The 52,408-nt window shown below is 75.4% G+C and carries 48 protein-coding genes; 27 read left to right on the top strand and 21 right to left on the bottom strand.

The features are described from left to right. Positions 1-358: 358 nt before the first annotated feature. From ECOMGDLI_RS08750 to ECOMGDLI_RS08765, 4 genes are all read left to right on the top strand, one after another. Positions 359-1,138 carry an SDR family oxidoreductase gene (locus tag ECOMGDLI_RS08750; protein ID WP_088316140.1) on the top strand — a complete coding sequence of 260 codons (780 nt, stop codon included), beginning with the start codon at positions 359-361 and terminating at the stop codon, positions 1,136-1,138. A 133-nt stretch (positions 1,139-1,271) separates the two neighbouring features. Next, a complete protein-coding gene (locus ECOMGDLI_RS08755; RefSeq protein ID WP_233153370.1) occupies positions 1,272-2,099 on the top strand; it encodes a glycerophosphodiester phosphodiesterase family protein in 828 nt (275 codons plus the stop codon). Positions 2,100-2,381: 282 nt separating this feature from the next. Further along, entirely contained in the window at positions 2,382-2,888 is a 507-nt protein-coding gene (locus tag ECOMGDLI_RS08760) for an ATP-binding protein (protein ID WP_233153371.1), read from the top strand. 52 nt (positions 2,889-2,940) lie between these two features. Beyond that, entirely contained in the window at positions 2,941-3,906 is a 966-nt protein-coding gene (locus ECOMGDLI_RS08765; RefSeq protein WP_088316146.1) for a DUF5926 family protein, read from the top strand. Positions 3,907-3,911: 5 nt separating this feature from the next. Here ECOMGDLI_RS08765 and ECOMGDLI_RS08770 read toward each other — a convergent pair whose 3' ends face one another. Next, positions 3,912-4,676, bottom strand: a complete 765-nt coding sequence (locus tag ECOMGDLI_RS08770; protein ID WP_088316148.1) for a cutinase family protein — start codon at positions 4,674-4,676, stop codon at positions 3,912-3,914. A 132-nt stretch (positions 4,677-4,808) separates the two neighbouring features. Further along, positions 4,809-6,716: a serine hydrolase domain-containing protein gene (locus tag ECOMGDLI_RS08775; protein WP_158220945.1), complete on the bottom strand. Its 1,908-nt coding sequence runs from the start codon at positions 6,714-6,716 to the stop codon at positions 4,809-4,811. 154 nt (positions 6,717-6,870) lie between these two features. Here ECOMGDLI_RS08775 and ECOMGDLI_RS08780 point away from each other — a divergent pair, with 154 nt between their 5' ends. Continuing rightward, positions 6,871-7,683, top strand: coding sequence for a glycosyltransferase (locus ECOMGDLI_RS08780; RefSeq protein ID WP_233153372.1), 813 nt, complete (start codon positions 6,871-6,873; stop codon positions 7,681-7,683). A gap of 1,521 nt (positions 7,684-9,204) precedes the next feature. On the opposite strand, the gene ECOMGDLI_RS08795 is transcribed toward ECOMGDLI_RS08780, so the two are convergent. Then, positions 9,205-11,658 carry a hypothetical protein gene (locus ECOMGDLI_RS08795; RefSeq protein ID WP_143447589.1) on the bottom strand — a complete coding sequence of 818 codons (2,454 nt, stop codon included), beginning with the start codon at positions 11,656-11,658 and terminating at the stop codon, positions 9,205-9,207. An 87-nt stretch (positions 11,659-11,745) separates the two neighbouring features. On the opposite strand from ECOMGDLI_RS08795, the gene ECOMGDLI_RS08800 reads away from it, so the two are divergent. Next, complete coding sequence (locus ECOMGDLI_RS08800) at positions 11,746-13,041, top strand: glycosyltransferase 87 family protein (protein ID WP_143447590.1); 1,296 nt, start codon at positions 11,746-11,748, stop codon at positions 13,039-13,041. 36 nt (positions 13,042-13,077) lie between these two features. Here the strand turns inward: ECOMGDLI_RS08800 and ECOMGDLI_RS08805 are convergent, their stop codons facing one another. Next, positions 13,078-13,695, bottom strand: coding sequence for a TMEM165/GDT1 family protein (locus ECOMGDLI_RS08805; protein WP_088316162.1), 618 nt, complete (start codon positions 13,693-13,695; stop codon positions 13,078-13,080). Between the two features lie 98 nt (positions 13,696-13,793). Next, entirely contained in the window at positions 13,794-15,191 is a 1,398-nt protein-coding gene (locus ECOMGDLI_RS08810; protein ID WP_158220946.1) for a helix-turn-helix transcriptional regulator, read from the bottom strand. 166 nt (positions 15,192-15,357) lie between these two features. Here ECOMGDLI_RS08810 and ECOMGDLI_RS36270 point away from each other — a divergent pair, with 166 nt between their 5' ends. Then, positions 15,358-15,489 carry a hypothetical protein gene (locus ECOMGDLI_RS36270; RefSeq protein ID WP_255392567.1) on the top strand — a complete coding sequence of 44 codons (132 nt, stop codon included), beginning with the start codon at positions 15,358-15,360 and terminating at the stop codon, positions 15,487-15,489. A gap of 818 nt (positions 15,490-16,307) precedes the next feature. Here the strand turns inward: ECOMGDLI_RS36270 and ECOMGDLI_RS08815 are convergent. After that, positions 16,308-17,384, bottom strand: a complete 1,077-nt coding sequence (locus ECOMGDLI_RS08815) for a diacylglycerol kinase family protein (protein ID WP_088316165.1) — start codon at positions 17,382-17,384, stop codon at positions 16,308-16,310. 156 nt (positions 17,385-17,540) lie between these two features. Here ECOMGDLI_RS08815 and serS point away from each other — a divergent pair, with 156 nt between their 5' ends. From serS to gtfA, 3 genes are all read left to right on the top strand, one after another. Further along, positions 17,541-18,824, top strand: coding sequence for a serine--tRNA ligase (gene serS / locus ECOMGDLI_RS08820; protein WP_088316167.1), 1,284 nt, complete (start codon positions 17,541-17,543; stop codon positions 18,822-18,824). Continuing rightward, entirely contained in the window at positions 18,821-19,621 is an 801-nt protein-coding gene (locus tag ECOMGDLI_RS08825; RefSeq protein ID WP_088316169.1) for an HAD family hydrolase, read from the top strand. The genes serS and ECOMGDLI_RS08825 overlap by 4 nt, the downstream gene beginning before the upstream one ends. An 83-nt stretch (positions 19,622-19,704) precedes the next feature. Beyond that, entirely contained in the window at positions 19,705-21,222 is a 1,518-nt protein-coding gene (gene gtfA, locus ECOMGDLI_RS08830) for a sucrose phosphorylase (RefSeq protein WP_088316171.1), read from the top strand. Here the strand turns inward: gtfA and ECOMGDLI_RS08835 are convergent. The 5 genes from ECOMGDLI_RS08835 to ECOMGDLI_RS08855 form a co-directional block, all read right to left on the bottom strand. Continuing rightward, positions 21,123-22,610, bottom strand: coding sequence for a wax ester/triacylglycerol synthase family O-acyltransferase (locus tag ECOMGDLI_RS08835; protein WP_088316174.1), 1,488 nt, complete (start codon positions 22,608-22,610; stop codon positions 21,123-21,125). The genes gtfA and ECOMGDLI_RS08835 overlap by 100 nt on opposite strands. Before the next feature lie 77 nt (positions 22,611-22,687). After that, entirely contained in the window at positions 22,688-22,963 is a 276-nt protein-coding gene (locus tag ECOMGDLI_RS08840) for an isoamylase early set domain-containing protein (RefSeq protein WP_088316176.1), read from the bottom strand. A 152-nt stretch (positions 22,964-23,115) separates the two neighbouring features. Then, positions 23,116-23,424 carry a hypothetical protein gene (locus tag ECOMGDLI_RS08845; RefSeq protein ID WP_158220947.1) on the bottom strand — a complete coding sequence of 103 codons (309 nt, stop codon included), beginning with the start codon at positions 23,422-23,424 and terminating at the stop codon, positions 23,116-23,118. Between the two features lie 212 nt (positions 23,425-23,636). Next, entirely contained in the window at positions 23,637-24,812 is a 1,176-nt protein-coding gene (locus ECOMGDLI_RS08850; RefSeq protein WP_088316180.1) for an RtcB family protein, read from the bottom strand. A 155-nt stretch (positions 24,813-24,967) separates the two neighbouring features. Continuing rightward, positions 24,968-25,336, bottom strand: a complete 369-nt coding sequence (locus ECOMGDLI_RS08855) for a VOC family protein (RefSeq protein WP_088316231.1) — start codon at positions 25,334-25,336, stop codon at positions 24,968-24,970. 106 nt (positions 25,337-25,442) lie between these two features. Between ECOMGDLI_RS08855 and ECOMGDLI_RS08860 the strand changes: the two genes are divergently transcribed. From ECOMGDLI_RS08860 to ECOMGDLI_RS08910, 11 genes are all read left to right on the top strand, one after another. Next, the gene (locus tag ECOMGDLI_RS08860) at positions 25,443-26,141 is read left to right on the top strand and encodes a M50 family metallopeptidase (RefSeq protein WP_198954701.1); all 699 of its coding nucleotides are present in this window, start codon (positions 25,443-25,445) and stop codon (positions 26,139-26,141) included. A gap of 184 nt (positions 26,142-26,325) precedes the next feature. Further along, a complete protein-coding gene (locus ECOMGDLI_RS08865; RefSeq protein WP_088316184.1) occupies positions 26,326-27,486 on the top strand; it encodes an NERD domain-containing protein in 1,161 nt (386 codons plus the stop codon). Between the two features lie 321 nt (positions 27,487-27,807). Next, entirely contained in the window at positions 27,808-28,797 is a 990-nt protein-coding gene (locus ECOMGDLI_RS08870; protein ID WP_143447591.1) for a hypothetical protein, read from the top strand. Positions 28,798-28,986: 189 nt separating this feature from the next. Next, the gene (locus tag ECOMGDLI_RS08875) at positions 28,987-29,463 is read left to right on the top strand and encodes a universal stress protein (RefSeq protein ID WP_088316188.1); all 477 of its coding nucleotides are present in this window, start codon (positions 28,987-28,989) and stop codon (positions 29,461-29,463) included. Between the two features lie 59 nt (positions 29,464-29,522). After that, on the top strand, positions 29,523-30,206 hold the full coding sequence (locus ECOMGDLI_RS08880) for an alpha-ketoglutarate-dependent dioxygenase AlkB (protein ID WP_198954702.1): 684 nt from the start codon (positions 29,523-29,525) through the stop codon (positions 30,204-30,206). After that, positions 30,203-31,531 carry a GAF domain-containing protein gene (locus ECOMGDLI_RS08885; protein WP_088316190.1) on the top strand — a complete coding sequence of 443 codons (1,329 nt, stop codon included), beginning with the start codon at positions 30,203-30,205 and terminating at the stop codon, positions 31,529-31,531. Before ECOMGDLI_RS08880 ends, ECOMGDLI_RS08885 begins: the two co-directional genes overlap by 4 nt. 138 nt (positions 31,532-31,669) lie before the next feature. Then, the gene (gene adh, locus ECOMGDLI_RS08890) at positions 31,670-33,193 is read left to right on the top strand and encodes an aldehyde dehydrogenase (RefSeq protein ID WP_088316192.1); all 1,524 of its coding nucleotides are present in this window, start codon (positions 31,670-31,672) and stop codon (positions 33,191-33,193) included. Between the two features lie 129 nt (positions 33,194-33,322). Next, entirely contained in the window at positions 33,323-33,712 is a 390-nt protein-coding gene (locus ECOMGDLI_RS08895; protein ID WP_088316194.1) for a DUF779 domain-containing protein, read from the top strand. 308 nt (positions 33,713-34,020) lie between these two features. Then, positions 34,021-34,833 carry an HAD-IIB family hydrolase gene (locus ECOMGDLI_RS08900; RefSeq protein WP_088316196.1) on the top strand — a complete coding sequence of 271 codons (813 nt, stop codon included), beginning with the start codon at positions 34,021-34,023 and terminating at the stop codon, positions 34,831-34,833. Then, the gene (locus tag ECOMGDLI_RS08905) at positions 34,830-36,191 is read left to right on the top strand and encodes an APC family permease (RefSeq protein ID WP_233153374.1); all 1,362 of its coding nucleotides are present in this window, start codon (positions 34,830-34,832) and stop codon (positions 36,189-36,191) included. The genes ECOMGDLI_RS08900 and ECOMGDLI_RS08905 overlap by 4 nt, the downstream gene beginning before the upstream one ends. A 10-nt stretch (positions 36,192-36,201) precedes the next feature. Beyond that, complete coding sequence (locus ECOMGDLI_RS08910) at positions 36,202-37,059, top strand: dimethylarginine dimethylaminohydrolase family protein (protein ID WP_088316198.1); 858 nt, start codon at positions 36,202-36,204, stop codon at positions 37,057-37,059. 3 nt (positions 37,060-37,062) lie between these two features. Here the strand turns inward: ECOMGDLI_RS08910 and ECOMGDLI_RS08915 are convergent, their stop codons facing one another. Further along, positions 37,063-37,644 (bottom strand): bacterial proteasome activator family protein, encoded by a 582-nt coding sequence (locus ECOMGDLI_RS08915; protein ID WP_088316200.1) that lies wholly within the window; start codon positions 37,642-37,644, stop codon positions 37,063-37,065. A 472-nt stretch (positions 37,645-38,116) separates the two neighbouring features. Between ECOMGDLI_RS08915 and ECOMGDLI_RS08920 the strand changes: the two genes are divergently transcribed. Continuing rightward, the gene (locus ECOMGDLI_RS08920; RefSeq protein WP_088316202.1) at positions 38,117-39,346 is read left to right on the top strand and encodes a cysteine desulfurase-like protein; all 1,230 of its coding nucleotides are present in this window, start codon (positions 38,117-38,119) and stop codon (positions 39,344-39,346) included. 3 nt (positions 39,347-39,349) lie between these two features. On the opposite strand, the gene ECOMGDLI_RS08925 is transcribed toward ECOMGDLI_RS08920, so the two are convergent. Further along, complete coding sequence (locus tag ECOMGDLI_RS08925; RefSeq protein WP_088316204.1) at positions 39,350-39,652, bottom strand: DUF1905 domain-containing protein; 303 nt, start codon at positions 39,650-39,652, stop codon at positions 39,350-39,352. A 51-nt stretch (positions 39,653-39,703) separates the two neighbouring features. On the opposite strand from ECOMGDLI_RS08925, the gene ECOMGDLI_RS08930 reads away from it, so the two are divergent. Then, positions 39,704-40,078: a pyridoxamine 5'-phosphate oxidase family protein gene (locus ECOMGDLI_RS08930; RefSeq protein ID WP_088316206.1), complete on the top strand. Its 375-nt coding sequence runs from the start codon at positions 39,704-39,706 to the stop codon at positions 40,076-40,078. A gap of 118 nt (positions 40,079-40,196) precedes the next feature. Next, positions 40,197-40,586: a helix-turn-helix domain-containing protein gene (locus ECOMGDLI_RS36430; RefSeq protein WP_304441389.1), complete on the top strand. Its 390-nt coding sequence runs from the start codon at positions 40,197-40,199 to the stop codon at positions 40,584-40,586. A 9-nt stretch (positions 40,587-40,595) separates the two neighbouring features. On the opposite strand, the gene ECOMGDLI_RS08940 is transcribed toward ECOMGDLI_RS36430, so the two are convergent. The 3 genes from ECOMGDLI_RS08940 to ECOMGDLI_RS08950 all read right to left on the bottom strand — a co-directional run bounded on the left by ECOMGDLI_RS08940 (position 40,596) and on the right by ECOMGDLI_RS08950 (position 43,101). Next, entirely contained in the window at positions 40,596-41,201 is a 606-nt protein-coding gene (locus ECOMGDLI_RS08940; RefSeq protein ID WP_088316210.1) for an ATP-dependent Clp protease proteolytic subunit, read from the bottom strand. Further along, complete coding sequence (locus tag ECOMGDLI_RS08945) at positions 41,198-41,818, bottom strand: ClpP family protease (protein WP_088316212.1); 621 nt, start codon at positions 41,816-41,818, stop codon at positions 41,198-41,200. Before ECOMGDLI_RS08945 ends, ECOMGDLI_RS08940 begins: the two co-directional genes overlap by 4 nt. Positions 41,819-41,967: 149 nt before the next feature. Next, entirely contained in the window at positions 41,968-43,101 is a 1,134-nt protein-coding gene (locus ECOMGDLI_RS08950; RefSeq protein ID WP_088316214.1) for a serine hydrolase, read from the bottom strand. Positions 43,102-43,280: 179 nt separating this feature from the next. Here ECOMGDLI_RS08950 and ECOMGDLI_RS08955 point away from each other — a divergent pair, with 179 nt between their 5' ends. Then, positions 43,281-44,222 carry a CPBP family intramembrane glutamic endopeptidase gene (locus ECOMGDLI_RS08955; protein ID WP_143447592.1) on the top strand — a complete coding sequence of 314 codons (942 nt, stop codon included), beginning with the start codon at positions 43,281-43,283 and terminating at the stop codon, positions 44,220-44,222. Here ECOMGDLI_RS08955 and ECOMGDLI_RS08960 read toward each other — a convergent pair. Continuing rightward, positions 44,192-45,169 carry an NAD(P)H-quinone oxidoreductase gene (locus tag ECOMGDLI_RS08960; RefSeq protein ID WP_088316218.1) on the bottom strand — a complete coding sequence of 326 codons (978 nt, stop codon included), beginning with the start codon at positions 45,167-45,169 and terminating at the stop codon, positions 44,192-44,194. The genes ECOMGDLI_RS08955 and ECOMGDLI_RS08960 overlap by 31 nt on opposite strands. A gap of 395 nt (positions 45,170-45,564) precedes the next feature. Between ECOMGDLI_RS08960 and ECOMGDLI_RS08965 the strand changes: the two genes are divergently transcribed. Continuing rightward, complete coding sequence (locus ECOMGDLI_RS08965; RefSeq protein WP_158220948.1) at positions 45,565-46,413, top strand: TetR/AcrR family transcriptional regulator; 849 nt, start codon at positions 45,565-45,567, stop codon at positions 46,411-46,413. Here ECOMGDLI_RS08965 and ECOMGDLI_RS08970 read toward each other — a convergent pair. From ECOMGDLI_RS08970 to ECOMGDLI_RS34520, 4 genes are read right to left on the bottom strand one after another with little or no spacing between them, the layout of a single operon-like run. Beyond that, positions 46,397-46,858: a thioesterase family protein gene (locus tag ECOMGDLI_RS08970; RefSeq protein ID WP_088316237.1), complete on the bottom strand. Its 462-nt coding sequence runs from the start codon at positions 46,856-46,858 to the stop codon at positions 46,397-46,399. The genes ECOMGDLI_RS08965 and ECOMGDLI_RS08970 overlap by 17 nt on opposite strands. Before the next feature lie 11 nt (positions 46,859-46,869). Next, complete coding sequence (locus ECOMGDLI_RS08975; protein ID WP_088316222.1) at positions 46,870-47,175, bottom strand: DNA gyrase subunit A; 306 nt, start codon at positions 47,173-47,175, stop codon at positions 46,870-46,872. Positions 47,176-47,225: 50 nt separating this feature from the next. Next, positions 47,226-48,398, bottom strand: a complete 1,173-nt coding sequence (locus ECOMGDLI_RS08980) for an SLC13 family permease (RefSeq protein WP_088316224.1) — start codon at positions 48,396-48,398, stop codon at positions 47,226-47,228. Continuing rightward, the gene (locus ECOMGDLI_RS34520) at positions 48,395-49,057 is read right to left on the bottom strand and encodes a molybdenum cofactor guanylyltransferase (RefSeq protein WP_158220949.1); all 663 of its coding nucleotides are present in this window, start codon (positions 49,055-49,057) and stop codon (positions 48,395-48,397) included. The genes ECOMGDLI_RS08980 and ECOMGDLI_RS34520 overlap by 4 nt, the downstream gene beginning before the upstream one ends. A 189-nt stretch (positions 49,058-49,246) precedes the next feature. Here ECOMGDLI_RS34520 and ECOMGDLI_RS08990 point away from each other — a divergent pair. Beyond that, positions 49,247-52,408 (top strand): nitrate- and nitrite sensing domain-containing protein (locus ECOMGDLI_RS08990; RefSeq protein ID WP_158220950.1); only part of this gene is annotated, 3,162 nt, incomplete at its 3' end.

Raw genomic sequence — 52,408 nt, forward strand, 5'->3', positions numbered from 1 at the left:
GGAGCCAGCCGCGCAGGTTCGCCGCCGAGCACAGGCCCGGGTAGGCGGCGAGGGCCTGGGCCCAGGCCTGCTGGGCGACGTCGTCCCCGTCGACGGGGCCGGCGAGGGCGTGGGCCAGCCGCGCGACGTCCCGCCAGTGGGCGTCGACGAGGTGCTGGAACGGGGGCAGCTTCACGGTCCTTCAACGCTAGACGCCCCCGGCGTGTGAGCCCTACGGGTGAACCTCGCCGCCGCCGGGCGGGCGCGGGGACCTCGGCCCCTGGCCCGGGGTCGCCGCCGGGCGTGGGATTCGACGTGTGGGGCGATCGTCGCCCCGATGACCCGCACCGGGCCGCCGGCCGCCCATGGAGGCATCGCCATGGCACGCACGTACGTCGTGACGGGCGCCGCGTCGGGCATCGGCCGCGCGACCGTCCACCTGCTCACCGCGCTCGACCACGTCGTCGTCACCCTCGACCGTCACGACGCGGACGTCGTCGCCGACCTCTCGACGCCCGCCGGCCGCACCGAGGCCGTCGAGGGCGTGCGGGCCGCGACCGGCGGCATCGTCGACGCCGTCATCGCGTGCGCGGGCCTCGCGCTCCCCGAGCCGGCCACCGTCGCGGTCAACTACTTCGGCACCGTGGCGACCCTCGAGGGCCTGCGGCCGATGCTCGCCGCCGGTGCCCACCCGCGGGCCGTCGTCGTGTCGTCCATGGCGTCGTTCCAGCCGAACGACGCGGCGCTCGTGGACGCCTGCCTCGCGGGCGACGAGGCGCACGCGCTCGACATCGCGGCGAAGCTCGCGGGCGCCGAGGACACCGCCAACCTCATCTACGCCTCGACGAAGGCCGCGCTGAACCGGTGGATGCGCCGGGTCGCGACGACCCCGGGCTGGGCGGGCGCCCACGTGCCGATCAACGCGGTCGGCCCGGGCGTCGTCCTCACGCCGATGACCGAGGGCTGGACGTCGTCCGCGGAGGGCCGGGCCTTCCTCGAGCAGATGGTCCCCATGCCGCTCACGGGCTTCATGGCACCCGAGCAGGTGGCCGCCGTCCTGGTGTTCCTCGCGTCCGAGGAGAACTCGGCGATGACCGGCCAGGTCGTCTTCGTCGACGGCGGCTCGGACGTCGTCCTGCGGGGGGAGACCGCCTGGTGAGACCGCGGCGGGCGCGGCCCGCCGCCGCAGACGTGGGGCCGGGCAGGGCCCGCCCCCGCGCGCCGGTGCGACGCGCCGTCCGTCCGAGGCGAACGGACGGCGCGCGCACAGGTCGGTGTGGAACCCTCACCACGTGCCCCCGTCGACTCCCCGTGTCGTCGCGCACCGCGGGGCCAGTGCCGTCGAGCCCGAGCACACGCTCGCGGCGTACGTGCACGCCCTCGAGACGGGGGCGGACGGGCTCGAGTGCGACGTCCGGCTCACGGCCGACGGCCACCTCGTCTGCGTCCACGACCGCACGGTGGACCGGACCTCCAACGGCAGCGGCCTCGTCTCGACCCTCGAGCTCACCGACCTCGAGGGTCTGGACTGGGGGTCGTGGAAGGAGCTCGCGCTCGGCGCCGGCGCGCAGCCGGACGTCCCGGACCGGGTCGGTCCCGGTGACCGGGCCCACCTGCTGAGCCTCAAGCGGCTGCTCTCGCTCGTCGCGGACAGCGGTCGGCACGTCGAGGTCGCGATCGAGACCAAGCACCCGACCCGCTACGGCGGCCTCGTCGAGCGCACGCTCGTCGAGACGCTCGAGCACTTCGGCTGGGCGAAGTCGACGCCCGGCAACCCGTCGCCGGTGCGCGTCATGAGCTTCTCGCTCCTCGCCACCCGCCGGATGCGGCTGCTCGCGCCGACCCTGCCGCTCGTGCTCCTCATGGAGCGGATGCCGCTGCCCTACCGGGACGGCAGCCTGCCGCGCGGGGTGCTGGCGGCCGGGATCGGCGTCCGGATCCTGCGCGCGCACCCCGGGTACGTCGCCCGCGCGCACGCCCAGGGCCACGAGGTCCACGTGTGGACGGTCGACACCCCGGACGACATCGACCGCTGCCTGGAGACCGGCGTGGACGTCATCATCACGAACCGCCCGGCCGACGTCCTCGCCCGGCTCGGCCGCTCGCCGTCCGCCGGCTGAGACCCCTCCGTCCGGCGACTGAGACTCGCGGGCGCCGGCGCCCGGGGGGTGTTCGGGCGGTCCGTCCGCAGTGTCCGGATGCGCGCGGCGGCCGGAGGCCGGATCCTGGGGGGTGGAGTTCCCGACCGGGGAGGGTGTGACGTCGTTGACGGTCGTCGACCGACGGGTGAGCCCCGCTGTGACCGCGACGTTTCACCGCGGCCCTCCGGGGGTACTCAGCACCTCGAAGGCGGACGGCGACGGCGGCGGACCGCGGTCGACGAGGCTCGTGAGGATCGGGTCATGAGGGAAGGAGGGGCGGACGGCATGAACAGCCACGACGCGGCACGGGGCGAGGCGCAGTCCGACGCCCCCCGCCGGACCACCCCCTCCAGCGTCCTGCGCCTGCCCTACTCGGCCGCAGCGGTCGGGACGGCGCGCCGCCGGGTCCGCCGCGAGCTCGCCGACGCGGGCGTCGGCAGCACCGTCCTCGACGACGTCGAGGTGGTCGTCTCCGAGCTCCTCGGCAACGCCGTGCGGCACGCCCGGCCGATCGCCGGCGGCGTCCTGCTCCTCGGCTGGCGGATCGAGGACGGCGAGGTGACCGTCCGGGTGACCGACGGCGGCTCCGGCCGCGCCGTCGAGCCACGCGAGGCCGGCCCGATGGCCGACTCCGGCCGTGGGCTGCACATCATCGAGACGCTCGCCTCGTCCTGGGGCGTCGTCGAGCACGCCGGTGGCCTGCGGACGGTCTGGGCGGCGCTGCCGCTGCCGTCGTCGCCGCGACCGGATCTTCGTATCGTCCGCTGACGGCGTCGGTCGCGGACGGGACCGACCCCATGACGCATTAGGCTCGGCGCCCGTGAGCAAGAAGTCGCGGCGCCTCGCGCCGTCCTCCACCCCGACCGTCGCCGCAGGCGAGCCGATCCCCGTCGTCGGCGGCCGTGAGCCGTGCCCGTGCGGCTCGGGCAAGCGCTACAAGGGCTGCCACGGCCGCGAGGAGCGCGAGGAGGCCACCCGCCTCGTCAGCCGCCCGTTCGAGGGTCTGCCGGCCGAGTGCGACTGGGTCGCCTTGCGCGAGATCGTCCCGTCGGCCACGGTCGCGCTGCGGACGACGGCCGAGCACGGCGCCGCGGAGGTCAACGTCGCGACGGTGCTCCCGATGGCCTGGCCGGCGATGCGCCGCGCCGACGGCGGCGTCTGGGTGGGGCTGCAGACGACGAGCGGCTCCGGCGACGCGAGCCGGGACGTCGCGGCGGCGCTGCTCTCGGCGCTCGCGGCGGAGCCCGGGACGCCGGTCCCCGGCGGCGAGCTGCCCGGTCCGGGCCCCCGCCTGCAGGACGTCCTGGACCTCTCGCAACCGTTCGAGCCCGTGGTGCACGCCGGGTTCGACTACTGGCTCGAGGGCGTCGAGGACCTCACGGCCGACGTCCGCGAGTCGATGGAGCGGGCCAACGCCGCGGTCATCCCGACCGCGCGCCTCACGACCGTCGAGGCGGCCTACTGGTGCCGGATCGGTGAGAAGCGGCACCTGCGCTGGGTCATGCCGCACCCCGAGGACGCGCTCACCGACGGTCTCGCCCGGCTGCACGCCGCGGGTGCGTCCGCGCTCGTCGAGGGCTCCCGGTACGTCGGGTCGTTCCGCGCCGACGGTCTCCTCGTGCCGGTGTGGGACCTCGCGTCCGACACCGAGGCGGACGACCTCGAGAAGCCCGCGGCCGCGCTCGAGCAGCGCCTCGGCGACGCGATGGCCGTCGGGACGCCGCTCACCGCCGAGGAGCGGCGGGCCAAGGCCGGGATCGCGAGCCGGCAGCTCACCCTGCGCTGAGGGCCTCAGCCCAGCGTCGTGAGGACGGACTCGACGAACCCGGCGGTCGCGTCCGCGTACTTCACGTAGTCCTGGTGCGCGGCTGCGGAGCTGCCGTTCGACTGGCAGATGACGTCGTCGGCGTTGCAGACGTCGCGCATCCGGGCGTTCCATGCGCTCAGGGCCGTCGCCGGGCGAGCCAGCCGGCCGCTGATGCCCGGCGTGAACGGGCCCGCGGAGAGCGCGCCGGCGCCGGCGTTGAACCCGGCGTCGCCGTAGACGACCACGGCGGCGATCCGCGCCGACGTCGCCGTGGAGAACCGGGCGCTCACGACGCCCGGGTAGCGCGGCGCCGTCGAGAGCGTCTCCCCGACGACGTACGCGCCCATCGAGAAGCCCATGAGCACGAACCGGGTGGACCGGCAGGTGCGGGCCCGGCCCTCGACGTACGCGACGAGCTTCGTGATGCCGTCGTTGACCCCGACGAGGGTGTCGGCGTTCGCGTCGTAGGCGAGCGGCACCGCCTTGACCGGCACCGACGTCCTCGCGACGACGGTGCTGACGATCGACCCGAGCACCCAGCCGTAGCCGGCGGGCTCGGTCTGCCCGCGCAGGCCGACGAGCTCGTACTTCGGGCAGGCCGCGGTCGAGGCGACCGCGGACGCCGGTGCGGACGGCGCGCAGAGCAGCGCGGCGACCGTCGTCGCGAGCGTGCCGAGCACGAGCAGCCGGCGACGGGCGGCCCGGACGGACCGGGCGGTACGGACCGACGGGGCCGACGGGACCGTCATGGGGCAGGACCTCACGGGTGGTGGGCAGGAGACCCTGAGAACCTACCAACGAACGTTGGCTTCTGATCATCGTGCAGGCGGGGGAGCACGACCCGTCACGCCGGGTGACAGGGCCGCCCGCGACCGCGCGTGTCAGTCCGTCGCCGCGAAGCCCTGCTCCTCGTGCCCGAGCTGGAGCCGGCGGACCGCCCCGGCCCGGTCGACGTCCACGCCGAGCTCCACGCAGGCCCGCTCGCCGACGAGCCGGACGAGCGCCGTCCGGACGCCGTCCGAGGCGAGCACCGGCCCGACCCGGCACGGCCCCGCGAACGCGGCGGCGACCCGCAGCTGCCGGGCGGCCGCCACCGGGTCGAGCCCGCCGGCGACGGCGAGCGAGGCCGGCCAGCCCGGTGCCTCGGCGGCGGTCTGCGCGGCGACGGCGTCGACCGCCGCGCGCAGGGCCGGGCCGAGGTCCGCGACCGGGGCGACCGTCAGGGTCTGCACGAGCGGCTCCGGGTGCGGCGTGAGCCGCACCTCCAGCCGGACCCGGCCGCGGTCGCCGCGCAGCCACCACAGCGCGTGCGCCGGGGACTCGTGCTCCGGCGGCGCCGCGGTGTCGCGGACGAACCCGCCGGGGCCGGCCAGCGCCGCGGCGGCCGCGAGCGCGTCCCGGCGGACCGGGAGCGGGTCGTCGAGGTCGACGTTCTCCGCGACGAGGCCGGCGACGGCCGCGTCGTCCCACGTGACGAGGAGCTTCTCCACGGTCTCCATCGCGGCGAGCGTCGCCGGCCACGGCGTCCCGGGGGCGGGTGCCGACGGTCGTACGGTCGGCCGGACCGTGGCCGGCTGCGGGCCCGCCGGGCGGCCGCCGGTCGCCTCCACCAGGGCCGCCCGGCCCGCCTCGAGCAGGGCGGTGACGAGCCGCTGGCCGGCCGGGGCGCTCGGGGCGTACGTGCTGCTCGCGAGGACGACAGCGCCGATCCCGCTGTCCGGGTGCCAGCGCATGTGCGAGCCGAAGCCGGGGTAGCCGCCGCTGTGGCTCACGAGCAGCCCCCAGCGCGGGTCCTGCTCGGCGACGAGCCCGTAGCCGTAGCCGCCGCCGCGCAAGGCCGCCGGCTCGTCGACCGCCGGAGCGACGACGCGCGGCGGGACGACGCGGTGCTGCTGCTGCATCTCGCGGCGCGACGCCCGGCTCAGCGGGTGCCCGCCCTCGGCGTCGTCCCGGGGCGGGAAGGCGTCGGCGAACCCGGCGACCCAGCGCGCCAGGTCGCGGACCGACGAGAAGAGGCCGCCCATCGGGGCGAAGGCGCCGTAGCCGTCGAACGGCAGCTCCTGCCACATCCGCTCCGGACCGCCGCCGGGCGGGGGCACGGCCGTGGGCACCCGCGGCGAGCGTCGGTACCCGGTGGCGAGCCGCGCCGGGTCGACCTCCTCGGCGCGGTAGACCGTCGACGTGAGGCCGAGCGGGTCGAGCACGAGCCGGCGCATCGCGGCCGCGTAGTCCTCGCCCGTGACGTTCGCGATCGCCCGGCCGAGGATCGCGTAGCCGAGGTTGGAGTACTCGAAGGCGGTGCCGGGTGCCCAGGCGAACGTCAGCCCACCGCGCAGGAGGTCCCCGAACGCGTCGAGGTCGAGCGCCTGCATCCGGTCGCCCCACGGGTCGTCGGTCGGCAGCCCACCGCTCATCGTCAGCAGGTGCCGCAGCGTCAGGGCGGGGGAGTCGGCGGTCGGCGGTCGCAGCCCGGCGAGCTCGGGCACGTGCCGCGCCACCGGGTCGTCGAGCCCGAGCGCACCGGCGTCCCGGAGCACGAGGAGCGCCGTCGCGGTGAAGCTCTTCGTCATCGACGCGATCCGGAAGACGCTGTCGGCGTCCGGTTCCGGGCCTGCGGGCGCGCCGTCCGGGGTCACCCGGAGCGCGCCGGCGCCACCGCTGAGCACGAGCTCGCCGTCGAGGACGACGCCCCAGGCGACCGCCGGCTGGCCGTGCTCCGGCCCGCCGTGGGCGAGCTGGTCGACGATCTGCCCGACCGTTCGCAGCACACCCGCCGCGGGCTCAGCCACCGGTTCCTCCTCGACCACCCGGCCGTCCGTGCGACGGCGACCCGCAGAGCATGGCGGGAGCCTGTCACACGTGGATGTCGCGCGCCGCCTGTCCCGGGTCCGCGGGTCGTGACGCCGACCGGTGGCCGCCCACGGGCTGTTCTAGGCTCTGGGCGTGGCTGACGGCGCGGACGACGCTCGGGACGACACCGGCCCGGCCGACGGTCCGGTGGGCGGTACGACGGGTGGCGCGCTCGCGGTCGTCGTCCCCGCGAAGGACGAGGCGGAGCGGATCGCCGAGACCGTGCGCGCCGCCCGGCTGATCCCCGGTGCGTCGGTCGTCGTCGTGGTCGACGACGGCTCGACGGACGACACAGCGGCCCGCGCGCAGGAGGCGGGCGCCGTCGTCGTCCGGCACCGCAAGAACCAGGGCAAGGCGGCGGCGATGGAGTCCGGCGCGGCCCGGGTCGCGCGGCTCGACGGCGAGCGCGGCGGCGCCCCCCGGGCGCTGCTCTTCGTCGACGCGGACCTCGGCGGCACGGCGGTCAACACGGCACCGCTCGCCGCGCCGGTGCTCGCCGGCGAGGCCGACCTGACGATCGCGATCCTCCCCGCGCAGAGCCGGGCGGGCGGCGGTCGGGGCTTCGTCGTGGGCCTGTCCCGGGAGGGGATCCGGCGGGCGACCGGCTGGACGGCGACCCAGCCGCTGTCGGGGATGCGCTGCCTGTCCCGCGAGGCGTTCGAGGCGGCCCGCCCGCTGGCCCGCGGCTGGGGTGTCGAGACCGCGATGACGATCGACCTGCTGCTCGGCGGCTACCGCGTCCTCGAGGTCCCGTGCGACCTGCAGCACCGGGTCACCGGCTCGGACTGGCGCGGCCAGGTGCACCGGGCGAAGCAGTACCGCGACGTCGCCCGTGCGCTCGCCGTCCGGCGCCTGCGCCGGGCCGCCCCGCTGCGCGTGCTGTCCCGCGTCCGCCCGGCGCGTTGACCGGCGCGGTGACCGGCTCACCGGCCGGCGCACCGAGCGGTCGGGCCGCGGCCCGCGCCGCGCTCGGCTGTGGCGTCGCCTCCGTGCTGGGCCTGGCCGGGACCGCGGCGCTCGGTGACTCGGCGGCCGTCCCCGGGCTCGGCCCGGGCACCGTGCTGCCGCCCTGGGACGTCGCCGCCGGGCCGTCGTCCGCGCTCGTCACGGCGCTGCTCGCCGTCGCGTGGACGCTCGCCGCCGCCACCGTGCTGCTCGGCCTGCTCGCCCTGCGCCGCAACGGGTTCGGCTGGGACGGGCGGCGGACGGCGCTCCTCGCCGCCGCGGCCGTCCTCGCCCTCGTCGTCGTCCCGCCGCTCGGCTCGGCCGACCACCTCTCCTACGCCGCGTACGGGCGGATCATGGCGACCGGTGACGACCCGTACGTCACCCCGCCGGACACCTGGCGCGGCGGCGCCGACCCCGTCGCCGGTGCGGTCCAGCCCCCGTGGCAGAGCACGACGAGCGTCTACGGCCCGGTCGCGACCGCCGCCCAGACCCTTGCCGCGGTCGTCGGCGACGGCTCGCTGCGCCGCACCGTCTGGGCCTGGCAGGTCCTCGCCGGGCTGGCCTTCCTCGGCACCGGGCTCGCCCTCGACCGGCTCGCCGTCGCGCTCGCCCGGCGCCGGGGCCGCCCCGGGCCGGACGACGGGACCGGCGACGACGAGGGCGCGGACGACGAGACCGCCCGCGAGACCGCCCGCGCCGCAACGGCTCACGCCCGGGCCCGGGTCGCCGTGCTGTGGACGCTCAACCCGCTGCTGCTCGGCCAGCTCGTCCTCGGCGCGCACGTCGACGTGCTCGCCGCGGCGTTCGCCGCCGGCGCGCTCGCGCTCGCCGTGCGCCGTCCGTTCGTCGCGGGCGCGCTCGTCGCCGCGGCCGTCGCGACGAAGGCGCCCTTCGCGCTCGCGGGGCTCGCCCTCGTCTGGGGCGTGCGCCGGCTGCCACGCCGGCAGGCGTTGGGGCACCTCGCGATCGGTGCGCTCGGGGCCGGTCTCGTGCTGCTGCCGGCCCACCTGTGGACCGGCCCGCACACCTACGACCAGCTCCAGCGGGCCTCCCGGTTCGTCTCGTTCGCGACGCCCTGGCGGCTGCTCGTCGACCAGCTCGACCCGCTGCTGGGCCGAGGCCCGGTGCGCAGCCTGGTGACCCCGCTCGCCGCCGTCCTCGCGGTCGCCCTCGCGGTCCTGCTCGCGCGCAGGGTCGCCGCGCTGCTGCCGGCCCCCGGCGCGGACGTCGCGCCGGCCCGGACCTCGGCGGCCGGCGACGCGATGACCTCGGACGCCGTCGCGGCGCTCGCCGTGACCTCGCTCGGCTGGGTGCTCACCGCGCCCTACGCGCTGCCCTGGTACGACTGCCTCGCCTGGCTGCCCCTGGTGCTGCTCGCGTCGTCCGGGCTCGACCTCGCGATGCTCGGGCGGCTCTGGGTGCTGGCGCTGGCCTACGTGCCGGGGCGGGTCGTCGGGATGACGCCCGAGGTCGAGGCGTTCACTCTCGGGTTCCGTCGCCACGCGGCGCCGTGGCTGACGCTCGCGACCCTGTGCTGGGTCGTGTGGTGGGCCGCGGCCTCGTGGCGGTCCTCGGCTTCCGGCCGCCCGCACCCGGCTGCACCCCCGGGGCCGTCGCCTTCCGCGGGTCCGGCGGCGGGTGCTCCGTCTCGTGGAGCTCCAGGGCCCTGACGCTCGCGGAGATGAGCAGCGGGATCGCCACGGTCGCCGCGACCGCCGGGATCGCCGTCCCGGAGTCGTTGAGCGCGAACCCGATCCCGACGAGGATCGCGAACGACGCGAGGCCGTGCCGCAGCACCGACGACCGGTCGTAGGCGAGCTGCAGCGGCCGGGCGCCCCAGGCGACCGGCCGGGCCAGCACGAGGACGACGAACGCGACGGCGAAGGGCAGCAGCGCCGAGAGCGGCTTGAAGAGGATCCCGAGGTTCTGCAACGCCTTGCGCTGCACGACGGCCAGCGCACCGCCGTCGACGACCGTCTGCACGAAGCGCCCGAGGTGGGTGCGGTCCGCCGGCGGCCGCAGCCAGTCGAGGACGGAGAGCCCGACGAGGACGGCGACCGTGCCGCCGCCGATGAGCAGCGCGCGCCGCCACGTGATCCGCACCCCGGCCACCCACAGGGCCAGCAGCGCGAAGGCCGGCACGATCGCGGGCGGGCCGCCGAAGTCGCTGCCGAGCCCCGGCGTCCCGTCGACGACGAGGCACGCGAGCCCCACGGCGGCGACGGTGAGCGCCGCGGTACGCCGTCGTCCGGCGTTGACGAGCCAGTCCGCGGCCGCGGTCGCCGCGAGCAGGCAGCCCGTCGCGAAGAGCGCGAAGCCGGGGTTGGAGAACCCGTAGAACCGCCCGGCGACGACCGGCTGCACGCCCATGAGGCTCGAGATGACGAGGTGCGAGCCGGTGAGGACGTCGCCCGCGAGCACGAGGGCGGTGACGCCCCCGACGACGCCGAACGGCCCGAGCAGCGCGCGCCGCCAGGGCCCGAGCAGCGCGAGGGCGGCGATCGGCACCACGAAGAGCGCGACGTACAGCGACACCGCCAGGCCCGGGTGCTGCCCGCGCCACCACGGCAGGAGGTTCGCGAGGAACGTCGCGGCGGGCACCGACGCGAAGACGACGGCGACCCGGCGCAGCACGGCGAGGGTCCGGCGCCGCACGGTCGGCGAGGTCTGCCGGCGCAGCAGCACCGTCGCCACCCCGTAGAGCACGAGCTGGGCGGCGATGAGGACGTTGAAGAAGATCGGCACGACGGGCTGGACGGCGAGCGCCGCGGTGTCGAGGTCGACGACCCGCTCGAGCCGGTCGATGCCGTCCCCGCCGGGCGAGACGGGCGCGAGCGGCGAGCCCACGGCGTCCGCGGGGGCCGGGACCCCGAGGGCCGCGAGCAGCGTCGGGAAGAGGTCGGTCGTCTGTGCCATGCCGTCCTGGCGGGTCGACCGGGAGCCGAGCAGCGCCTGGGCGTAGGTGGCCCGGGTGCCGTCCGCCCCGACGGTCGCGGCCGGCCCGCGCGCCGCGAGGAGCTGCAGGTGCGGGGTCTGCCCGGAGTCGGCCGTCGAGGCGACGACGGCGGTCGCGCTCGAGGGCAGCTCGCCGAGCACCGTGAGGAGCCGGGTGTCGATCGTCTGCACCTGGCTCGCCCGGTCGGGCCAGGGGTCCTGGCCGGTCGTCGAGGTGTTCGGCGGCACCGGCTCGCCGGGTGCGCGGTCGGTCCTGTCCCGGACGGCGCCGAGGTCGACGACGACGAGCCGGGCCCCGCCGGCGATCGCGGCCCGGACCTCGTCCGCGAGGTCCGTGGGGTTCTCGGTCTCGTCGGGTGCGCCGGTCGGGAGCGGCACGAGACCCGGGTAGGCGACCGGTGCGGTGCCCTGCGCGTCGGCGAGCGCGACGACCGCACCGGGGCCGACGGCCGCCGTCCGGACGCCGGCGGCGGCGAGGGTCGTCGCGAGCAGCCCGGGGGTCGCCTCGAACGAGCCGGCCTCGGCCTCCCGGCGGAAGACGTCCCAGCGGGTCGCGGTGCCCGGCCCGCCCGGCGTCGGCACCGTCGCCTGCGGCGCCCGGCACGCGGGCTGCCCGGTCGGGACGTCGTCCGCGTCGCCCGCGCGGCGTCCGGCGGAGATCGTCAGCCAGCCGTCGAGCGGGCAGGTCACCCGGCGCACGGTGCGGACGGCGAGGGTGCCGACCGCCCCGTCGCCGAGCAGGCTCTGCAGCGCCGGGGTCGAGGAGGAGACGTCGTCCCAGCGCAGGCCGCCGGTGCCGAGCAGGACGACCGGGCCGGGGGCGGCGGGCAGCGGCGTGGCAGCGGGCGCTGCGACGGGTACGGCGACGGGTACGGCGACGGCGGGGCCGGGCAGGAGCACCCCCAGCGCCACGAGCAGCGGGGCGGTCACGGTCACGAGGAGAGCGACGGACCGCCGCCCGCGGCTGGTTCGGGGCACCTTCGAAGGGTAGGGCGTGCGGCCGGGATCGGCCGCGCCGCGCCCTGGGTGCCCGCACTGTCGGAGGCAGGGGCGAGAATCACCGGTGTGGAGTCGAGCCGAGCGGACGCGCCGCCTGCCGGGGTCGCAGCCCTGCCCGGCGGTCGCCGCTGGGTCCTTGCCGGGGCGCTCGTGCTCCTCGTCTCGGCGGCCCCGCTCGTCCGCCACTACCTGGTCCGTCAGCCGCCGGAGATCTGGCAGGTCGACCTCGAGGTCTACCGGGACGGCTCCGTCTCGGTGCTCCTGGGCCGGGACGTCTACGCCTGGCTGACCGGCTCACCGCAGTGGCTGCCGTTCACGTACCCGCCGTTCGCGACGCTGCTCGGCATGCCGCTCGCGCTCGTCCCGTTCCGTGTCGCGGGCTGGGCCTGGACGGCGCTGCAACTGTGGCTGCTGTGGGTCTGCACGGGGGTCGCCTTCCGGCCGTTCCTCGACCGCTTCGGCCACCGGGCGCCGCTCCTGCAGGGTGCGGTCGCCGGGCTGCTCGTGTGGTCCCTGCCGGTGGCCGAGGGCATCCGGTTCGGCCAGGTCAACGCCGTGATCGTCGCCCTCTGCCTCGTCGACGTGGCCCGTCGCACCCCCCGCACCTGGCCGCGCGGCGTCCTCGTCGGCGTCGCGACCGCCGTGAAGCTGACCCCGGGCGTCTTCTGGGTGCACTGGGCGGTCTCCCGGCGCTGGCGCCCGCTCGCCGTGAGCGTCGCGACGACGGCCGCCGTGACCGGGCTGACGCTGCTCCTGCTGCCCGCGGCGAGCGCCACGTTCTGGACCGACGCACTGCTCGACCCGGGCCGGCTCGGCCCGAACGCCGGCACGTCCAACCAGTCGCTGCGCGGCGTCCTGCTGCGGCTGTGGCCGGGCGGCTCGAGCGTCGCCGGGCCCGGGCCCGGGTTCACGCCCGTCTGGGTCGCCGTCGCGCTGGTCGTCGGGGTGCTCGGCTTCGCGGCGGCCCGCGGCCTCGAGCGGCGCGGGGAGCGGGTCGCCGTCGTCGCCGTCGTCGGGATGCTCGCGGTCCTGCTGTCGCCGGTGTCCTGGGTGCACCACGTGCACTGGGGCATCGTCGTCGTCGGGGCGCTCCTCGGCGACGGCCGCCGCCCGGCGCGGGTCGCCGCGGCGCTCGTGGCGCTCGGCATGCTGCTGTGCCGGCTGCCGTGGTGGGGGGTCACGGTGCTCGCGGACGGCGACCTGCCGCGGTGGTTCGGTCGGCTGCTCCAGAACGGCTACGCGGTCTTCGCGCTGCTCGCGGTCGCCGCGCTGTGGTGGCTGCTCGTGCGCCGTCCGGACGACGCCCCGGCCGCGCCCGTGGCGTCACCGGTCCCGCAGGAGGCCGCGGACGCCGTCCGCTGACCCGGAGCCTGCGCACCGGTGCGCAGGCGAACCTGCTCAGAAGGGTGTCGGGACGCCCGCGGCGGCGAGCAGCGTGAGCACGGCGAGCAGGGCGCAGACCGCACCGCCGACGCGGCGGACGGTCGACAGCCGCATCCGCTTGAGCAGCGCACGGCCGAGCAGGGCGCCGATCCCGGAGATGACGAGCAGTGCCGCCCAGGCGCCGGCGAACACCGAGACCGGGTCCTGGTAGCGGACGACGAGGCCCGCGGTGAGGAGCTGGGAGAGGTCGCCCCACTCGGCGACGAACAGGACGACGAAGCTCGCGGCCACGGCCCGCATCCCGTGCACGTTGCTGCGCAGCTTGCCCTCGAACTCGTGCTCGGTCTCGGACTCCTCGGCGTCGGCCTTGGCCGCGCCCCGCCAGAGCACGAACGCGCCCATGGCGAAGAGCAGACCCGCGACGAGGGTCACCGGCCGCTCGGGCAACCGGGAGAGCAGCCCGCCGAGCGTCACCGCCACGAGGGTCTGGACGCCGAACGCGAGGCCGACACCGATCCACGTCGGCAGCGGCCGGTACCGCGTCGCGAGCACCAGCGTCGCGATGAAGGTCTTGTCCGGCAGCTCGACGGGCAGGATCACGAGGAAGGACGCGAGCGCCACGGCGAAGTCCATAGGCCTTCGACGCTAGCCCACCGATCGGGCGCCTCCCGCCCGGGAGGCGCCCGTTTCGACCAATCTCACACCGAGGTGCCGACGGTCACACCACGGTGTCAGCCGCGACGGCCCTGGCCCTCGACGCCCTCCGTCTCGTCGGCGAGCAGGTCCCCGAGGCTCTCGGCGCGCTGCCGGGCGGTCTCCATCGCGAGGGCGACGTCCGCCGCGGTGCTGCGGATCGCGACCGCGTCGAGCGCGGAACGGTAGCCGTCGAGCGCCTCCTCGAGGCGGCCGAACCGGACGAACCGGTCGGCGGTCTCCCGCCACAGCGCAGCAGTCTCCCGGGTCGCCGGGAGCGCGTCGAGCGAGTCCACCGCGGCCACGTAGCGCTCGAGCGCCTCGTCGAGCCGACCCTGGGCGGCGATCGCGTCGCCGAGCACGAGGTGCGTGCGCGCCTGCTCCCCGCCGGGGTAGGCCGCGAGGGCGACGAGCGCCTCCCGGGCCAGGTCCTCTGCCGCCCTGGGCGAGCCCTCGAGGAGGTGCACCGTCGCGAGCGTCGCGCGGGTCATCGCGGCCTCCACGGGCCCGAACCGCGGCAGGTCCGGCTCCACGAGGTCGAGCAGGCGGCGGGCCTCGGCGACCTGGCTCGGGTCGTGCTGGAGCGTGAGGTACGCGGCGGTCCAGCGCAGCCGGGCGACGTCGAGATGGCCTCCGGCGTGCTCGGTGAGGATCGACAGCGCCTTGCGGGAGAGCAGCAGCGCCTCGTCGAGCCGGCCCAGCGACTCGGCGTTGACGGCCGCGTTCCACGCCAGGGCGGCCTCGCCCTGGGGGTCGGCGAACCGCTGGGCGATCTGCATCGCCTCGTCGAGGTACGCCTTGGCCAGGTGCGAGTCGCCGACCCCGAAGTAGGCGGCCGACAGGGTGGCCACGAGCCGGAAGTACTCCCGGGTCGTCGTCTCGCGCTTGTCGTTGAGGAGCCGGACGGCTCCCTCGCCGACGCGGATCGCCGCGTTCATGTCGCCCGCGGCCTGGTAGAGGTGCGACAGGTAGATCGCCACGCTGGGCAGGGGCAGGTGCGTGGCGCCCGCGAGCGCCCGCTCGTAGACCGGCAGCAGGGACGCGATCGCCCGGTCGATGTCGATGACCTTCTCGTAGGCCTCGGTGAGCTCCCAGACCGCGTCGTCCCGCAGCGCCCGGTCCAGGCCCTCCTCGGCGAGCAGGGCCTCGAGACGCTCGCGGGCCTCGTCCGGCCGGCCGTCGAGCAGCGAGAGCTTCGCCAGCTCGATCGACAGCTGCGCCTGCTTGCGGCGCTCCTCCCCGATCGGGGTGAGCAGGTCCTCGACCGCGCAGCCGAGCCGTTCGGCGAGCAGCGCGGCGACGTCGTCGCTCGGCTGCCGCTTGCCGGACTCGAGCAGGGAGATGTAGCTCGGGGAGAGGTCCTCACCCGCGAGCTGCACCTGGGAAAGGTTCGCCGCCTGGCGTAGCCGCCGTAGCCGATCGCTGAAGGTGGTCACGTCAGGTCTCCTCACCGATCCCCGCTTATCGGGTAGATCTGGGCAAATCGTGCCTTCGTTATGTGCACGGACGATCGCAAAAAGTCACAGAGGTACCCACGACACGACTTCTCTGTCACGATCTGTGTGACCACCCAGTCACAGCAATCTTGACCAAGGAGCTGTCATGAACCGCACCTCTGCTCGTCGCCGCGTCGCCGTCCTCCTCGCTGCTGCTTCGCTCCTCGCCGGCGGCCTCACGGCCGCCGTCGCCGGTCCGGCCGACGCCCGGCCGGCCACCTGCTGCACGAAGGGCTGACACCGCGTCTCGCCGGGGGTGACCGCCACGTCACCTTCGTCGAGACCCTGCGGTCTCATCGTGCCGTCGCCCTTCGTGTCGCGGAGGGTGACGGCACGATCCCGTCTGTGCAGTTTCTAGTCATCCAGACTCTGACTGTGCAGTCAAGCCCATCTGACAACTGAGTCACGACCGATGACAAGTTCACCCGTTCGGCGGCACCCCCGGACGGGCACCGGTCGTCCCCGGATCCCGGACCTCCCGGAGCCCCCGCTCCGGTCGTACGCACCCCGCGACCCCCTGGCGGGCCGGATCGTCCGTGACGAGCCGGCCCGGCGCCGTCGCCGACATGCCCCGGCCCAGCGTGACACCTGTCGGATCTGTCGGCCATGACCCGAACGGGCGGACGGTCTGCAGCTCCATGGGCCCATCGCAGCAGAAACGTCCGACAGTCGCCCCAGGTGCCCGGCCCGCCGCCCCCGGCGTCAGCAGGCTGCCGCAGGGCTGCTGCCAAAAAGGAGGAACGCGAGTGGGGAGACGATGGCCCGACGCCTCCCCACCCGCGTTCTGCGTGCACCCACGGGGTCTTTCCGCGGCCAGGTGCGGTCCGGCCCGCGGGGGCACGGCGCCACTGTAGTCACTGAACGGCTCACTGAACAGTCGTGTGGGCTATGACAGTGAGAATTCGCCCGGACGGGTGAGGCCGACGGGCCCCGGACGCCGCGTGCGGCAACGGGTTTGGGGGCAGAACGCCGTCCCGTACGACGGGTCGTGCGCGGCCGGGCCGCGTGGGGCTGTGACCGGGGAGTGACAGCGCGCGACGCGACGAGTCACAGGCCTCAGGACAGCGGCGGGACCCGCACCGAGAGCGCGAGGGGCTCGAGCCGGGCCCGCAGGACCCGCGCCTCGCCGGCCGGGTCGCCGTCGAGCTGCACCTGGTTGGGGGCCTCGGCGCGGATCTCGATCTCCCGGCAGCGGAAGTGCTCGACGACGGGGTGACCGCGCCGGCTGCGCGTCAGGACGGCGCCGATGACGGCCGCCCAGCCGACGACCCCGCCGGCCGAGACGACGACGACGTCGAGCCAGCCGTCGTCCACCTGGGCGTCCGGGAGCAGCCGGACGCCCCCGGTGAGCTCGCCGCAGTTGCCGACGATGACGCTCCTCATCCGGCGGGTGACCGGTGGCCGGTCGTCGATCCGCAGGGTCACCTTCGTCCGGCGGCCGTGCATGAGCCGCAGCCCGGCGACGACGTACGCGAGCCAGCCGACACGCTCCTTGAGGCGCGGCTCGACGCTCGCCATGACCTCGGCGTCGAACCCGAGCCCGGCCATCACGAGGAAGGTCTCGCGCCGGGGCGTGTGGTCCTCGCCCGACAGGTCGAACTCGACGACCCCGACGTCGACCTTGCGCTCGGACCAGGAGAGCCCGGTCCGCAGCGCCTCGGCGAGGTCGGTCACGCCGATCCCCAGGTTGCGGGCGAGCAGGTTGCCGGTCCCGGCCGGCAGCAGGCCGAGCGGCACCCCGGTGCCGGTGAGCGAGCTCGCGACGGCGCGCACGGTGCCGTCGCCGCCGTAGGCGAGCACGACCGCCGCCCCGGCCTCGACCGCGGCCCTGGCCTGACCCGCGCCGATGTCCTCCCGGGTCGTCTCGAGCCACAGCGGAGGCGCCCAGCCGAGGTCCTCGCTCGCCTGCCGCACCCAGTCCAGGCGCACGTCGGCGTCGTCGACCTTCGTCGGGTTCGCGACGACGGCCGCGAAGGGGCGGCGTTCCGTGGCGACCGGCAGGTCCGGTGCCGGTTCCGCGGCGACGGGGGCGCGGCGGCCGCGAGCCGAGCGGGCGACGACGAGCAGCCCGACCGCGACGGCCAGGACGACGACGAGCACCCCGAGCTGCACGGCGCCCGCAGGCGACGACATGCTCCGACGGTAGCGCGCCCGGCGCGTGCCCGTTCGTCGTCCGGCCACGCCCGCCGGGGACGGACGTCGTCCACCGTCCACCCGCGCCGCGCGACGGGGACGGCCGCACGACAAATGCGCAGGTCGTCGCCCACGGAAGGCATAGGCTTGCATGCTGTGATCGACCTGCGACTCCTGCGTGAGGATCCGGACACCGTCCGCGCCAGCCAGCGGGCCCGAGGGGACGACGAGGGCCTCGTCGACGCGGTGCTCGCCGCGGACGAGCGCCGCCGCGCCTCCCTGGCCGAGTTCGAGCGGACCCGCGCCGAGCAGAAGGCGCTCGGCAAGCAGGTCGCCTCCGCGACCGCCGAGACCCGCCCGCACCTGCTCGCGCAGACGAAGGCGCTCGCCGAGCAGGTGAAGTCGCTCGAGGCCGACGCCCGCGCGGCGGACGCCGAGCTCACCGACCTGTCGACGCGGATCGACAACGTCGTCGAGCCCGAGGCCCCGGTCGGCGGCGAGGACGACTACACCGTGCTGCGCGAGGTCGGCGCCCCGCGCGACTTCGCGGCCGAGGGCTTCACCCCCAAGGACCACGTCGAGCTCGGCGAGCGGCTCGGGGCGATCGACCTCGACCGCGGCGCCAAGGTCTCGGGCGCCCGGTTCTACTTCCTCACCGGGGTCGGTGCGCGCCTCGAGCTCGCGCTGCTCATGTGCGCCGTCGACCAGGCCGTCGCGGCCGGCTTCTCGCCGGTCATCACCCCGACGCTCGTCAAGCCGGAGGTCATGCGCGGCACCGGGTTCCTCGGCGCGCACTCCGACGAGATCTACCACCTGCCGGCCGACGACCTGTACCTCGTCGGCACGAGCGAGGTCGCGCTCGCCGGCTACCACAGCGACGAGGTCGTCGACCTCTCGCAAGGGCCGAAGCGCTACGCCGGCTGGTCGGCCTGCTACCGCCGCGAGGCCGGCTCGCACGGCAAGGACACCCGCGGCATCATCCGCGTCCACCAGTTCCACAAGGTCGAGATGTTCAGCTACTGCCGCGTCGAGGAGGCCCGCGACGAGCACCAGCGCCTGCTCGCGTGGGAGGAGGAGATGCTCGCCAAGGTCGAGATCCCCTACCGGGTCATCGACGTCGCGGCCGGCGACCTCGGCTCGAGCGCCGCGCGCAAGTTCGACTGCGAGGCCTGGGTCCCGACCCAGGGCCGCTACCGCGAGGTCACCTCGACGTCGAACTGCACGACGTACCAGGCGCGCCGCCTCAACGTGCGCGAGAAGGACCCGCGCGAGGGCGTGACGAGCAACCGGTTCGTCGCGACGCTCAACGGGACCCTCGCGACGACGCGCTGGATCGTCGCGATCCTCGAGAACCACCAGCAGCCCGACGGCTCGGTGCTCGTGCCGAAGGCGCTGCAGCCGTACATGGGCGGGCTCGACGTGCTGACGCCGGTCCGGTGAAGCTGCTCGTCGCGCTCGACATCGACGGCACGGTCCTCGACCACGACGAGGTCATCACCGAACGGGTCCGGACGGCGGTCGCGGACGCGGTCGCCGCGGGCGCGCACGTCGTCATCGCGACCGGGCGCTCGCTCGAGGGCACGGTGCCGGTGCTCGACCGGCTCGGGATCGTCGAGGGCTGGGCCGTCTGCAGCAACGGGGCGATGACCCTGCGGCTGGACCCGTTGCTGGACAAGGGCTACGAGATCTCGGACGTCGTGACGTTCGACCCCGGCCCGGTCCTGACGATCCTGCGCGAGCACCTGCCGACGGCGCTCTACCTCGTCGAGGACGAGACCGCCCGGCGCAAGGTGACGGCGGCGTTCCCGGACGGCGAGCTGAGCGGCGAGCCGCTCGTCGTGCCGTTCGAGGAGCTGAAGGCCGGCCCGGCGACGCGGGTCGTCGTCCGCAGCCCGCAGTCGACGCCGGAGGACTTCCTCGCCGTCGTCGAGCGGGTCGGGCTGCACGGGGTCAGCTACGCCGTCGGCTGGACGGCCTGGCTCGACCTCGCCCCGGACGGCGTGAGCAAGGCGTCCGCGCTCGAGGTCGTCCGCGAGCGGCTGGGGGTCGCCCCGCAGGACACCGTCGCGGTGGGCGACGGTCGCAACGACGTCGAGATGCTCGCCTGGGCGGCCCGGGGGGTCGCCATGGGCCAGGCCGTGCCCGAGGTGCAGGCCGCGGCCGACGAGGTCACGGCACCGGTCGAGCAGGACGGCGTCGCCGTCGTCCTCGAGGACCTGCTCGCGCATCGTCGCTGACCGTTTCGCGGGGGTGCCCGGCGGCTGCGGGGCCGTGGCATGATGCACCGGTTCTGAAAGCGTTTGCAGATGGAGGACGAGCCATGCGCGACGGGGTGCAGCTCATCACGTACGCAGACCGGCTGGCCGGGTCGATCCCCGGCCTGGCGCAGATGCTCGGGACGGGACCGCTCGCGGGCCTGTTCACCGGCGTGCACGTCCTGCCGTTCTTCCGCCCCTACGACGGCGCCGACGCGGGCTTCGACCCCGCCGACCACCGCGAGGTCGACGCCCGGCTGGGGACCTGGGCGGACGTCGCCGCGCTCGGCGAGCGCACCGAGACGGTCGTCGACCTCATCGTCAACCACGTCTCCGCGGACAGTCCGTGGTTCCGCGACGTCGTCGCGCACGGGGACGCCTCGCCGTACGCGGGCATGTTCCTCACCTTCGACGGGCTCTTCCCGGACGGCGCCACCGAGGCCGACCTGCTGACGATCTACCGGCCGCGGCCCGGGCTGCCGTTCACCGCGATGAAGCTCGGCGGGCGCAAGCGCCTGGTGTGGACGACGTTCACGAGCCAGCAGATCGACCTCGACCTGCGCGACGAGCGGGCCCGCGGCTACCTCACCGAGGTGGTCGACCTGCTCGCCGAGCACGGCGTGACGATGGTCCGCGTCGACGCCGTCGGGTACGCGGTGAAGACCCCGGGCACGTCGTCCTTCATGACGCCGGAGACGTTCGCGTTCATCGAGGAGCTCTCGGCGCAGATGCGCGCCCGTGGCCTCGAGGTGCTCGTCGAGGTGCACTCCTACTACCAGCGGCAGATCGAGATCGCGCGGCACGTCGACCGGGTCTACGACTTCGGGCTGCCGCCGCTCGTGCTGCACGCGCTGCACGCCGGAGACGCCGCCCCGCTGCTGCGCTGGCTGGCGGTCCGCCCGGTCAACTGCGTGACCGTCCTCGACACCCACGACGGGATCGGCGTCATCGACGTCGGGGCCGACGCGACGGCCGCCGAGGGCGACGACAGCCCGGGGCTGCTCACGCCCGACCAGATCGACGCGCTCGTGGAGTCGATGCACGCCGCGAGCGGCGGCACGAGCCGGCTCGCGACCGGTGCGGCCGCGAGCAACCTCGACCTCTACCAGGTGAACTGCACGTTCTACGACGCGCTCGGCCGCGACGACGCGCGCTACCTGCTCGCGCGGATCGTCCAGCTGCTCGCCCCCGGGATCCCGCAGGTCTACTACGTCGGGCTGCTCGCGGGGTCGAACGACATGGACCTGCTCGCCCGCACCGGGGTCGGCAGGGACGTCAACCGGCACCACTACACCCCGGCCGAGGTCGAGGAGGCGCTGCGCCGCCCGGTCGTCGCCGCGCTCGCGGCGCTGATCCGGCTGCGCAACGCGCACGCGGCGTTCGGCGGGGCGTTCTCCTGCGGTGCGGGCACGGGCTCGCCCGGTGCGCTGTGGATGAGCTGGGACCTCGGCGGCGAGCACGTGTCGCTCGAGGCCGACACCGGTCAGGGCACGTTCCGCCTGGAGTGGACGACGCCCGACGGCGTCCGCTCGGCCGGCTCCGTGCGCGACCTCGTCGACGCGCCGGTCCCCGCGAGCGCCTGACGAAGCGCCTCGACCTCGGCGACGACGGCGTCCGCGACGGGCTGCGGGTCCGGCAGCAGCCCGGCGTCCGCCGCGACCCCGACGGTGACGTCGCCCGCGTAGCTGAACAGGCTCACCCCGAGCCCCACCGACGCGGTCTGCGGCACCCAGAACACGATGCCCTCGACGGCGGCGCCGGCGAACCAGACCTGCTCGCGCGGGCCGGGCACGTTCGTGACGATCGCGGTCGTCTTCGAGCCGAGCACGCGCAGCACGACGCCGTGCAGCCATGACGGGAGGAAGCCCAGCAGGCTCACGAGGGCGAACGTCGCGGCGGCCTCCCGGCCGTCGCGCAGCCGGCCCGTCGCGGCCCGTACCGCGCCCACCCGGGCCGCGGCGTCCGGGACCGACACCGGCAGCGGGACGAGGACGAGCCCGAACCGGTTGCCGAGGCTGCGCGGGACGGGCACGTCGACCGGCCGCAGGTTCACGGGCACGAAGACGCGCAGGTCACGGGCCGGCTCACCGTGCGCGAGGAGGTGGCGGCGCAGGGCGCCCGCGGTCGCCGCGAGGAGGACGTCGTTGACGCTCGCGTCGAGCGCCGCCGCGACCGCCTTGACGTCCGCGAGCGGCATCGGCGGCGTCCAGGCCACCCGCTTGTCGACCCCGAGCCGGCCGCGCAGCCGGGTCCGCGGGTCGCGCGACAGCAGGAGCAGGCGGGCGGCCGTCGCCACGACGCCGAGCCCGAACCGGACGGCGGCCAGGGCGGCCCGCGGCTGCCGCCAGGCGGTCGCCGGGTCCGGGACGCCGACGACCGCCGACACCTCCGAGGTCCCGTCGGCCGCCCGCCGGACGACACCGGGGCGGTGCGGGGTCCGGCGGCGGCCGAGGAGCACGGACGGCGCGGGCAGTCCCGCCCCGTCGTCGACCGGGGCGTGCGGCCCGTCGTCGGTGAGCGAGACGAGCACGCTCGCCAGGGCGATGCCGTCGGCGATGCAGTGGTGCAGGCGGGCGACGACGGCGCTCGTCGCCGGCCCGTCGTCGTCCGCGGGGACGTCCACGAGGTGGAACTGCCACGGCGAGCGGGTCATGTCGAGCGGCGTGCCGAGGAGCCGGCTGACGAGCGCGTCGAGGTCGCCGCGCGGCACCGTGACCCGCACCAGGTGGGCGTCGAGGTCGAACCCGGGGTCGTCGTCCCAGACCGGCTGCTCGAACGGTGACCCGGAGGGCACCGGCCGCCGGGAGAACGTCGGGAAGCGCTCGAGCAGCCGGGCGCCGACGACCTCGCGCAACCGCTGCCAGTCCGCGGGTGCGGCGAACCGGAGCACGCCGGTGATCATCATGAGGTTGTCGGGCGCGTCGAGGCCCAGCCATGCAGCGTCGGCGTTCGACATCCGGTGCGAGCCCATCGCCTCAGGGTCTCAACCGGCGGGGCACCTGTCCTGTCGGGGCCCGGTGGGACCCCGGTGGGACCCCGGCAGGACCGTCAGACGTGCAGGACGCCGCCCTCGTGCGTGTGCACGTCCGCCTCGGGGTCGTCGAACCACAGGCCGCCCTCGCCGAGGTAGCGGAACCGGTGCGTCGAGCCGGGCGGGAGGGTCAGGACGACGCTGCGCGTGCCGTTGGCGCGCTTGACGAGCGTGTGCGTCCCGGGCGTCCAGCCGTTGAAGTCGCCGACGACGGAGACCTTGCCGGCGACCGAGGTGTCGGGGAGGGCGAAGGTGACCTTGACGTCAGAACCCTTCTTCTGCCTGCGGATCACGGTGCTTCTCCTAGCGATGGGACGGGCAGAGGCTCCGCCGCTCCATCGGGGCATCCTCGTGCGTGTGCCCGTCGAGTATGACCTGGTACCGGCGCGGATCCGTGGAGGCGCGCCCGGAAACCTCTGCTGCACAGGCGATATCGCGGCGGACGTCAGATCGTCGGCTGCAGGACGGCGACCCGTGCCTGCCACCAGCGGTCGCCGCGCGCGGTGCGGCGGTGCGCCCGGTGGTGGCGGCGGTGGCACTTGGCGTGCACCCACACGACGTCGCCGGTGCGCTCGTCGTGGTGGCCGCCGAGCTTGCCGGGGCGGTGGCAGAACACGCAGCGGTTGACCACCGCGGGGGAGGGTGTGCGGCGCCGGACGGCCGGGGCGCCGGTGCGGCCGCGGCCGGCGAGCGGCACCTGGCGCAGCAGTGCGTCGACCCGTTCGCGCAGCGCGGGCGCGAGATCGTCCGGCAAGGTGAGGAGCGCGCTCGTGGGGTCTGGCACAACCTGCGGACGACGGATCATCGTGCACCTCCCGTGGACGGAAAGGTACGCCCGGCGGTCCCCGAGGGGAACCCCTCATCACGAATTGGTAACGACGATTTTGCAGGGCCCCGCAGCACGGGCAGCGGGGCGGGCCCGACCCGTTCCGGCCGTGCCCGCCCCGCGCCCGCCNGCCCCGCCCCTCAGTCGCCCTTGACGTTGACCACCTGGCGCAGCGTGTGCCGGATCTCGACGAGGTCCGCGGCGTCCGCCATGACCTGGTCGATGTCCTTGTACGCCGCCGGGATCTCGTCGACGAACGCGTCGGTGTCGCGGTACTCGATGCCCTTCATCGCCGTCCGCAGGTCGTCCTGGCTGAACGTCCGGCGGGCGGCCGACCGCGAGAACCTGCGGCCGGCCCCGTGCGGGGAGCTGTTGAGCGCCACCGGGTTCCCCAGGCCGCTCACGACGTAGGACGCCGTGCCCATCGAGCCCGGGACGAGGCCCGGCTGGCCCGCCCGGGCCTCGATCGCCCCCTTGCGGGAGACCCACACCTCACGCCCGAAGTGCTTCTCCTTCTGGGTGAAGTTGTGGTGGCAGTTGATCCGCTCGGCCTCGACGACCGGCTCGCCCATGAGGTCCGCGAGGCAGCCCACGACGCGGTCCATCATCTCCTCGCGGTTGAGCAGGGCGAAGTGCTGCGCCCACCGCAGGTCGCGGACGTACGCCCAGAACTCGTCCGTGCCCTCGGCGAGGTAGGCGAGGTCCGGGTCCGGCAGCCGGATCCAGTACTGCTCCATGAGCCGCCGGGCCACGGCGATGTGCGCCTGCGCGATCTTGTTGCCGACGCCCCGCGACCCGGAGTGCAGGAACAGCCAGACCCGGTCCGCCTCGTCGAGCGTCACCTCGATGAAGTGGTTGCCGGACCCGAGCGTCCCGAGCTGGAGCCGCCAGTTCGCCGCGTACCGGTCCGGGTCGACCCGGTCCTTCGCGGCCCACCCCTCGAGCTCGTCGACCCGCGCCGCCGCGGACGCCGTCACCTTGCGGTTGTAGACGCCTGCGGAGAGCGGCACCGCCGCCTCGATCGCCTCCCGCAGCGGTGCGAGCGGGCGCCCGCCGGCGCGCAGGTCGTCGTCCGTGAACTGCGTCCGGACGGCGATCATGCCGCAGCCGATGTCGACCCCGACCGCGGCCGGTACGACCGCGCCGAGCGTGGGGATCACCGACCCGACCGTGGCCCCCTTGCCGAGGTGGGCGTCGGGCATGAGCGCCACGTGCGGGTGCACGAAGGGCAGCTCACTGGTCCGTCGGGCCTGCTCGAGGGTCTGTGCCTCGACCTCCGACGCCCAGGACAGGAGCCGCTTCGTGATCTTCTCCACCGTGATGCCTTCCCGCTCGTCGCCCGCCGGGCGCGGCCCGCGTCGTGCGGGCACGCGTCACGACGATCCCGGCCGTGGACACGGACGTCGAACGAATTGCGGCGCAACCGGTTTGCGCGGGCAGCGCCGGAGGGCGCCGGCGCACCCCGGAGCGGTCAGCCCCGGCCGGGGGCGAAGACCTCGACCGGGTTGCCCGACGGGTCCTCGACGACGACCTGGGTGCCGCCGGGGCCGCTGATCGGCTCGTTGCGGAACCGCGCGCCCACGGCCCGCAGCGCCTCCACGGTCGGCCCGACGTCGTCCACCTCGACGACGAACCGGTTCCAGCCTCCGGGCACCGGCTCCGCGCCGTCCGGCATCGGCCGCCGCGCGGACGTCCCCGGGCCGCTGAGCCAGAGCGTGAGGTCGCCCCTGGCGACCATCGCGAACGGCGGGCCCCAGCGCTCGACGAGCTCGAAGCCCAGTGCGGCGTAGAAGGGCAGGGCGGCGTCGACGTCGTCGACGATGTACCGCAGCGTCGCCATCGGGCGCTCCTTCGCGAGCGGTCCCGGGGTCGTCCGGGAGATCGTCCGGGAAAGGGTGAAAGATAGCCGAACCGGACCGCACAGGCGGGCCGCCTACGATCGCGACGTGACCGGGGTCCTCGACGACGTCCTCGCGGCCCAGGCCGCTCCCGCCGCGACGACCGTGGTCGGCAGCCTCGCCGTCGCCGCGCTGCTCGTCGTCTGGGGCCCGGCGTGGCGGGTGCTCCGGCACGTCGTGACGATCGCCCACGAGGGCGGCCACGCGGCCGTCGCGGCGATGACCGGGCGCAGCCTGCAGGGCGTCCGCCTGCACTCCGACACCTCCGGGCTGACGGTCTCGAGCGGCCGGCAGCGCGGGCCGGGCGTCGTCCTCACGCTCCTCGCGGGCTACCCGGCGCCCGCGGCCGTCGGGCTCGCCGGCGCCTTCGCACTGGCCCACGACCGGGTCCGGCTGACGCTCGTCGTCGCGCTGCTGCTCCTGCTCGTCCTGCTGCTGCAGATCCGCAACGTCTTCGGTGTCGTCTCCGTGGTGCTCACCGGCGGCGCGCTCCTGCTCGTCAACGGCTGGGCGCCGCTGACGGTGCGCTCGGCGGCGGCCTACCTGCTCGTCTGGTTCCTGCTGCTCGCGGCGCCCCGCACCCTCGTCGAGCTGCACCGCACCCGGGCCGGCCGCCGGGCGCCGATGTCGGACGTCGACCAGCTCGCCGGGCTCACCCGGGTGCCGGCCCTCGTCTGGCTCGTCCTCATGCTCGCCGCCACCCTCGGCGCCCTCCTCCTCGCGGTGACCTGGCTCCTGGTCCCCTGAACCCGCCCTCGCCGGTGACGGCGCGGTGGCGGGGGCGGGCGTGACACGCGGTGACGTTGTGGCCTGAGTGCCCGCGGGAGACCGGGGCGATACGGCAGACTCTCCGGCACCCACCGTCACCGCCCCTCCCGCGACGGCCCTGCACGCCGCAGAGCCGTCACGGACCGTACCGAGGACCGTCGCCATGCACGCCAGCGAGGACGCCGCCCGGCTCCACGGAGCGAGCGATCGTCTGCGGCGTGCCCTGGAGCGGGTCGCCGCGGCGGAGTCGCAGCTCGCGCACGCACGGCGCGAGCTGCTCGTCGCGCAGCGGGCCGAGTACGGCTGGACCGACGGTCTGGCCGGCCGCCGGCTCGTCGCGGACGCCCTCGTCGCCCTCGCGCCCGACGGCTGGACCTTCCTCGACGCCGTGCACTGGCCGGGCCGCCCGGGCGTCGTCATCGACCACGTCGGCGTCGGCCCGGGCGGGGTCGTCGTCATGTTCAGCCGGCAGTGGACCGGCGCCGTCGAGGTCCGCGGCGGCGTCCTGCGCCAGAACGGCATCCCGCGACTGCGCGAGACGGCGGCGGTCTCGGCCGCGGCCGGTGCGATCAGCGCACTCCTCGACCCGGCCTACCGGACGACGGTCAGCGCGTTCGTCTGTGCCGTCCAGCACGACGTCGTGCCGGCGACGGTCTCGCCCGGCGTCAACGTCGTCGGCGTCCGCGAGGTCGACGACGCCGTCGGCGCACTGACGCCGCGGCTGTCGCCGCTGCAGGTCGCCGAGGTGCTCGAGTGCCTGCGGGCGGCGCTCGTCGGCCCGCAGACCCCCGACCAGCTCACGACGCGCGCGCTCACCGTCTACGGCGACGGCCCGGCGCTGCCGTGGCCGGGCCGGGCGGACGACGGCCTGTTCGGTCCGCCCGGCGACCTCGGGGACGTCCCCCCGACCGCCGCGTACGGCGTGCCCGCGCTCGGCCCGGACGGCGAGCCGCCGGTCGCCGCCGTACCGGGCCCGGCCACCCCGGGGGTCGGCATCGGCTCGGAGGCGCGCTACGCGCCGGCCGCGGACCGCGGTGCCGAGCCGGCCACCGACCTGCCGCCGGTCCAGGGCGGGCACGGGGTCGCCGGCGCCGGTGCGCTGCGCGACCCGCGCGTCGACGCCCTCGAGGACGTCGACTTCGAGCGCCACTACTGGGGCGGCGCCTCGCGCGGCCGGCACCGGGCGCCGTCCGTGCTCTGGAACCGGACGGCGCACGCCGCCGAACGCGGCCGGGAGATGCTCGCCGTCCCGCTCGCGGTCGCGGCGACCCTCGGGTGCACCGCGGTCGCGCTGCTCGCCTGGGTCGGGATCTCGATCGGCTGAAGGACCCGTCGGGACGCGTGCGGAGTCTCAGATCGGTACCGATCAGTGATGGCGTCCGGACACCTCGTGATTGACCACTCTCCGAGGTTGTAGCGTTACCGCTTGTAGTGCGACGCTGACGGGGCACCTAAAGGCGACGGAGCGCAGCGCCGAAGTTGCCCTGGGTGATAGCGGTGCGGGGGAACCGGGGCAATCGGGACGAGTGAGTTGCGCGCGGTCCCCGGAGCCAGTCACAGTCACCTCTGATCCTCTCCTGAACAGCCGCTAGCCCGCGAGGAAGAGACGATGGACCTGACGAACCTGAATGCACAGGACGTGTCCGTGGACACCCTCTTCGAGACGCAGGTGCGCGGCTACAACAAGAAGCAGGTCGAGGACTACATCGCCTGGCTGCAGGAGCAGACCCGCGGTGCGCAGGCGGACGCCGAGAGCGCCCGCCGCGAGATCGAGCGGGCCCGCGACGAGGCCGCCTCGGCGAAGACCCAGCTCGCGAACCGGCCGGCCCACGAGGAGATCAGCGAGCGGCTCTCGCAGATCCTCCGCCTCGCCGCCGAGGAGGCCGACCAGAAGGTCGCCAAGGCCGCCGAGGAGGCCGAGGTCGTCGTCGCGGCCGCGAAGCAGGAGGCGGGTCTCACCGCCGACAGCGCGAAGTCCGAGGCCGACGCGATCCTCAACCAGGCCCGCGAGCAGGGTGACCGGATCCTCGCCCAGGCCCGCTCGGAGTCCGAGCGCCTCATCTCCGCCGCGACCGCCGACGCCCGCGCCAAGCTCGCCGACGCCTCGCAGCGCGCCGAGCGCGTGCTGTCCGACGCCGACCGCCGCACCAAGGAGATCACCGACCTCCAGAACGAGCGCCTCGCGACGCTCCTCGAGGTGCACGCGGACTCGGTCAAGCGGCTCGACACGATCCGCGGCGTCCTCGCCAGCGTGCTGTCCGAGGAGAAGGAGGCCGGCTACCCCGGCGCCTCGATCAGCGACGCCCCGCTGCCCGTCGCCGGCAAGGCGATGACCCCGGACGAGGCCGGCGCCGGCCTGCTCCTCGAGCCCGCGCCGATGGACCTCGCGCCCGCCGCCGCGGCCCCGGTCGCCGAGCCGGCCCCGGTCGTCGAGGCCGCGCCGGTCGTCGAGGTCAAGGACGCGGCCCCCGCCGCCGACCTGTCGGCGTCCGGTGCGGAGTTCCCCGAGGTCATCGCGGCCGTCGAGGACGAGACGTACGACGACCTCGAGCCGCTCACCGCGGGCGAGTACGCCGAGGACCCGCTCGGCGGCTACGACGTGACGGCCGACAGCTCGGCGGCCAAGACCCGCTGACCGCGGAGCACCACCGGACCTGGTCGACGACGGGCCCGCCCCTCCCGGGGGCGGGCCCGTCGTCGTCCGCGTGGGTGCGCGAAGGTGGTTCGGTCGGGTGCGGGACCAGGGGCCCGGTCCGGCCGCCCGGCAGGGGGCGAGCATCGAGGCAGAGGCGTCCACCACGCCTCGCCCCGCGAGGAGACCGCCATGAGCACCGACAGCACCGCCACCCCCACCCGCACCGACTACGGACGCATCGTCGTCGGGGTCGACGGCTCGGACGCCTCGAAGGACGCGCTGCGCTGGGCGCACCGGCAGGCGACGTACACCGGGTCGGAGCTCGTCGCCGTCGGGGTCTGGTCGTACGTGACCATGAGCTACCCGACGATGTCCGGCTACGTCCCGACCGTCAACGACATCGACCTCGAGGGCGACACCCGCGCCCTGCTCGAGCAGGTCGTCAAGGAGGTCCTCGACGGCGCGCCCGTGCGGCTCGTCGTCACCGAGGGCCACCCCGCCGAGGTGCTGACCCGCTTCAGCGAGTCCGCCGACCTCGTCGTCCTCGGCTGCCGCGGCCACGGCGGCTTCGTCGGCGCGCTCGTCGGCTCGGTGTCGCAGCACGTCGTGAGCCACGCGTCGTGCCCGGTCGTCGTCGTCCGGCACCCGAAGGAGCCGCACCGCTGACCGCTCGCCGGCGCGCGGGCGTCGGGCCCGCTGTCGGGGGTCCGACGTAGCGTGCCGGAGTGGGCCTGTCGTGGCAGGAAGGGCTGTTCGCCGAGGACCTCGGCGACCACGTCGCCGCGCCCGGCCCGGCCGCGTCCGGCGAGGGCCTCGACCTCACCGGGCTGCGCCGGGTCGCTCTCGACGCCCGGTCGTGGCTGGACGTCGCCCGTGGCGCCTTCCGCGGGCACGGCGCGCTCTTCGACCTGCTCCTGCGGACGGCGCCCTGGCGGCAGCGCGAGCGGCGCATGTACGACCGCGACGTCCTCGAGCCGCGGCTCGTCGCGGCGTGGTCCGGCGAGGACCTCGCCGCGCTCCCGGCGCCGGTCGAGGCGGTCCGGGCCCGGCTCTCGGCGCACTACGGCGTCGACCTCGACTCCGTGCTCGTCAACCTCTACCGCGACGGGCGGGACGGCGTCGCCTGGCACGGGGACACCGTGCGCACCCGGCTCGACAGCGCCGTCGTCGTCACGCTCGCCCTCGGGGAGCGTCGTCCGTTCCTGCTGCGGCCGGGGGACGACGGCCCGCCGGTCCACCGGCTGACGTCCGGCCAGGGCGACCTCGTCGTCATGGGCGGCCGCTGCCAGCACGAGTGGCAGCACACGGTGCCGAAGTCCGCCCGCGCCGGTGCGCGGATGAGTGTGACGATGCGGCACTCCCGTCCCCTGCCGGACGTGACCGGGGCCACGTACCATCCCAAGGGATGACCGCTGAGCGTCCCGAGGCGCTGGACGGCGTCCACGAGGCGTTCCTCGCCGAGCCGGACGCACCGCTCCCCGACCTCGTCCGACCGGTCGTCGCCGACTCGTGGCGCCGTTCGCTGCGACTGGGCGTCGACCCGGTCGCGCACGCCCCGATCGAGTTCAACGACTCCGCGCTCGCCGCGTACCGGGACGCCCACCCGCTCGCACCGCTCATGCCGCTCGTGCGCTCGCTGCTCGCCGAGGACGCCGAGGAGGCCGGCCACATCGTCGCGGTCGGCGACGCCCAGGGCCGGCTGCTCTGGGTCGAGGGGCACCGCGGGCTGCGCGGCCGCGCCGAGGCGATGCACTTCGTCGCCGGGGCGCTGTGGAGCGAGGGCGGCGCCGGCACGAACGCCCCCGGGACGGCGCTCGCGACCCGCAAGCCCGTCCAGATCGCGGCGTCCGAGCACTTCGGGCTCCAGGTGCACCCGTGGTCGTGCGTCGCGGCCCCGGTCCGTGACCCGCTCTCCGGCGAGCTGCTCGGCGTCGTCGACCTGACCGGCGGGGCCGAGCTCGCCGGCCCGCGCAGCCTCGCGCTCGTCCGGGCCTGCGCGTCGGCGATGGAGTCCCAGCTGCTCGCCGCCGCACGGGAGCGGGTCGCGTGGGAGTCGTCCCGGCCGACCGTCATCGGCGTCCCGCGCCGCCCCACGGAGCAGGCGGACGCCGCCCGTACGGCCCGGCAGGCGGCGAAGGCGGCGGCCCGGCCCGCCACGCTGAGCCTGCTCGGCCGCGACGGTGCGGTGCTCGACGTCGCCGGCCGCACGACGACGCTGAGCCCGCGGCACTCCGAGCTGCTGTGGCTGCTCGCCCGGCACCCGCTCGGCCTCACCGGTCAGGGCATCGACGCCGCCCTCCACGAGCGCGGCGAGCACCTCGTGACGATCCGCGCCGAGCTCGTCCGGCTGCGCCGCGTGCTCGCCGAGGCGTTCGGCTCCGACGCGCTCGCCTCGAAGCCGTACCGGCTCGTCGTCGGTCTGACGACCGACCTCGAGGAGGTCCGCCGGCTGCTCGCCCGCGGCGCGGTCGTCAAGGCCGTCGAGGCCTTCCCCGGCCCGCCGCTGCCGGGCTCGGCCGCCCCCGCCGTCGTCGCGGCCCGGGACGAGGTCGTCGCCGAGCTGCGCGAGGCGGTGCTCCGGTCGCGCAGCGCCGCCGCGCTCGAGCGCTGGACGGCGTCCGGCTGCGGCCACGACGACGCCGCCGCCTGGCAGCTCCTCGAGCAGGTGCTGCCCTACGGCTCGCCCAAGCGCTCCACGGCCCGCGCGCACGTCCGGCGGCTCGCGCCCGCCTGACCGGCCCGGCCCGGCGTCCGCCGCGCGTGTGACCTGTGCAACGTCGTTGCAACGTCGGCGTCCGTACGTTCCTCGGCACCGGCTCGACGACGAGACCGGACCCGGCCTCGACGGCCGGACGAGCGCTGGAGGCCAACGATGACCGTCTACGCCCCGCCCGGACAGCCGGGCAGCCCCGCGACCTACGCGTCGCGCTACGACAACTGGATCGGCGGCGAGCGCGTCGCGCCGGTCAAGGGCCAGTACTTCGAGAACGTCTCGCCGGTCAACGGCAAGCCGTTCTGCGAGATCGCCCGGAGCACTGCCGAGGACATCGAGCTCGCCCTCGACGCCGCGCACGCCGCGGCCCCCGCGTGGGGCAAGGTCTCCGCGACCGAGCGGTCGAACGTGCTGCTGCGGATCGCCGACCGGATGGAGGCCAACCTCGAGGCCCTCGCCGTCGCCGAGTCCTGGGAGAACGGCAAGCCGGTCCGCGAGACCCTCGCCGCCGACATCCCGCTGGCGATCGACCACTTCCGCTACTTCGCCGGTGCCCTGCGTGCGCAGGAAGGCACCATCAGCCAGATCGACGACGACACCGTGGCGTACCACTTCCACGAGCCGCTCGGCGTCGTCGGCCAGATCATCCCGTGGAACTTCCCGATCCTCATGGCGGTCTGGAAGCTCGCCCCGGCGCTCGCCGGCGGCAACGCCGTCGTCCTCAAGCCGGCCGAGCAGACGCCCGCGTCGATCATGTTCCTCGTCGACCTCATCGCCGACCTCATCCCGCCGGGCGTGCTCAACGTCGTCAACGGGTTCGGCGTCGAGGCCGGCAAGCCGCTCGCGTCGTCCCCGCGGATCCGCAAGATCGCGTTCACGGGCGAGACGACGACCGGCCGCCTGATCATGCAGTACGCGTCGCAGAACCTCATCCCGGTGACGCTCGAGCTCGGCGGCAAGAGCCCGAACATCTTCTTCGGCGACGTCGCGAACGCGCGGGACGACTTCTACGACAAGGCCCTCGAGGGCTTCACGATGTTCGCGCTCAACCAGGGCGAGGTCTGCACCTGCCCGAGCCGCGCGCTCATCCAGTCGTCGATGTACGACCAGTTCCTCGGCGACGCCACCGAGCGCACCAAGGCGATCGTCCAGGGCAACCCGCTCGACACCTCGACGATGATCGGCGCCCAGGCGAGCAACGACCAGCTCGAGAAGATCCTGTCCTACATCGAGATCGGCAAGGCCGAGGGCGCCAAGGTCCTCACCGGCGGCGAGCGCGCGCACCTCGAGGGCGACCTCGCGGGCGGCTACTACGTCACGCCGACGATCTTCGAGGGCGACAACTCGATGCGGATCTTCCAGGAGGAGATCTTCGGCCCGGTCGTGTCGGTGACGAAGTTCGACGACTTCGACGACGCCATGAAGATCGCCAACGACACGCTCTACGGCCTCGGCGCCGGTGTCTGGGCGCGCGACAACGCCACGCTGTTCCGGGCGGGCCGCACGATCGAGGCCGGCCGGGTGTGGACGAACTGCTACCACGCCTACCCCGCGCACGCGGCGTTCGGCGGCTACAAGGGTTCGGGCATCGGCCGCGAGACGCACCACATGATGCTCGAGCACTACCAGCAGACGAAGAACCTCCTCGTCTCCTACTCCCCGAAGAAGCTCGGCTTCTTCTGACAGGACCCGCCGTCCGCAGGGCCTTGCGGGCGGCGCGGTACTCGGCGGACGTCGCCGGCCTCGTGCCGGCGGCGTCCGCCCGGCCGTTCCCCGGACCGCCGGTCCGCCCCTCCGCACGAAGGAGTGCGCATGGACGACGTCTCGCGCGTCGACGTCACGCCCGCCGCCGCCGACCTGCTCGTGCGGCTCATGGCCGACCACGGGCCGCTCATGTTCCACCAGTCCGGCGGGTGCTGCGACGGGTCGTCGCCGATGTGCTACCCGGACGGCGAGTTCATCACCGGCTCCTCGGACCAGCGGGTCGGCGACCTCGTCGTCCGTGGCCCGGACGGCGAGGTGACCGTCCCGGTGTGGATGTCCAAGCCGCAGTACGAGTACTGGAAGCACACGCACCTGACGATCGACGTCGTCCCGGGGCGCGGAGCCGGCTTCTCGCTCGAGGCGCCCCTCGGCGTCCGGTTCCTCCTGCGCTCGCGTCTCCTCACCGACACCGAGCTCGTCGCCCTCGGCGAGGCCTGACGTCGCGGAGCGGCCGTCGCCCACGGTGAGCGCCGAGAACCGTTGCGTCGCAGGCTACTCCGGGCGGGGTGCCGAAAAGGTGCACCTGTGCACCGACCCTTGACGGCACCCCCGAGCGCGGTCAGGGTTGCCGGTACGTGACCAGCGGGATGACAGACGAGACACGGCGGATGACAGGCCTCCCCGCCGCTGCCTCGCCCGCGGGGAACCGGGCCGCCGGGGCACAGCGGGGGGATGCCCCGGCGGCCTTCCCCCGTCCGGGGCGGACCGGTGCGACAGCCGCCGCCGGGACCGGCGAGGATGAGGGCATGCGGCTCGTCGCCTCCGACCTCGACGGGACGATCGTGCGCCACGACGGCACGATGTCCCCGCGCACGGTCTCCGTGCTCACCCGGTGCCAGGAGAGCGGTGTCGACGTCGTCTTCGTGACCGGGCGCCCGATGCGGTGGATGCCGCCGGTCATCGAGGCCACCGGGCACCGGGGGCTGGCGATCCTCGGCAACGGCGCCCTCGTCTACGACCTCGCGACCGAGACGGTCGTCGAGACCCGGGCGCTCACCCCGCAGGCCGTCCATGCCGCCGTGGACGCGCTCCGCGCCGTCCTCCCGAACGCCCGCTTCGCCCTCGAGACGCTCACCGGGTACCGCCGCGAGACGGACTTCATGCCGCACCACGAGGCGGCGCGGGAGGCGATGTCCGGGACGATCGCCGACCTCCTCGCCGACGACCCGGTCGTGCTCAAGGTGCTGTGCCGCGACGAGACCTCGACGGCCGACCCGATGCTGGCGCTGGCCCGCCCGGCCCTCGCGGGGATCGCCGAGCCCGTGCACTCCGACGCCCGCAGCTCGCTGCTCGAGGTCGCCGCGCTCGGCGTGAGCAAGGCCTCGACGCTCGCGATCCTCGCCGAGGAGCGGGGCATTGCGGCGTCCGAGGTCGTCGCCTTCGGCGACCAGCCGAACGACGTGCCCATGCTGCACTGGGCCGGCCGCGGCTACGCGATGGCCGACGGCCACCCGGAGGCGCTCGCCGCCGCCGACGCCGTCGCCCCGCCGTGCGCCGAGGACGGCGTCGCCCAGGTGCTCGAGGCGCTGCTCGCGGGGCTCGGGGAACGGACGGCGTGAGCCCGGCGGACGACGGCCCGGCGGCGGCCGGCGGGCCCGAGCGGCCCGTGCTGGCCCGCCGGCTCGGCCTGCGCGACGCGGTCCTGCTCGGCCTGGGATCGATGGTCGGCGCGGGCATCTTCGCCGCCGTCTCGCCGGCCGCGCTCGCCGCTGGACGCTGGCTGCCGCTCGCGGTCGTGCTCGCGGGCGCGGTCGCCTGGCTCAACGCGACGTCGTCCGGCCGGCTCGCCGCCGTCCACCCGCAGGCGGGCGGCACGTACGCCTACGCGACGGCGCGGCTCGGACCGTGCCGGGGGCATCTCGCGGGGTGGGCCTTCGTCGTCGGCAAGACCGCGTCCTGCGCGGCGATGGCGTCGACGATCGGGGCGTACGCGGTGCCGGGGCACGCCCGGTGGACGGCGCTCGGGGCGCTGCTCGTCGTCGTCCTGCTCGGGACGGGCGGCATCCAGCGGGGGGCGCGGCTGACCCGCGTGACGCTGGCGGTCGCGGCGGCGGCGCTGCTGCTCGTCGTCGTCACGGCGTGGTTCGGACCGGCGCCCGTCGCGGCGGAGCGGGCCTTCGGCGCGTTCGTCTTCGAGCCCCCCGGCCGGCTGACCGAGACCGTGTGGCAGCTGCGCGCCTGGGGACTGCGCCCCTTCGACGGATTCTCCGGCTACGGCGTGCTCCAGGCGGCCGGGCTCATGTTCTTCGCCTTCGCCGGGTACGCGCGCATCGCGACGCTCGGCGAGGAGGTCAGGCAGCCGCGCCGGACGATCCCGCGGGCGATCGGCCTGGCCCTGGCACTGACGGTGGCGCTCTACCTCGTCGTCGTCCTGAGCGCCCTGCACGTGGTGGGCCCGGGCGGTCTCGTCGGGCGCACCGACCCGCTCGTCGGGCTCGTCTCGGGGCTGCCGGGCGGCTGGGCCGAGACCGTCGTCCGGGTCGGGGCCGTCGCGGCGTCCGCGGGCGCGCTGCTCGGGCTGCTCCTCGGGGTCTCCCGGGTGCTCTTCGCGATGTCCCGGGACGGTCACCTGCCCTGGCGGCTGACCCACGTGCGGCACGGCGTCCCGGACCACGCCGAGTGGTTCGTCGCCGCCGTCGTCGCCCTGCTCGTGCTCGTCGCGGACCTGCGGGAGGTCATCGGCTTCTCCTCGGTCACCGTGCTCACGTACTACGCCCTGACCCACCTGGCGGCCTGGCGGCTCGGGCGCGACGAGGGCCGCCCGGCGACGGTCGTGCTGCTCCTCGGGCTGACCGGGTGCGTCGTCCTGGCGCTCACCCTGCCGGTGCTGTCGGTCCTCGTCGGGGCGCTCGTCCTCGGCGTCGGGGTGCTCGCCGGGTGGCTCACGTCGCGGCGCGCGCCGCGGTCGGCCGGGTAGGTTCACCGCCGTGGCGGATCACGGGTACGGCGTCCGGTCGATGGTCGCGCCGCTGCGGCGGGCGCTCGTCGTGACCCCGACGACCGAGGGCGACTTCGCCGCCGCGGGCTGGCGCGAGCCGGAGCCGGGCGCGCTGCTCGCCGAGCACGCGACGTTCGTCGACCTCCTCGAGCGGCTCGGCGTCGAGGTGGTGCGGGTTCAGGCGCCGCCCGGGCTCGTCGACGCCGTCTACGCGTACGACAGCGTGTTCGTCGGCGGCAGCGGTGCCGTCGTGCTCCGCGCCGCGAAGCCGTCCCGGGCCGGCGAGGCGGAGTGGCTCGCGCCGCTCGTCGAGGCGGCCGGGGTGCCCGTCGTCGGGCGGCTCGAGGAGCCGGCGACGGCCGACGGCGGGGACCTCCTGTGGCTCGAGGACGGCGTCCTCGCGATGGGCCGCGGGCACCGGACGAACGCCCAGGGGCACCTCCAGCTCGCGACCTTCTTCCGTGACGAGGGCGTCCGGATGCGGCACCGCTACGACCTGCCGTGGTACCTCGGCCCCGACGCCGTGCTCCACCTCATGAGCGTCGTCTCGCTCGTCTCGCAGCGGCTGGCCGTCGTCCACCGGCCGATCGCGCCGGTCGGGCTCCTCGAGCGGCTCACCGACCAGGGGGTCACGCTCGTCGACGTCGACGCCGAGGAGTTCGCGACCCAGGGCGGCAACGTGCTCGCGGTACGCCCGGGCGTCGTCGTCCTGCCCGCCGGCAACCCGCGTGTGCAGGCCGCGCTCGAGGCGCACGACGTCGAGGTGCACACGTACGTCGCGACCGAGCTCAACAAGGGGGACGGCGGCCCGACGTGCCTCACGCGGCCGCTCTGGAGGGCTTCCTGAGGGTCAGAGGTACTGGCCGGTCTGCCGGTCGCCGCCGTCGTCCGCGCGCGGCATCCCGGGAGCGCCCATCGGGCTGCTGGGCCCGCCCATCCCCGGCGGCAGCTGACCGCCGGGCAGCGCGCGGCGCATCTGCTCGAGCTGGGCGCGGGCGGCCATCTGCTGGGCGAAGAGCGCCGTCTGGATGCCGTGGAACAGACCCTCGAGCCAGCCGACGAGCTGGGCCTGAGCGATCCGCAGCTCCGCGTCGGACGGTGTCGAGTCGGGCGAGAACGGCAGGGTGATCCGCTGCAGCTCGTCGACGAGCTCGGGTGCGAGCCCCTGCTCGAGCTCCTTGATCGACCGGGCGTGGATCTCGGCGAGCCGCGCACGGCCGGCCTCGTCGAGCGGCGCGCTGCGGACCTCCTCGAGCAGCTGCTTGATCATGCTTCCGATCCGCATGACCTTGGCGGGCTCCTCGATGAGCTCGGCCGGGCTGCGCTCGCCGTCCTCCTGCTGACCGGTCACCGCCATCCCCTCCGGTGTCACGACCACGAGCCGATCCCCGCCCCGCTCGGTGTCCGCGGCCTCACCGTTGCTCTCGCTCATGACCCCAATCCTGCCGTGTCCGGCTCCCGGCGTCAGCGCGAGGGCGGCACGGTGCGCCCACCGGTCGTCCGGTGCCCGGGTGCTTTGCTCTGCCATCACCAGCGAGCCGGGCACCATCCGGCCGGGCAACCACCGGGCCGACCGGGGCCGCCGACGTCCGTGCCACAGCGCAACCGGAACTGCCCTCCGGCCGCCGGAACCGCCCCTGGACGGCACTTCTGGTTGCGTTGTGGCGCGGCTCGCTCCTGATGGCAGAGCAAGCAGGGTGGCTCGGTGGTGATGGCAGAGCAAGCGGGGTGGCTCGGTGGTGATGGCAGAGCAAAGCCTCGGCACGAGGACCCGTCCAGGGCAGGTCGTCGACCGGGCGCCCGCTCCTCGGGACGGGGATGTCGGATGATCCGGCCTCCGTCGTAGGCTGCGCCGGACCGGCGGCGCGGCACGTGCGCCGGGCGGACGACGAGAGGCGGACGACGTGACGTACGACGTGGCGAAGGTGCGGGCGCTGTACCCCGCGCTGGCGGACGGCTGGGCCTACCTGGACGGCGCGGCGGGCACCCAGGTGCCCCGGTCCGTCATCGACGCCGAGTCGGCGACCTACGCGGCCGGCATCGGCAACCACGGTGCGTACTTCGCGGCCTCCAAGCGGTCGGACGCCGCCTCGCGGGCCGCCCGCGAGGGCATCGTCGACCTCGTCGGGGCGCCCGCGGTCGAGGGCGTCGCGCTCGGGCCGAGCATGACCGCGCTGACCTACCGGTTCGCCGACGGCCTCTCGAAGACGTGGAAGCCCGGCGACGAGATCGTCGTGACGCGGCTCGACCACGACGCCAACGTGCGCCCGTGGGTGCAGGCCGCCGAGCGCGCCGGGGTGACCGTGCGCTGGGCCGTGCCGACGCTGCCCGACGTCGAGCTGCCCGTCGAGGCGGTCGCCGAGCACCTGTCCGAGCGGACCCGGCTCGTCGCCGTCACCGCCGCGTCGAACGTCATCGGCACCCGGCCGGACGTCCGGGCGATCGCGGACGCCGCCCACGCGGCCGGTGCGCTCGTCTACGTCGACGGGGTCCACGCGACGCCGCACGTGCCCGTCGACGTCGCCGCCCTCGGCGCAGACTTCTACGCGACGAGCGCCTACAAGTGGTCCGGCCCGCACCTCGCGACCGTCGTGGGGGACCCGGCCCTCCTCGAGACGGTCATGCCGGACAAGCTCGCGTCGTCCTCGACCGACGTCCCCGACCGCTTCGAGTACGGCACGTCGCCCTTCGCGCAGCACGCGGGCATGGCCGCGGCGGTCGACCACGTCGCCGGGCTCGGCGCCCTCGCCGGCGCCGACGGCCAGCCGGGGCCGGACGCCCCCCGCCGGGAGCGCATCCTCGCCTCGATGGCCGCCGTCGAGGCCTACGAGCAGGCCCTGCTGACCCGGATGATCGCCGGCCTCACGGCCATGGACCACGTCGAGCGCTTCGGCAGCCCGGCCCGGCAGGCCCCGACCATCTGGTTCCGGGTGCGCGGGCTGACCCCCGACCAGGTCGCCGAGCACTGCGCGAAGGCCGAGGTCAACGTGTGGTCCGGTCACAACTACGCGTGGGAGCTCGCCGGGCTGCTCGGCATCCGGGACACCGGTTCCGCCGTCCGCGCGAGCCTGTCGGTCTACTCGAGCGACGAGGACGTCGACCGGCTGCTCGAGGCGGTCGCCGCGCTGGGGTGAGCCCTACGCCAGGCGCACGGTCAACGTGACCGTCGCGACGGACCCGTCCTCGAGCTTCTCCTTCGTGCGCACGGGCTTCTTCACCGGCAGCAGGTAGCAGCCGCGCTTGGTGTCCGGGAAGATCGACGTCTGCCACGTCGTCGTGCCGATGGTCACCTCGACGGGGACGGCGCCGAAGCCGCCGGCGGCGTTGCCCCACCGCTCGTCGATCTCGTCGGTGACGTCCTCCGGCAGCCCGACGAAATGCCAGGCGGCGTTGCCCTCCCAGCGGAACAGTGCGGCGGTGAACTCGTAGGCGTCGGCCACGGTCGCCAAGGCTAGGTGCCCGCACCGACAGCCGTGGTGGAGGATGAGGCCATGAGCGTCAAGGTCGAGCTCGAGAAGCTCCTGGAGGTGTCGTCCGGGTACGGGACGACGCCCATGCTCCTCACGACGGACGCCGACGGGCGCCCGCGCGCGTCGGCGGTCGCCGTCGCGTGGGACGGCGAGGTCGCCACCGTGCGGGCCGGCCACCGCTCGGTCGCGAACGCCGCCGAGCGGCCGCTCGTGAGCCTGCTGTGGCCGGCGCCGCCCGGCGAGCGGTTCGCGCTGCTCGTCGACGGCGAGGTCGAGCAGGTCCGCCCCGACGACGTCCCGGACGACGCGACCGGGCGGGCGGCCAAGCCCGGCGGCTTCGTCGTCGTCCGGGCGACGGGCGGCATCCTTCACGTCGTCGCCCGCCCGCACTCCTGACCGGGCGGCCGGTCACGTCGCCGGTGTTACGCCGACGGCTCAAACCGGCCCGCGACCGTTCCGGCCGGGCCCGGTGAGCACCTACCGTCGGGAGGGTCACCGCGGGAAGGAGCACACCGTGCCCGACCAGAGAACGGCCACCGGCAGGCCCGCGGCCGGACGGCGCCCCGCCCCGGACCCGTTGTGGCGCACCGTCGTCGGCGCCGTCCTGCGGGAGGAGCGGCACCGTCAGGGCCGCACGCTCCAGCACGTCGCCGACGCCGCGGGCGTCTCGGTGCCCTACCTCTCCGAGGTCGAGCGCGGCCGCAAGGAGGCCTCCTCGGAGATCCTCGCCGCGGTCGCCGGGGCCCTCGATCTGCGCCTCGTCGACCTGCTCGGCCGGGCGCACGCCCTGCTCGCCGGCGCTTTCGCGACGCTCGACCTCACGACCTGGCCGACCGGCCCGGCAGCCGCCCCGCACGGCCCCTCGAACGACTACCGGGCGTCGGTCACCCTCCTCGCGGCCTGAGGCCGCGGCTCAGGCCGCGTCCCGAACCCCGGGCCGGCGCACGATGACGTCGTCCGCGAGCCCGTACTCGACGGCCTCCCGCGAGGTGAAGACCCGGTCCCGGTCGAGGTCGCGGCGCAGCCGCTCGACGTCCTGCCCGGTGTGCCGGCTGAGCACCTCCTCGACGGCGGAGCGCACCCGCAGGATCTCGCGCGCCTGCAGCGCCAGGTCGGAGACCGTGCCCTCGCCCTGGCTCGACGGCTGGTGCAGCAGCATCCGCGCGTGGTCGAGGACGAACCGCTTGCCGGGCGCCCCGGACGCCAGCAGTACCGCGGCGGCCGACGCGGCCTGCCCCATGCAGAACGTCGACACGTCCGGGCGGACGAACTGCATCGTGTCGTAGATCGCCATCGCCGCGGTGAACGAGCCGCCGGGGGAGTTGATGTAGAGCCCGATCTCGGCGTCCGGGTTCTCCGACTCCAGGTGCAACAGCTGGGCCATGACGACGTTCGCGACGCCGTCGTCGATCTGCGTCCCGAGGAAGATGATCCGTTCGGAGAGCAGCCGGCTGAAGGCGTCGAACGCGCGCTCCCCGTTCGGCGTCCGCTCGATGACCGTCGGAATCGTGTAGCTCATGCCAGCCCCACCTTCCGGCGGGCGGTCGCGGGCCGGACGTCGGTCAGCCCGGACACGACCTGGTCGACCATCCCGTACTCGCGGGCCTGCTCCGCGGTGAACCAGCGGTCCCGGTCGCTGTCCTCGGCGACGGTCTGCTCGCTCTGCCCGGTGTGCATCGCGATGAGCCGCTGCATGACGGTCTTCGTGTGCTCGAGGTTCTCGGCCTGGATCGCGATGTCGGACGCCGTGCCCCCGATCCCGGCCGACGGCTGGTGCATCATGATGCGCGCGTGCGGCAGGCTCGACCGCTTGCCGGCGGCGCCCGCGCAGAGCAGGAACTGGCCCATGCTCGCGGCGATCCCCATCGCGAGCGTCGACACGTCGTTCGGGATGAGCTGCATCGTGTCGTAGATCGCCAGGCCCGCGGTGACGGAGCCGCCGGGGGAGTTGATGTACAGGCTGATGTCGGTGCGCGGGTCCTCCGCGGAGAGCAGGAGGAGCTGCGCGCAGATCCGGTTGGCGGCGGCGTCGTCGACCGGCGTGCCGAGCACGATGATGCGCTCGTGGAGCAGCCGGGCGGTGAGCTGGTCGTCGTGGCGCTGGTCCGCGCCGGGTGACTCGAGGGTCGGTGTCATGGTTCCTCCGCGGTGCGGCTGCCGTGGGCGCCACCGGGGCGGTGACGTCGCGTGCAGTCATCCTGCGGACCGGGTCCGAGCAGACGGAACCCATTCTGCCCCAGGCAGATCCGCTCTCGGCGCAGCCGCCGGGACCGGTGACGGTGCGGTCAGATCGTGTTGAACACCGTGAGCAGCTTCTCCGCGGTCGGGCCGCCGACGACGCCGGGGGCCATCCGGTTCATCATGTAGCTGAAGACCGTCCGGCGGGCGGCGTCGACGACGACCATCGACCCGCCCCAGCCGCCCCAGAAGCAGACCCGGCCGTTGTCGTGCACGTAGGGGACCGCCTCGCTGGGCAGCCCGTAGCCCAGGCCGTGCCGTACGGGGACCGCGAGGACGACGTCCACGCCCTCGGCCTGCACCGTGAAGATCCGGTCGACCGTCTCCGGCGACAGCAGCCGGACGCCGTCCAGCTCGCCGCCGTTGGCGACGACGGACTGCACGCGGGCGACCGACCGCGCGTTGCCGTGCCCGTTCGCCCCGCCGATCTCGGCCCGCCGCCACTGCGGCGTGTTCGCGAAGTCCGCACCGACCGGCGGCCCGGTGAAGGTCTTGTACATCGGCGACGCCGGGTCGAGGGTCGCGAAGTCGAACGGCAGCGGTGGCGGTGGCAGCACCGGTGTCACCCGGGTGTCGTGCTCCGGCGCGAGCCCGATGTGGAAGTCCGCGCCGAGCGGCCCGGCGACCTCCTCGGCGAAGAAGGTGCCGAGGCTGCGGCCGGTGACCCGCCGCACGATCTCCCCGACGAGGTGACCGTGGACGATCGCCTGGTACCCGACGACGCTGCCCGGCTCGAACCAGGGCGCCTGTGCCGCAAGGATCTGCGCGCTCTTGTCCTGGTCGTAGACGTCCTCCTGGACGACGGGCTGCTCCCAGCCGCAGACCCCGGAGCTGTGGCTGAGGACGTGCCGGACGAGCACGCCCTCCTTGCCGTTCTGCGCGAACTCGGGCCAGTAGGTCGCGACGGGGGCGTCGGGGTCGACGAGCCCGCGGTCGACGAGCATGAGCGCGACGAGCCCGGTCATGGTCTTCGTCGTCGACCACGTGTTGACGATCGTGTCCTGCTGCCAGGGCGTCGTGCGGTCGGCGTCCGCCCAACCGCCCCAGAAGTCGGCGACGAACTCGCCGTCCACCGTCACCGCGACGCTCGCACCGAGGTCGGAACCGTCGTCGAGGGTGGCCGACAGGACCTCGGCGAGCCGCTCGTAGGGACCGTTCGCGAAACCCCGGATCTCGGCCATGCGCGCTCCTCGGCAGCCCGGCGTCGTTGCCGGTGCCTGGACCGTAGATCGTGCGCACCCCGGAGGCAATGGTCGCAGGGCAGGTCCGCCGATCGATGGACGACGCCGGCCACCGCACGTGGCACCGTGATCTGCGTCGTCCGGCCCGGGCGACCCGAGCGATGCGTGAGGTGCCAGCGATGACCGACCCGGCTGCCGGGCAGACGGAGAAGGCCGCCCCGGGCGGGTGGCGGCGGTACGGCGTCCCGCTGCTCGTCGTGCTGCCGTGGTTCTTCGGGTTCCTCGGCCTCTACGGCGCGGTCCAGGCGCTCGCGCTGGCGGCGGACGCGTCACCCGTCCCGGCGCTCGTCTGGCCGGCGGCGCTGCTCGGCGCCGCCGCGTTCGCCGCGGTCTACGTCGCCCTGACCCGGTGGATCGAGAAGCGGCCGGCGACCGAGCTCGCCCCCGGGCCCGCCGTGCGCGAGCTGGCCCTCGGTCTCGTCGTCGGCGCGGCCGCCTTCAGCCTCGCGCTGGGAGCCCTGGTGCTCGGCGGGCTCTACACCGTGCGCGGCGGTAGCGGGCTCGGCGCGACGGGCACCGCGTTCGCCGTCGGCGTCGTCTCCGGGGTCGGCGAGGAGATCCTCTTCCGGGGCATCCTCTTCCGCCGGCTCTCCCTCGTCGTCGGCACGTACGGCGCGCTCGCCGGCTCCGCGCTGCTCTTCGGTGCCGCGCACCTCGCGAACCCGGACGCGACGCTCTGGGGGGCGCTCGCGATCGCCGTGGAGGCCGGCCTCATGCTCGGCCTCGCGTACGTCGTCACGGGCCGGCTCTGGCTGCCGATCGGGCTGCACGCGGCGTGGAACTACGTGCAGGGCGGGGTGTTCGGGGTCGCGGTGTCGGGCAACGACATCGGCGGCAGCGTCTGGACGTCGGCCCCGGTCGCCGGGCGGGACGCGCTCACCGGCGGCGGGTTCGGCGTCGAGGCGTCGCCCGCCGCGGTCGTCGTCTGCCTCGCCGTGTCGGCCGTGCTCTGGACGACGGCCCGGCGCCGCGGGCTCGTCGTCCCGCCGGCGTGGCGGCGCGGGCCGGACGGTGCCGACCCGGCCGGCGGTCACACGGTGAGCAGCACCTTGCCGATGTGATCCGAGGCCTCGACGAGGGCGTGCGCGCGGGCGGCCTCGGCGAGCGGGATCCGCGCGTGGACGACGGGCCGCACGACGCCGTCCGCGACGAGCGGCCAGACGTGCTCGCGGACGCTCGCGACGATCGTCGCCTTCTCCGCGGCGGGCCGGGAGCGCAGCGTCGTCGCGAGCACCGCCGCACGCTTGCGGAGCAGGGTGCCGAGGTCGAGCTCGGCCCGGGTGCCGCCCTGCAGGCCGATGACGACGAGCCGGCCGGCGGTCGCGAGGACGTCGACGTTGCGGCCCAGGTACTTCGCGCCCATGTTGTCGAGGACGACGTCCGCGCCGCGGCCGCCGGTCGCGTCCCGGACGACCTCGACGAAGTCCTGCTCGCGGTAGTTCACGAGCACGGTCGCCCCGAGCGCCTCGCAGGCGGCGAGCTTGGCCGCCGAGCCGGCGGTGACGGCGACCGTCGCACCGACCTGGAGGGCCAGCTGGATCGCCATCGTGCCGATCCCGCTCGAGCCGCCGTGCACGAGGAGCGTCTCGCTCGGTCGCAGGCCGGCGAGCATGAAGACGTTGCTCCACACGGTGCACGTCACCTCGGGCAGCGCGGCGGCGTCCACGAGGGAGACGCCCTCGGGCACCGGGAGCAGCTGACCGGCGTCGACCGCGACCTTCTCGGCGTAGCCGCCCCCCGCGAGCAGCGCGCAGGCCTCGTCGCCCACGGCCCAGCCCTCGACGCCCTCGCCGACCTCGACGACGGTGCCGCTCGCCTCGAGACCGGGGTGCTCGGGCGCCCCCGGGGGCGGAGGGTAGTGCCCCATCCGCTGCATGATGTCGGCCCGGTTCACGGCGGACGCCGCGACGGCGAGGACGACCTGGCCGGCGCCCGCGACGGGGTCCGGCACCTCCTGCAGGGCGAGGACCTCGGGCCCTCCGGGTGCGGTGACGACGACGGCCAGCATGGCTCGACCTTAGGGCCGCGGGCGATCCGTTGCGCCCCGGGGCGGGCGCCCCTGTCCGCCGCCCGGCGGTGCGGTCCGTCGGTTCTGAGGACCGGCCGCCGGGCCGCAGACCAGGCGCGAGGTCGGTCACCCGGAGCCGCCCCGCACACGGTCCTGCCCCCAGGACCACGCACGACGTCGGTTCCGCCCCGTCCCGGCCCGCCTGTCGTGCGTGACGTGTCCACGGACACCGGGTGACCGGCCTTCACATCCACCCGCCGGACGAGGCCGCCGGATCGATGCCGCACATCAGATAGTAGGTGATATGTCTGGCTGCGGCGTCCCCCGTTCGGCCCCGTTGCCCACGGCGGGCGGCCGGCCATGGAACCCTTGAGCCCTGTGAGATGGGGGACGCGATGACCGAGGACTCCCCCGGTCGCCGGTCGAGGGCAGAGGCCGGCGAACAGACCCGGGCCTCCCTGCTGGCTGCCGGTGCCGAGCTGCTCCGGGAGCAGCCGGTCGGTCGCATCCTCGACCAGGTCACGGCCCCGGAGGTCGCCCGCCGGGCCGGGCGGACGATCGGCGCGTTCTACCACCACTGGAACGACCAGGAGTCCTACCGGCACGACCTGCTCAGGTGGGTGCTGTCGCCCGAGATCCTGCCGACGGAGGAGACCGTCTCGGACGTCACCGAGGCCCTCGAGGTGCTCGACGCCCCGGACGAGATCGTCCGCCGCAACGCGCGCGCGAACATGGTCGCCGGGCTGGACCGCCCCGAGCTCGCGCTCACCCTCGCGCTGTCGGCGCTCGCCCGCCGCGACGAGGCGACCCGCGAGCTCCTGCACCGGCAGTACACGGTGCTCAACGAGTCCCTCGAGCCGCTCTACGAGGCGCTCTTCGCCGCGTACGGCTGGGTGCCCCGGCCGCCGTTCACCGTGCACACCTTCTCTACGGTCCTCTCGGCGCTCGTCGAGGGCCTCGTGATCCGTCACGTCGCCGACCCGGAGGCGGTCCCGCTGGCGCTCCCGGACGAGGACGGCACACCGCACGACCCCGCGGACCCCGCGGCGTGGGACCTCTTCAGCGCCGTCGCGCTCGCCCTGCTGCCGATGATGACGATGCCTGCGGACGCCGCCGCGCGTGACGGCAGCGACGCGTCCGGCCTGCTCGGGACCGACCAGGACGTGCGCGACCTCGTCCGCGGCATCTGGGCTGCGTGGCGCGGCGGGGCCGGCACCCCGGACGGCGTCAGCCCAGCAGGCTGAGGGCCGCCCGGACCTCGTCGGGCACGGGCACCGGACGCCGCGTCCCGCGGTCGACGTACACGTGGACGAACCGGCCGACCGCCGCCGGCTCCTCGGCCCGCTCGCCGAAGAGCGCGAGCCGGTAGACGACGCTGCTCGAGCCCAGCCTCTCCAGGCCGATGCCGGCGGTCACCGTCTCCGGGAAGCGCAGCTCGGCGAGGTACCGGCAGCCGGTCTCGACGACGAGCCCGATCGCGGGCAGCGTGCGGATGTCCGTGCCGCTCGCCTCGATGAGCCAGCCGTTCACCGCGGTGTCGAACATGAGGTAGTGCACGACGTTGTTCACGTGGCCGTACGTGTCGTCGTCCGACCACCGCGTGGGCAGTGCGCGCAGCACCCGGAAGTCACTGCGCCGCAAGGCCTTCGGCTCGGAGTCGCAGCGTGCGGCGAGGTCGGCGGCGGGCACCGCGCGCTCCGTCACGCGCTCAGGTCGACGGCGTCGATCTGCTGGCGGAGCTCGGCGAGCTGCTCGTCGATGTCGGCGCGCTCGCCGCGGCTGAACCGCCGTACCTGCAGGTCCAGGACGGCGGCCGCCTGCTCGGCGTCCAGGCCCAGCAGCGTGCCGACGCGGGCCACGGCGTCCGCCCGGTCCTCGGACTCCGCGACGGCGCCGCACACCTCGAGCCAGCGGGGCAGCGCCGCGGCCACCCCCGCGAACACGTGCTCCTGGAGCCGCAGGTTGTGCAGCAGCCGGTCCTTGGCGCGTCGAACGTCGTCCGTCATGGGTCGAGCATGGCCCACCGGCACGGGCCGGCGGCGGCAGGTCGGGCGGATCAGCGGGTGAGGACGAGCACGGCGGTCGCGAGCAGGAGCATCGGGACGACGCACGCGAGCCCCTCGGCGGCGAACCGCAGCGCGCTGATCCGCACGCCGGCGGCCCGGCACCGGGACCGCCACAGCAGCGTCGCGAGCGAGGCCCACACCGTGACGAGCGGGCCGGCGTTCGTGCCGACGACGAGGGCGAGCAGCCGGGTCGGGTCGCTGCCCGGCCCGGCGTGGACGGCGCCCTCGACGGCGAGGTAGGCGGGCAGGTTGTTGACGACGTTGCTCGACACGGCCCCGGTCGCCGCCACCCGCAGCGCGTCGACGAACCCGGACGGCGCGACGGCACCGGCGGTCCCGGCGGCGTCCCTCAGGAGCGTCGCGAGCCCGTGCTCGTCGAGGGCCGCGACGACGAGGAAGATCGACACCGTCGTCACGACGAGACCGACGGGCGCGAGGCCGGTCGTGAGCGCCTCGCGACGGCGCAGGGCGAACGCGACGAGCAGGACGACGGCCGCCGCCCCGGCGGCCGCCCACGGCGGTGCGCCGGCCGCGACGGCGATCCCGAGCCCGGCGCAGGCCAGCCCGGCGAGCCGCAGCAGCGCGACGTCGTCCACCTCGGCCCCGGCGGGTGCCGGTGCGGCGTACCGGCCGCGCAGCTCCCGCCGGTGCAGCAGCCACAGCACCGCGACCGGGACGGCGACGCACACGAGCGCCGGCGCCCAGAGCTGCCCGGCCCAGCGGGCCGCGCTCCAGCCGACGCGTTCGACGGCGAGCAGGTTCGTCAGGTTGGAGACGGGCAGCAGCAGGGACGCCGTGTTCGCCAGCCACACCGTCGTCATCGCGAACGGCACCGGCGACAGCCCGAGCCGGGCGGCGAGCGCGAGGACCACCGGGGTGAGCAGCACCGCGGTCGTGTCGAGCGAGAGCAGCACGGTCGTCGCCGTCGCGAGCACGACGACGAGCAGCCACAGCGCGAGCACCCGGCCCCGGGCCAGCCGGGCCGCCCGGGCCGCCGCGACCTCGAAGAGCCCCGCGGCGTCGGCGAGCTCGGCGACGACGGTGACCGCGACGAGGAAGGCGAGGACGGGCCAGATCCGCTCGAGGGTCGCCACGGCGTCCGGCCACGGCAGGAAGCCGGTGACGACCGCGAGCGCGGCCGCCAGCCCGAGGGCGGGGGTCACCGCGGGTCGAGCAGCGCCGCGGCGACGGCGAGGTCCTCGGGGCTGTCGAGGTCGAGCGACTCGCGGGTGTCGACCGGGGCCAGCGCGACCGTCAGGCCGCCGAGCACCGAGCGCGCCGAGCGGCCCTCGGCCGGGGCGGCGGCCAGCGCCGTCCGCAGCGCCGCGACCCGGTACGAGCCGAGCAGCGGCTGCCACCGGCCGAGCGGGTCCTCGCCGAGGACGGCGTCCACGCCGTGGTCGGCGCGCAGGGCCCGGGTCGTCCGGTCCAGGGCCGGTCCGCCGAACGGGACGTCCCCCGCGACGACCGCGACGACGTCGACGTCGGGCGGCAGCGCGGCCACCCCGGCCGCGAGACCGGCGACCGGCCCGCCGCCGGGCGGGTCCTCGCGGACGACCCGGGCACCGGCCGCGGCGAGCCCGTCGGCGGCCGGGTGGTCGGCGGGGGCGACGACGATGACCGGGGCGCCCGCCCCGAGAGCGGCGCGTGCGCCGTCCACCACATGGAGGACGACGGCCCGCCCCGCGAGCACGGCGGCGGTCTTGTCCCGGCCGCCCCAGCGCCGGGACGAACCACCGGCGAGCACGACCACGGCCGTGCGGCCGGGGGAGCCGCCGTCACCGGCTGCTCCGGACGGGTGCGGGGCGGACGTGATCGGCACGGACCCAGTGTCGCGGGCCCGTCGAGCCGTGCCAGCGCAGTCGCCCGGACGGCGGACACCCGCCTGCGACGCCCGGGTGAACCTCCCCCGGAACCCCTCGATGATCGCCGGCCGGATGCCGATGAAGGCCCGACACCCGGTGTGCCCTTCCACATCGAGGTGCTGCGGCGAGGGGAGCTGACGTCCTGCATGCTTCGACACCTGGGCATCCGGTGGAAGGTCCTCGCCGTCCTCGCACTGCCGGTGCTCGCGATGGCGGTCGCCTCCGGGGCGGTCGCCGTGACCGCCCTCTCGGACGCCGCGGCGGCGCAGCGGGCGGGCCGGCTCTCGGCCGCCGGTGACGGCTTCGGCCGGGTCGCCGCCTCGCTCCAGCAGGAGCGGCTGACGTCGCTGCAGGTGCTCGGCGGCGACCCGTCCGCGCGGGCCGCGCTGACGACCGCCCGCGAGCGCACCGACGCCGACGTCTCGGCCCTCAACCTCGCGCTCGTGACGTCGGACGTGTCCGGCCTCTCGGCGGGCGCCGCAGCCGCGGTCGACCGGTCCCAGCAGGCGCACACCCGGCTGCGCGGCGTCCGGGACGGCGTCGACGCCGGCACCGTCGACGCCGCGCTCGCCGAGCAGATCTACACCGACGTCATCCGCACCGACGTCGACCTCCCCGGCGGCATTGCCGAGGGCCTCACGGACCGGGCGCTCGCGCAGCCGCTCACCGTCGCCTCGCTGCTCGGCCGGGTCGGCGAGGCCGCCTCCCGGGAGCAGCTCGCCGGTCTCGCGATGATCCGCGGCGGCACCCCGACCGGCGCCCAGCAGCGCGACCTCGCGATCGCCGTCCTCGACGAGGACCGGACGATCGAGGAGGTGCGCGCCCACGGGACGTCGTCCCAGATCACCGCCCTCACCGCGGCGCTCACGTCCGGCCGGGTCACCGACGCCGACCTCGGCCGGCTGCGGACGGCGCTCGCGGGCGCCGGCACGTCGGAGCAGGTCCCGGTCACCGAGGCCGACTGGGTGTTCACGACCGGGCAGCGTGCCGAGCAGCTCCGGCAGGTGGCCCACCTCGTGTCGGCGACCGCCTCGACCCAGGCCGAGGAGCGGGTCGCCGCGGCCCGGCTCCGGGCGGCGGTCGCGCTCGGCTCCGTCGTCGCGCTCGTCGGGGTGAGCGTGCTCCTCGCGCTCGTCCTCTCGCGGCGGATCACGGCACCGCTGCGCCGGCTCACGGACGACGTCACGCGCCTGGCCTCGGAGCTCCCCGGGATCGTCGGGAAGGTCGCGACCGGCCAGGACGTCACGCTCCCCGAGGTCGTCGTCGACGGCACCGACGAGGTGGGTGCGCTCGCGCTCGCCTTCCGGTCGGTCAACGCGACGACCCTCGAGGTCGCCCACGAGCAGGCCGGTCTGCGGGCGGCGGTCGCCGACATGTTCGTCAGCGTCGCGCGCCGCAACCAGGTGCTGCTCTCGCGCCAGCTCGCCTTCATCGACCAGCTCGAGCGCACCGAGGAGAGCCCGGAGAGCCTGGAGAACCTCTTCCGGCTCGACCACCTCGCGACCCGGATGCGCCGCAACGCCGAGTCGCTGCTCGTCCTCGCCGGGGCGGACGGCGGCCGCCGGCTGCGGGCGCCGATGCCGCTGTCGGACGTCGTCCGCACCGCCGTGAGCGAGATCGAGCACTTCGACCGGGTGCGGCTCAACGTCATGGCCGACCCGCCCGTCGTCGCCCACCTCGCGCTGCCGGCCGCGCACCTCGTCGCGGAGCTCGTCGAGAACGCGGCGGCCTTCTCCGACCCGGGCGCGCCGGTCCTCGTCGAGACCCGGGCGACGGTGGACGGCGTCCGGGTGAGCGTGCGGGACTCGGGGATCGGGCTGTCCGGGGCCGAGCTCGCCGACGCCAACGCGCGGCTCGCGAACGGCGGCGTCGCGGACGTCGTCGGCAGCCAGCGCCTCGGCTTCTTCGTCGTCGCCCGGCTCGCCGCCAAGATCGGTGCACGGGTGCACCTGGCGGCCGGCGCCGGTGGCGGCACCGTCGCCCACGTCGACCTCGGTGCCGTCGCCTTCGTCGCCGGGACGGTCGAGGGGGCACCGGACGGTGCTCCTGTAGAAGGCCCTGCCGTCGACCCGTCCGGCACCGGCTGGACCCCGGCCGGACCCGTTGTCCCCCAGCCGCTCCCGGTCGTGGGCGCGGCCGCGGCCACCGGAGCCCAGCACGCGACCCGGGCGGACGTCGAGCCTGCCGGGGCCGGCCCCGACCTGCCCGCGCTGCGGCTGGTCGTCGACCTCGAGGCGGGCACGAGCGCGGTCGTCGAACCGGACGCCGAGCCCGACGAGGACGACGTCGTCCCGCTCTCGCCGCCGGAGCCGACGGAGGTCTACCTGGCCGGACTCGCACCGCTCGAGGAGCCGGTGGACGGGCCGGACGCCGAGAGCGAGCCCGAGCCAGAGCCCGAGACCGAGCCCGAGACCGAGCCTGAGCCCGAGACAGAGCCCGAGACAGAGGCCGAGACCGAGCCCGAGGTCGTGGCCGAGACCGAGTCCGAGCCGGTGGCCGACGCCGTGGCGGAGCCCGTCGAGCAGGAGCCGGTGCCGCTCGCGGCGTACGACCCGCTGACCGACCCGGACTTCGTCGTCGACCACGGCCCGGCCCTGTTCGCCGAGGGGCTCGACCTGCCCGAGCCGCTGCCCGAGCCGCTGCCCCAGCCGCTGCCCGAGCACGTCGCGCTCACGGAGGCGCCCGCCGAGGCGCCGGTCGCGGCACCGCCCCCGCTGCCCGCGAGGTCGCCGCTCGTCCGGGTGCTGCCGGACGAGGACGTGTCCCCGGTGCCCGCCCCGGCTCCTGCCCCCGCGGCCGAGCACCCGGCCGAGCACCCGGTCGAGCACCCGGCGCAGCCCGACCCCGGGCCGGCCCCCGAGCCGGCGGCACCGTCCGGGGTCAGCGTCCCGCTCGGCGCGATGACCGTGGACATCCTCCCCGCCGGCCACCAGCACCGGGGCGGCCTCCTGCGCGGCCGTCGGGCCAAGGCCGCCGACGCCCGGGCCCGCACGCCCGAGCGGCCGGCGGACGTCCCGGCCGAGCTCGTGCGGCGGGCCGTGACCTCCGAGGAGCCGCCGAGCCGGCGGGCGATCCGGGAGGGGATCGGCTGGCTCCCGCCGGAGTCGCCCGACCTGTTCCCCGGCAAGGACGCCGCGCCCGCGAAGCCGTGGGCCCGCGGCGAGGACCAGGACGAGGAGCGGCTGCGGCACGCGATCACGTCCGAGGCGCTCAACGAGCTGAGCCGGCTCTCGTCGTACAGCCCGACGACCGTCCACGCGGCCCCCGCCGAGTCCCTGACCCGGCGGACCCCGGCCCCCGCGCCGGAG

Source organism: Kineosporia sp. R_H_3, assembly GCF_002198675.1.
GTDB lineage: Bacteria > Actinomycetota > Actinomycetes > Actinomycetales > Kineosporiaceae > R-H-3.

What these genes read in the sequence shown, in the direction of transcription:
- ECOMGDLI_RS08975 (WP_088316222.1), bottom strand. Translation starts at nt 47,175, where the DNA reads ATGACGGACGACGTTCGACGCGCCAAGGACCGGCTGCTGCACAACCTG.
- ECOMGDLI_RS08885 (WP_088316190.1), top strand. Translation starts at nt 30,203, where the DNA reads ATGACCGCTGAGCGTCCCGAGGCGCTGGACGGCGTCCACGAGGCGTTC.
- ECOMGDLI_RS08865 (WP_088316184.1), top strand. Translation starts at nt 26,326, where the DNA reads ATGCACGCCAGCGAGGACGCCGCCCGGCTCCACGGAGCGAGCGATCGT.
- adh (WP_088316192.1), top strand. Translation starts at nt 31,670, where the DNA reads ATGACCGTCTACGCCCCGCCCGGACAGCCGGGCAGCCCCGCGACCTAC.
- ECOMGDLI_RS08805 (WP_088316162.1), bottom strand. Translation starts at nt 13,695, where the DNA reads ATGGACTTCGCCGTGGCGCTCGCGTCCTTCCTCGTGATCCTGCCCGTC.
- ECOMGDLI_RS08895 (WP_088316194.1), top strand. Translation starts at nt 33,323, where the DNA reads ATGGACGACGTCTCGCGCGTCGACGTCACGCCCGCCGCCGCCGACCTG.
- gtfA (WP_088316171.1), top strand. Translation starts at nt 19,705, where the DNA reads ATGCGCGACGGGGTGCAGCTCATCACGTACGCAGACCGGCTGGCCGGG.
- ECOMGDLI_RS08815 (WP_088316165.1), bottom strand. Translation starts at nt 17,384, where the DNA reads ATGTCGTCGCCTGCGGGCGCCGTGCAGCTCGGGGTGCTCGTCGTCGTC.
- ECOMGDLI_RS08770 (WP_088316148.1), bottom strand. Translation starts at nt 4,676, where the DNA reads ATGACGGTCCCGTCGGCCCCGTCGGTCCGTACCGCCCGGTCCGTCCGG.
- ECOMGDLI_RS08940 (WP_088316210.1), bottom strand. Translation starts at nt 41,201, where the DNA reads ATGAGCTACACGATTCCGACGGTCATCGAGCGGACGCCGAACGGGGAG.
- ECOMGDLI_RS08955 (WP_143447592.1), top strand. Translation starts at nt 43,281, where the DNA reads ATGACCGACCCGGCTGCCGGGCAGACGGAGAAGGCCGCCCCGGGCGGG.
- ECOMGDLI_RS08760 (WP_233153371.1), top strand. Translation starts at nt 2,382, where the DNA reads ATGAGGGAAGGAGGGGCGGACGGCATGAACAGCCACGACGCGGCACGG.
- ECOMGDLI_RS08965 (WP_158220948.1), top strand. Translation starts at nt 45,565, where the DNA reads ATGACCGAGGACTCCCCCGGTCGCCGGTCGAGGGCAGAGGCCGGCGAA.
- ECOMGDLI_RS08945 (WP_088316212.1), bottom strand. Translation starts at nt 41,818, where the DNA reads ATGACACCGACCCTCGAGTCACCCGGCGCGGACCAGCGCCACGACGAC.
- ECOMGDLI_RS08855 (WP_088316231.1), bottom strand. Translation starts at nt 25,336, where the DNA reads ATGGCGACGCTGCGGTACATCGTCGACGACGTCGACGCCGCCCTGCCC.
- ECOMGDLI_RS08960 (WP_088316218.1), bottom strand. Translation starts at nt 45,169, where the DNA reads ATGCTGGCCGTCGTCGTCACCGCACCCGGAGGGCCCGAGGTCCTCGCC.
- ECOMGDLI_RS08930 (WP_088316206.1), top strand. Translation starts at nt 39,704, where the DNA reads ATGAGCGTCAAGGTCGAGCTCGAGAAGCTCCTGGAGGTGTCGTCCGGG.
- ECOMGDLI_RS08835 (WP_088316174.1), bottom strand. Translation starts at nt 22,610, where the DNA reads ATGGGCTCGCACCGGATGTCGAACGCCGACGCTGCATGGCTGGGCCTC.
- ECOMGDLI_RS08750 (WP_088316140.1), top strand. Translation starts at nt 359, where the DNA reads ATGGCACGCACGTACGTCGTGACGGGCGCCGCGTCGGGCATCGGCCGC.
- ECOMGDLI_RS08915 (WP_088316200.1), bottom strand. Translation starts at nt 37,644, where the DNA reads ATGAGCGAGAGCAACGGTGAGGCCGCGGACACCGAGCGGGGCGGGGAT.
- ECOMGDLI_RS08950 (WP_088316214.1), bottom strand. Translation starts at nt 43,101, where the DNA reads ATGGCCGAGATCCGGGGTTTCGCGAACGGTCCCTACGAGCGGCTCGCC.
- ECOMGDLI_RS08875 (WP_088316188.1), top strand. Translation starts at nt 28,987, where the DNA reads ATGAGCACCGACAGCACCGCCACCCCCACCCGCACCGACTACGGACGC.
- ECOMGDLI_RS08900 (WP_088316196.1), top strand. Translation starts at nt 34,021, where the DNA reads ATGCGGCTCGTCGCCTCCGACCTCGACGGGACGATCGTGCGCCACGAC.
- ECOMGDLI_RS36270 (WP_255392567.1), top strand. Translation starts at nt 15,358, where the DNA reads ATGAACCGCACCTCTGCTCGTCGCCGCGTCGCCGTCCTCCTCGCTGCT.